The following is a 57,671-nucleotide window of genomic DNA, read 5'->3' as shown; positions in this document are numbered from 1 at the left end:
GACTCGCCGACCTCCCTCGACTTCGGCCAGGTCGAGTCCGAGTGGGGGTAGTCCGTCTCGTACAGCACGTTCCCCACGCCGATCGCGTCCAGGTTCCGCAGCCCGAAGGCGTCGTCGAAGAAACAGCCGTAGATGTGCTCGGTGAAGAGTTCGGACGGCGGGCGGCGGACCTTGTCGGCGACGCCGCCCCAGCCGCGGTTCTCCTCCCAGACCACATCCGCGCGCTCCAGGACATACGGGATCCAGCCGATCTGCCCCTCGGCGTACATGATCTTCAGGTCCGGGAAGCGGTCGAACTTCCCGCTCATCAGCCAGTCGACCATCGAGAAGCAGCAGTTGGCGAAGGTGATCGTCGAGCCGACGGCGGGCGGGGCGTCGGCGGAGGTCGAGGGCATCTTGCTGGACGAGCCGATGTGCATCGCGATGACCGTGCCGGTCTCGTCGCAGGCGCGCAGGAACGGGTCCCAGTAGTCGGTGTGGATGCTGGGCAGCCCCAGGTGGGGCGGGATTTCGCTGAAGCAGACGGCCCGGACCCCGCGGGCCGCGTTGCGCCGTACCTCCGCGGCGGCCAGTTCGGCGTCCCACAGGGGGATGAGCCCGAGCGGGATCAGCCGCCCCCGCGCCTGCGGGCCGCACCACTCCTCCACCATCCAGTCGTTGTAGGCACGCACTCCCAGCAGCCCCAGTTCACGGTCCTTGGCCTCCGTGAACGTCTGGCCGCAGAAACGGGGAAAGGTGGGGAAACAGAGCGCTGACTGGACATGATTGACATCCATGTCGGCCAATCGGTCGGGCACGCTGAAGGAGCCCGGCCGCATCTGCTCGTAGGTGATGCCTTCGAGTTTGATGTCGTCGCGCGCATAGCCGACGGCCGTGTCGAGGCGGGTCAGCGGACGGTGCAGATCTTCATATACCCACCAGTCGGCTATCGGCCCGTCGTCACCGACGGCACCCATCTTTGGAGCGAATTTTCCGCCCACGAAGCTCATTTCCTTCACCGGCGCCCGGACGATGCGCGGGCCGGTGTCCTGGTACTTCGACGGGAGCCGGTCCCGCCAGACGTTGGGGGGCTCCACCGTGTGGTCGTCCACCGAGATGATCTTCGGGAAGGTCTCCATGGCGATACGGTAGCGCCGATCTGACGATGCGTCAGCTAGTGCGAAGGCATACCGAACACCAGGGGGCGCACGGAAGCTTCAGCTCCGCGCCCCTGCCCTGCGCCGCCCCGCCTCCGTCACCGCTCGTCCGAGGAGGCTTTGTGGACGGTCCGGACCCCTACTGACGTAAGCAGCCGCGACAAGGCAGACTGGCCGTTGCACACAGCGAGGTAGTGCGCACAGCGTGAACAGATGCCACACACGGCAGGGGGGCACCATGGACGACGGTCCGGGGCGGGAGCGGCTCCGCTTCACCGTGCTCGGTCCCGTACGGGCCTGGCGCGGCGCAACATCGCTGGCAGCGGGCTCCCCGCAGCAGCGGGCGCTGCTCGCTGCGCTCTTGCTGCGCGGCGGACGCACCGCCACCGCGGCCGAACTCGTCGACGCCCTCTGGGGCGATGAGCCGCCGCATGCCGCGCTCGCCGCGCTGCGCACCTACGCCTCCCGGCTCCGCAAAGCCCTGGGTGACGACGCCGACACCCTGGTCAGCGAGTCCGGCGGCTATGCGATCCGCCCGGTGGACGGCCGCCCGCTGGACCTCGACCACGATCATGCCGAGCAGTACGCCGCCGAGGCGGAGAAGGCCCGGGCGGCCGGCGACCGCGGCCGCGCCCGTGAACTCCTCGACAAGGCGCTGGCGTTGTGGGACGGCGAACCGCTGGCCGGCCTCGCGGGCCCGTATGCCGACACCCAGCGCACCCGGCTCGACGAGTGGCGGCTGTCCCTCACGGAATCCCGCCTCGAACTGATACTGGAAGCCGGCTGCCACGCCGACGCGGTGTCCGAGCTGACCGCGCTCACCGCCGCCCACCCGCTGCGCGAGCGGCTGCGCGAACTGCTCATGCTCGCGCTGTACCGCAGCGGACGGCAGGCCGAGGCGCTCGCGGTGTACGCCGACACCCGCCGGCTGCTCGCGGACGAGCTGGGGGTCGATCCATGCGCCTCGCTCTCCGACCTCCAGCAGCGGATTCTGCGGGCGGACCCGGACCTGGACGCGCCCGCCGTCAGCTTCGACACCGACCCCACCGAACCCGCGGTGGTGCGCCCGCAACAACTCCCGGCCACGGTCGCCGACTTCACCGGCCGGGCCGCCTTCGTCACCGAGCTCGGGGACCAGCTCGCCACCGCCGAGGGCAGCGTGATGGCCGTCTCGGCCCTGACCGGCATCGGTGGCGTCGGCAAGACCACCCTCGCCGTGCATGTCGCCCACGCCGCCCGCGACCACTTCCCCGACGGACAGCTCTACGTCGACCTCCAGGGCGCCGGTCACAATCCCTCCGAACCGGTCGCGGTCCTCGGCGCCTTCCTGCGCGCCCTGGGTACGCCCGACGCCTCCATCCCCGATGGCCTGGAGGAGCGTTCGGCCCTCTTCCGCTCCATCCTGGCCGGCCGCCGGGTGCTGGCCCTCCTGGACAACGCCCGGGACGCCTCCCAGGTCCGGCCGCTGCTGCCCGGCACGGAGGGCTGCGCCGCCCTGATCACTAGCCGCGCCCGCATGATCGACCTGGCCGGTGCCCACCTCGTCGATCTGGACGTGATGAGTCCGGAAGAGGCGCTCGCGCTCTTCACCCGCATCGTCGGCGAGGAACGGGTCACCTCGGAACGGCAGGCCGCCATGGCCGTCGTCGGGGCCTGCGGCTTCCTCCCGCTGGCCATCCGTATCGCCGCCTCCCGGCTGGCCGCCCGCCGTACGTGGACGGTGTCCATCCTGGCCCGCAAGCTCGGCGACGAGCGCCGCCGCCTGGACGAACTGCGGGCCGGCGACCTCGCCGTGAAGGCCACCTTCGAGCTGGGCTACAAGCAGCTGGAGCCCGCGCAGGCCCGTGCCTTCAGGCTGCTGGGGCTGGCGGACGGCCCGGACATCTCGCTGGCCGCGGCCGCCGCCGTACTCGACATGGACGCCGAGGACACCGAGGAACTCCTCGAATCCCTCGTGGACAGCTCGCTCCTGGAGTCCGCCGCGCCGGGGCGCTACCGCTACCACGACCTGGTGCGGCTCTACGCGCGTGCGTGCGCCGAGCGGGATGAACACCCGCCGTCGGAACGGGACATGGCGGTCTCCCGGCTGCTGGACTTCTATCTGGCGACCGCCGCGCGCATGTACGCGCTCGAACGTCCGGGTGACCGTCTGATCGACCACATGGAGAGCACCAACTACCCGGGCCTCGTCTTCGCCGACCGGGCGGCGGCCCTGGAATGGCTGTTCAACGAGGCCGGATGCCTGCTCGCCTGTGCCCGGCAGTCCAGCAGCCCGGACACCCTGCGCCGGGCCGCCGACCTGCTGCTGCTCACCAAGGACCTGGCCGAATCCGGTGCCGACGCGCTCCAGTACGAGCAGGCCAACGTCACGCTGCTGACGGCTGCCCGGGAGGCCGGGGACCAGCACGCGGAAGCGCGTTTCCACCTGGCGCTCACCTACGTCCGCACGCTGTCGGGACGGCTGGACGAGGCCGATGAGAACGCCAAGTCCGCCATGCTGCTCGGCCTCGCCTCCGAGGACCCCTATGTCTCGTCGTCCGCCCCCAACGACCGCGGGATCATCGCCAACGCGCAGCACCGGCATGCCGACGCGGAGGGCTATCTGCGGCAGGCCCTGTCCGCTTTCCGCGACGACAAGAACCAGCAGGCCGAAGCCAGCGCCCTGTGCAACCTCTCCCGCGTCCATCTGGACACCGGGCGGGTGGACAGCGCCATCGAGCTGGCGGAAGAGGGGCTCTCGATATACCGCCGGCTGGGGGCCAAGCGCCGGCTCGCGAACGGTATGTACGCCCTCGCTCTCGCGTACACCCAGGCCATGCGCCTGGAAGAGGCGACCGAGCAGCTGAACGCCGCCCTGGCCATCTTCCGGGACAGCCGGCAGCGCTTCTGGGAAGGGATGACCAACTTCCGGCTCGCCGAGGTCGAGCTCGCCGCCCACCGGCCCGCCACCGCCGCCAACCATGCCGAACAGGCGCTGACCGCACTGCGCGGCATCGGTGGCGATTCCTGGCGCGCCACGGTCCTGACCACTCTGGGGCGCGCCCTGCACGCCCTCGGGCAGACCGGCCGCGCAAGGGTGTGCTGGCAGGAAGCACTGGCTACGTTCGAGCGCCTGGGTTCCTCCGACGGCACCGCTGTGCAGGCACTTCTCTCGCCCACCGTGGTCGCATAAGCGCGTTCAACCGGCGGTGGACTCCGACGTTTATCGATCGTTCATCGCGGCGGGCCACTCTTATCAACATCGATCCGCCGCCTCGGGGGGCAAGCGGCTCGGTGCCCAGGCCGCACAGTTATCGTGAGCGGCCATGCTACGCCCGTCCGGCGACCCACGGGGGAGTCGCCGGCCGGGTGACCAAGCAGTAAGCGCCCACACAGGAGTTGATCCAAGTGAACGCCGACAACAAGGCCGCCGTCCCAGGTGAGCGGGACATCATCCGGCCCATGGACAACCACCAGCCCATCAGCGGGGCCGGCGTCAGCACGCAGGTGAAGAAGTCCGAAGACCGGGATGTCCTCAAGCCCATGGACAACCACCAGCCCATCAGCGGGGCCGGTGTCGCCACCCAGGTGAAGAAGTCCGAAGACCGGGACATTCTCAAGCCCATGGACAACCACCAGCCGATCGCCACGCCCCTGGCGGACGACAATCACCAGCCCACTCCGGGGAACGGCGTTTCCCAGAAGGACTGACGCCCGTTCACTATGACTCCGAGTGAGGGCCCGTTAAACCAACGGGGGGGTATTCGGGGGATCGCAGGGGCCGGTTTCGATGGCGCGGAGGGGATGCCATCAAAAACCGGTCCCTGCGGCGTTTTTGTCTTCCGTGACAGAACTGGCGATATTTCTCGCATTTCCATGATGATCGAACATCTGCCGGCAATTACCGCTAGCGTGTTTCGGGAACATCAACCTTCCCCCTTCTCCAAGGAGTTGGAATGACCCACACAAAGAAGGTCTTTATCGTCGCCGGTATCGCACTGGCCGCACTGGGCGTCGCTACGCTGCCCGCCACGGCCGACAACCACATACCCAGCCCGCCGCACTCCCTCGCGGCCCAGGCCGACCACCCCACGGCGATAACGCTGGCGGCCCCGCTGTCGCCGCTGGACAACCACATGCCCTGATCGGGCCACGGAGCACACCCGGCATATCGCACAGGGCCTTGGCCACTGGCGCTCGATGCGAGGCGTGACACGGAGCGGGGGCCGGGCTGACGCTCGGGCCCCGTTGTCCTTTATTTCCCCTGGGCCGGCGCGTGACGGATCAGTCGTCGCCGCCAACGCCCTCTCCTGACACGTATCTGACGTTTCGTCAGTTCTGGTGCTACAGTGCCGCGGCACTCATCTGCCCTGCCAGCAGCCAGGAGGCGCCCCATGTTCGACCCCGCCCGCATACGAACGCTCTGGGAACTGGTCGAGTACCGCGCGCGGGTGTCGTGCGGGAAGCCGATGTTCTTCGACGGGGACGGGCGGGCGGTCACCTTCGACGGCGTGCGGGATGAGGCGCTGCGGGTGGCGGCAGGGTTGCGGGAGGCGGGGGTCGGGGCCGGGACGCGGGTGGCGTGGCAGTTGCCGTCGCGGGTCGGGACGGTGATCGTGTCGTTGGCGCTGGCCAGGCTGGGGGCCGTGCAGACGCCCGTGATTCCGCTGCACCGGGAGCGGGAAGTCGGATTCATCCTGGGGGAGTCGGCGGCGGAGTTCGTGCTCGTACCGGGTGTGTGGCGGGGGTTCGACCACACCGCGATGGTCCGGAAGCTCGCCGGGGACGGGGTGCGGGTGCTTCCGGTCGGGGCCGGGCTGCCGACGGCGGACCCGGCCGGGCTGCCCGCCGCGCCGTCCGGCGGGGACGGGGCCACCACCTGGATCTACTACACCTCCGGCACCACCTCCGCTCCCAAAGGGGTGGAGCACACCGATGCGTCCCTCATCGCCGGTGGCGTCGGGCTGGCCACCGCGCTCGGCATGACCGCGGACGACATCGGCTCGATCGCCTTTCCGTACGCGCATATCGCCGGTCCGGACTATGTCATCGCCATGCTGGCCAGCGGCTTTCCGGCGGTCATCCTGGAGACCTTCGAGCCGGGCCGGGCGGCCGCGGTCTACCGGCGGCACGGGGTCACCATGGCGGGCGGCAGCACCGCGTTCTACCAGGCGTTCCTGGACGAGTCGCGCCGCTACCGGCAGCGGTTGCCGCACGCGGGGCGGCTGATTCCGTCGCTGCGGCTGCTGTCCGGTGGCGGGGCGCCGATGCCACCGGAGCTGTACGCGGCGGCGGGGCGGGAGCTGGAGTGCGCGATCGTGCACGGATACGGGATGACCGAGTGCCCGATGATCGCGATGGGGACGCCGTACGACAGCGACGAGCAGCTCGCGCGGACGGTCGGCCGGCCGGTGGTGGGCGCGCGGGTGCGGATCGTCCGGCCGGACGGGTCCGAGGCCGGGGCCGGGGAGAGCGGTGAGGTGACGGTCGAGGGCCCGATGCTGTTCCGGCGCTACACCGATCCGGCGCTGACCGCGGAGGCATTCACCGCCGACGGCTCCTTCCGCACCGGTGACCTGGGGTATCTGCGCCCCGACGGCCATCTGGTGCTGACCGGGCGGCTCAAGGACATCATCATCCGCAAGGGCGAGAACCTCTCCGCGCAGGAGATCGAGGAGCTGGTGCGCACCCATCCGGCGGTGGCGGAGGCCGCGGTGATCGGGCTGCCGGACCGGGAGCGCGGCGAGCGGGTGTGCGCGGTGGTCACGCCGGCCGATCCGACCGCCCCGCCGCTGACCCTGGACGCGCTGACCGCGCATCTGCGGGCGGCCGGGCTGATGACACAGAAGCTGCCGGAGCAACTGGAGACCGTCGGCGAACTGCCGCGCGGCGGACCGCTGAACAAGGTGCTCAAGACGGTGCTGCGGGAGCGGTATACGAAGACGCAGTAGGAGCACGGCCCGGATACGCCGGACACGGGCCCGACCGCCAGGAACAGCGTCCCGGAATGCGTTGCTGCCGGATGCCGCTGCCCGGGGTCAGGAGGCCCGGGTGTGGTGGTCCAGCAAGCGGGTGAGCAGCTGCACGAGCTGGTCGCGTTCGGCCGGACTCAGCGGCGCGAGCAGTTCGTCGTGGAGGTCGTCCAGGACCTTGTCGAGGCGGGGCAGGCGACGGCGGCCCCGGGCGGAGATCGTGATGATGTTGCGGCGCCGGTCGTCGGGGTCCGGCACCCGCTCGACGAGGCCGTGCTCGGCCAGTTCGTTGAGCACACCGACCATGTCGCTGCGGTAGATGCCGGTGCGCCGGCTCAGCGTCGCCTGACTGCCCGGCCCGTACTCCACCAGCGAGGCGAGCACGGCGTAGTGCCACTGGCGGGCGTCGACCCGGGCCAGCCCCTCATTGATCAGCCGGTCCGACCGCGCGGTCAGCTGCGACAGCAGCCGGCTCGCCCGTCGGCGCAGCCTGGCGGGCGTCCGGCGCGCTCCGTCGTCGGACCGGTCCGCGGCTTCGGCTCTGGTCATGACGCCCATCCTAGTCATTGCGTTAGTCCCACTAACGATGTAGCGTCCTCACGCCGAAAACGTTAGTGCAGTAAACGTTTATGCGGTGTACTCCACGGAAGGAAGCTCCGCTATTCACGCCACGATGTTGCAGATTCCCACCATGGACGGCCAGGCCGACGCCTTCGCCGCCTTTCCCGACGACGGCGAGCGGCACCCAGGGGTGCTGATGTACGCGGACGGCTTCGGCATCCGGCCCGTGGTCACGGAGATGGCCCGCGAACTGGCCGGGCACGGGTACTACGTGCTCGTGCCCAACTTCTTCTACCGGCACGGCCCGGCACCGGTGATCGAACTTCCCGAGCACATCGGAGAAGAGGTCAGGCCCGCGGTCTTCGCCCAGCTGATGCCCCTGATCGAGGCGCACACCGCCGAACGTGCGCTGCGCGACGCCGACGCCTACCTCCGGTTCCTCACCACCCGGCCCGAGGTCAGCACCGGCCCGGTCGCGGTGACCGGCTACTGCATAGGCGGCCTCCTGGCGATGCGGACCGCCGCGGCCCACCCCGGCCAGGTGGCCGCCGTCGCCGGATTCCACGGTCCCGTGGGCGCCGACGGGCCGGACAGCCTCTCCAAGATCACCGCCCAGGTCCACCTCGGCCACGCCTCATCCGACCTGACGCCCGAGGCCCTCGGCGAGCTCAACCAGGCCCTGGACGCGGCGGGTGTCGACCACACCTCCGAGATCTACCCCGGCACCGTCCACGGCTTCACCATGTCCGACACCGACGCCTTCGACCCCGCCGCACTGCGCCTGCACTGGGACCGCCTGCTCCCCCTCCTCGGCCGCACCCTGGCCGACGGCTGAGACACCGGCCCACGTCACCACCAGCGCCCCTGAGCCCGTCCCTGCTCCGCCGGACAGCCCCCGGCCGGAGCAGGGCCGCGGTGTGGCGATGAGTTCCGGGGCCCGGTGGAGTCTTCACTGGGAGCGGCAGCGCGTGCGGGCGGGCCGCACCGTGGCGGCCCGGCAGCACGCACCGGCAGGACGGAAGGACCCGGACGATGACCGAGACGATCGACTTCGCGGCGCAGGCCCGGCTGGTGTCGCAGCTCGCGGCCCGGACCGCGGATGACCAGCTCGAAGGCCCCACGCCCTGCGAGGCGTACGCGGTGCGCCATCTGCTGGGGCACCTCGTCGGCCTGACCGCGGCCTTCCGGGAGGCGGCGCGCAAGAACCTCGGGGTGATGACGAACACCGCCCCTGGTGCGTCGGTGCCCGATGTGGAGTCCGGCTGGCGCGCCGAGCTGGACCGGAATCTGGTGGAGATGAGGGATGCCTGGCACGCGCCGGATGCCTGGGAGGGCGAGACCCAGGCGGGCGGAGTGACGCTGCCCGCGGCCATCGCGGGGCGGGTCGCGCTCAACGAGCTGGTGCTGCACGGCTGGGACCTGGCGCGTGCCACCGGTCAGGAGTACGCGCCCGACACGGCGAGCCTCGGGGTCTCGTATGCGCTGCTGGCGCCCTCGGCCGAGGGCGGGGAACGCGGGCCGTTCGGGCCGCCGGTGGCGGTGGCGGCGGACGCCCCGCTCCTCGACCAGGTGGTGGCGCTCAGCGGCCGGCGGCCCGACTGGACGCCCCCGGCGTCGTAGCCGGGGTCCCCGGGCGGCCGCCGGGCGACCCGGTCACCCGGCGGGCGCGGGCCCCGGGGCGCCCTCCCGCAGCCGGGTCTTGAGGATCTTGCCGCTGGCGTTGCGCGGGAGGGCGGGGACGAAGGTGACCTCCCGCGGGACCTTGTAGTTGGCCATCTCGCGGCGGGACCAGGCGATCAGATCGTCGGCGGTCAGCAGGGAGCCGGCCCGGCGGACCGCATAGGCCCTGCCCACCTCGCCGAGGCGGGGATCGGGTATGCCGACCACGGCGACCTCGGCGATGTCCGGGTGGCGGCCGAGGAGTTGCTCTATCTCGGCCGGATAGGCGTTGAAGCCGCCGACGATGAACATGTCCTTGATGCGGTCGGTGATCCGGAGGTTGCCGTCCGCGTCGAGCACGCCCACGTCGCCGGTGCGCAGCCAGCCGTCGGGGGTGATCGCGCGGGCGGTGCCGGCCGGGTCCTCGAAGTAGCCGGACATCACGTGGTAGCCGCGGACCAGCACCTCGCCGGGCTCGCCGGGCGGTACCGGGCGGTCCGCGGCATCGACGATCCGGACCTCGGTGCCGGGGAGCGCCCGGCCGGAGGTCGCGGCGATCACCTCGGGCGGATCGCCGCGGCGGCACATCGTGACGACGCCGGAGCTCTCCGAAAGGCCGTAGGCGGTCAGCACGGTGGAGATCTTCAGCTCGTTGCGCAGCCGCTCGACCAGCTCCAGGGGGACCACGGCGGCGCCGGTGACCACCAGGCGCAGCGCGGAGAGGTCGTGCCGGCCGCGGTCGGGGTGATCGAGAAGCTGCTGATGGAGGGTGGGCGGGCCCGGGAGGACGGAGATCCGTTCGGCGGCGATCTTGGCGAGCGCGGTCTCCACGCTGAAGACCGGCTGCGGGATCATCGTCGCGCCGCGCAGCAGACAGGCGATGATCCCGGCCTTGTAGCCGAAGGTGTGGAAGAACGGGTTGATGATCAGGTAGCGGTCGCCCTCCCGGAGGCCGGCCAGTTCGCTCCAGACGTCATAGGCGCGCAGGGTCTGGGCATGGGTGATCACGGCGCCCTTGGGGCGGCCGGTGGTGCCGGAGGTGAAGACGATGTCCGAGGGGGCATCGGAGCACAGGGCGTCGGCCCGGCGGCGGACGGTCTCCGGCGGCACCGTGGCGCCGTCGGCGAGGAACTCCTGCCAGGTGGTGAAGTCGGCGGGCGCGTCGTCGGAGAGCACCACGACCTTCTCCAGCCGCGGGAGTCCGGGCAGCGGGCCGGGGCCGGTGCCTTCCCGGGCGGCACGGCGGAGTGCGGCGAGGTAGGACGTGCCGAGGAAGGTGCCGGTGATGAAGAGGACTCTGGCGCGGGTGCGGCGCAGGACGTAGGCGGCCTCGGTGCCCTTGAAGCGGGTGTTGACGGGGACGAGGACCGCGCCGGCGCTGACGGCCCCTAGGGCGGAGACGATCCAGTCGAGGGTGTTGGGCGCCCATACGGCCACCCGGTCGCCGGGCGCGACCCCGGAGGCGATACAGGCGGCCGCCGCCCGCTCCACCCGCTCGCCCAGCTCGGCGTACGAAACCCGGGTACGGCCCTCGACCACGGCCTCCCGGGAGCCGTACCGCCGGGCGGCCGCGCGCACCAGACGGGGGATGACGCCGTACTCCAGGTCCGCCCGCGCATCCACCTCGTCGTGCATCGCACTGCCTCCCGCCGAAGAGCCGTACGCCACTAGCTGACTGACCGTCAGATTAGCGGTAGCCTCCTCCGCTGTCAGCACTGGCGACCGACCACGGAGGTGGCGATGGGGGCGACCCTCAAGGACGCTACGGCGATAGCCGGTATCGGACAGACCCCGTTCGCCCGGCAACTCCCGGAATCCGAGAAGACCCTGGCCTGCCGGGCGATCATCGCGGCGCTGGACGACGCCGGAATCGCCCCCTCGGAGGTGGACGCCTTCGCCTCCTACACCATGGAGGAGACCGACGAGGTCGAGATAGCCAAGGCCATCGGCGCCGGGGACCTCACCCACTTCTCCAAGGTCGGCTTCGGCGGCGGGGGTTCCTGCGCGACGGTGGCACATCTGGCCGCCGCCATCGCCACCGGCCAGGCGAGCGTCGGCGTCGCCTGGCGGTCCCGCAAACGCGGCTCGGGACCGCGCCCCTGGAAGAACACCCAGGTCCAGCTGCCCACCCCGGGACAGTGGACCCGCCCCTTCGGACTGCTGCGCCCCGCCGACGAGATCGGCATGCTGGCCCGCCGCTATATGCACGAATACGGCGCCACCCGCGACCACCTCTTCAATGTCGCGCTCGCCTGCCGCAACCGGGCCAACCAGAACCCGGCCGCGATCATGTACGAACGCCCGCTGACCCGCGAGATGTATATGACCGCCCGCTGGATCAGCGAGCCGCTCTGCCTGTTCGACAACTGCCTGGAGACCGACGGCGCGCTGGCCTGTGTCGTGGTCTCCGCCGAGCGCGCCCGCGACTGCCGGCAGCGGCCGGTCTACGTCCACTCCGCCGCCCAGGGCCTGCCCGCCCAGCACCACGGCATGGTCAACTACTGGACCGACGACCCGCTCACCGGCCCGGCCTGGACGGCCGCCCGGCACCTGTGGAAAGGCGCCGACCTCGGACCGCAGGACGTCGACGTGGCACAGATCTATGACGCCTTCACCCCCCTGATCCCCCTCTCGCTGGAGGGCTACGGCTTCTGCGGACGTGGTGAGGGCGCGGCCTTCACCGAGGGCGGCGCACTGGAGATCGGCGGCCGGCTCCCGCTCAACACCGGCGGCGGCGGTCTCTCCGAGGCGTATGTGCACGGTTTCAACCTGATCAATGAAGGCGTCAAGCAGCTGCGCGGCACCAGCACCGCGCAGGTCCCCGACGCCGCCACCTGTCTGGTCACCGCGGGCGAGGGCGTGCCCACCTCGGCCCTGCTGCTGAGGAGTTGATACGCCATGAGCCCTCGTGATGCCGCACCCGAGTCCGTGCGGGAAAGCGTGCGGGAGCCCGTTCGCGAGCCAGGCGGTGAGTCCGTGCGGGAGTCCATTCGTGAGTCCGTTCGTGATGCCATGACACCGAGCGTGGCACCCGCCACTGACAATCGCTCCGGCAGCGGCGCCGACCTGCTGCTTCCCGTCCCGGACGATGACGGCGCGCCCTTCTGGGAGTATGCCGCCCGGGGCGAGCTGCGCATCCAGACCTGCGCCGACTGCGACGCCCTGCGCTTCCCGCCCCGGCCCTGCTGCCCGCACTGCCGGTCCTTCTCCGCCCGCTGGCAGCGGATGAGCGGCCGCGGCCGTATCTGGTCCTTCGTCCTGCCACATCCGCCGCTGCTGCCCGCGTACGCCGGACAGCCGGGCTACAACGCGATCGTGGTGGAACTGGCCGAGGCCCCGGGCATCCGCCTCGTCGGCAACCTCGTCACCGCCGCCGACGCCCCGCTCAACTCCGTCGACCCGGCCCGGCTGCGCATCGGTGCCCCGGTGAAGGCCGTCTTCCACACCATGCCGGGAGGCGTGACCGTACCCCGCTGGCTCCTGGAGCGGCCATGACGGTTCGCGTGGAGAGCGCGGACGGGGTCGCGCTGGTCACCCTCGACCGCCCCGAGCGGCACAACGCCATCGACCTCGCCACGTCATCCGAACTCATCAGCATCTGGCGGGAGTTGCGCTTCGACGACTCCGTACGGGCCGCCGTGCTCACCGGCGCCGGCGGCCGGGCCTTCTGCACCGGCATCGACCGCTCCGTCGATGTCCCCCAGCCGTCCTCCCCGTACTCCGTCGACGATCCGCTGCTCCATATCGGCCCGAAGGCCAACGATCTGTGGAAGCCGGTCATCGCCGCCGTCGAGGGCATGGCCTGCGGCGGCGCGTTCTACCTCCTGGGCGAGGCCGAGTTCCTGATCGCCGCCGAGAACGCCACCTTCTTCGACCCGCACACCACCTACGGGATGGTCAGCGCGTACGAGGCGGTCTTCATGGCGCAGCGGATGCCCTACGGGGAGGCCGCCCGGCTGGCCCTGATGGGGACGGCGGAGCGGCTGGGCGCCTCCCGGGCGTACGAGGTCGGGCTGGTCTCCGAACTGACCGCACCCGGCGCCGCGGCCGAGGTGGCGCTGCGCCGCGCGGCGGTGCTCGCCGCCCAGCCGACCGGGGCGGTCCAGGGCACGGTACGCGCCCTGTGGGCGGCCAAGGAGGCGGCCAGATCGCAGGCCCTGGCGCACGCCCCCCAGTTGATCGCGCTGGGCAATCTGCCGCCGGACCGCCAGGCCGGACTGTTCGCCGACCGGAAGCGGCGCGACGGCCGGCCCGGCGACCGGGACGGGAGGCAGGACGGCGGGCAGGACAGCGGCCGGAGCGGTCACCCCTTGGTCAGGTGACCCCCACCTACGGGTCCGGTGCGTCACATACGGGTCTTGTGCGCCCGGGTGATCTCGCAGGTGAACCAGAACTGCCCGATGGAGGACTGATTGACGGTGTACTTGGCGGTGTACGTCTCGGTGTCGCCGGGGCCGACGGTGATCGAGCGCTCGTGCAGCCCGTACGCCTTGCCGTCGGCCGGCTTCGCCTTCATCCAGTTGACGGCCATGTCGTAGGAGAAGGAATCGTTCATCGACGGGTTGGTGATGGAGACCGTGTAGGTGAACTGGCGCAGCGAATCGGAGAAGTCGCAGTTGCTGCCCCTGACATCCGACCGCCCGTCCGGGTCGTAGGTCTCCTGGGTCGGCGAGGGCGAGTAGGTGGGCTCGTACGCCGGGGACGCGGACGCGTCGTACGAGCTGGAGTACGTGGGGCTCGGGAAGGAGACCGGCACCTTCACCCGGGGCCGGCCGAAGGCGCAGCCGCTCACCGTCGCCACCGTCACCAGCGCCAGCCCGGCCGCGACCGCTGCCCTGATACCCGTACGGGCGCCCCCGCGGATGCCCGTGCTCCTGCGCATGCGCTGCTTCATTCTGCCCATCCCCCGTGAAAACTCTGAGCTCATCACTCTTCAATTGACGCGTGCACGGCACCCTAGCAAGCGCGGGTGACACCCCTTACGGGCCCCGGCAACGCGGGCGGGCGTATGTGGCTCGCGAGTACCAGGGCGCAGGCGTAGCGTCGGTCCCGGAGGATGACCGGTACGACCCGAAGCGAGGCGACGCCCGTGGTGCGCAACGTTCTCGGGTCGCTGATCGCCCTCGCCGGAGCGGCGGCCGCCGTCTGGAGCCCCTTCCGTCCCTGGTACGACGGCCGTCACGGCAGTGACGTGCGCATCGAGGACCTCTTCAACGGGGTCACCCGCAACAGCGCCGCACTCTTCGGTTCCGTGCTCCTCCCCATGGCGTTCGCCGCCCTGCTGACCCTGATCGGGGTCGCTATGCGCTCCCGGGGGCTGGTCGCCCTCGCGGGCCTGGTGGTGCTGGGGTTCACCATTCTGTGGATGGTTCGCCAGGGCCAGGCCGCGAGCGAACTGACGGCCGGCGCCCGGGGCCTGGGGGTGGGCGTCGCCAACGCCCTGGGCGGCGGCGCGCTGCTGCTGCTCGGCGCCCTGATCATGCGGGGCCGCCCCCGACGGGTCTACGGCTCGGACTACGACGACCGGCCGTACGACGACGGCCACTACGGCCGCTATCCGCACGACGAGCGCTACGACGAGCGCACGCCCTACGACCCGTACACGCCCTATCCCCCGGGGACGCCCGAACCATGGGACGCGGGCCGCCCCGGTGCCGAGGAGTGGAATCCGGAGCCGTACCCGACCGGCCCCACCCCCGCCGCCGGACCCCCAACCGGTCCCGGCGGACCCGGAGGCGGCCCGTACGGGCAGGGGCAGGACACCCCCACCACGCCCCTGCCGGTCACCCCGCCCCCACCGCCGCCGCCCCCGCAGCAACAGCAACAGCAACAGCAACAGTGGACGCAAGCGCAACCGCAGCAACCGCCCCCGCAGCCACAACAACAGCGGCCTCCGCCCCCGCCTCCACCGCCGACCCGGCCCGGCCATCGCCAGCCGCCCACACCACCGGTCGAGTGGGGCAGGGAGCAACGTCCGCCGCGCCCCACCCGGGCCGAACAGCCCGAGCCCCCCGAACGGCGTGAACGCCCCCCGGAGGAACGGGAGTAGACCCACGGGCAGATACGGGGCGACGACCGGCCCGACACCTGGGCGACGGCCCGTCCCCTACGGGTAGCGCACGCGGCCCAGCCCCTACGGGAAACAGCGCACAGCCCGCCCCCGCCTCACGACCGCCGCGCCAGCCCCGTCCCCTTGGCCGCGTCCAGCGCGTACACACAACGGTCCTTGCTGCACGCGTACACCACACCGCCGACCGCCACCGGCGAGCCGGTGATCTCGCCGCCGGTCGCCAGCTTCCAGCGCAGCTGGCCGCCCATCGCATCGAGCGTGTAGAGGCAGTGGTCGGCGGAGCCGAAGTGCACCCGGCCCTCCGCGACGACCGGGGCGCCGATGACCTCCGCGCCGGCCTGGAACCGCCAGCGCGGGGTGCCGGTCACCGCGTCGAGGGTGTAGAGCGCCTTGCCACTGCCCAGATGGACCGCACCGTGCGCGACCAGGACCGGTTCGGTGGACTGCCGTGCCTCGGTGGCGATCCGCCAGCGGTCCCGGCCGTCCGCCGGATCCAGCGCGTAGACCGTGCCGAGGTAGTCCGCCAGATAGACCCCGCCGCCGGTGACGGCCGGGCCGGGGGCGAAGGCGGGCGGGCTCAGGAACACCGCGGGCGCCTCGAAGTGCCAGCGCACGTCGCCGCGCGCGATGTCGATCGCCAGCACCCGGGTACCGGCCACGACATAGACCGCACCGTCCGACGCCGGCAGCAGCCGCATCGGCACCCCGCCGCAGGCCGCGGCGTCGCCCACCGGATACGACCAGCGCTCGGCGCCGGTCCGGGCCTCCAGTGCCTTGAGCCGGGCGTCGGCCCATACGAAGACCGTGCCCTCGTGCACCACGGGCCCGGCCTCGGCGGTCTCGAAGTCGGTCTGGACGCCGCCGGCCTCCCACAGGAGCTCGCCGTTGGCGGCCTCCCATGCCTGGACGCCGCCGCCGCGGGTGCTGGTGACCACGGTCCCGCGGTCGACCTTGAGGGCGTAGACCCAGCCCTCGGTGTTCAGCCGCCAGCGCTCGGTGCCGTCGTCGGCGTCCAGCGCGTACAGGCTCGGGCCGTCCGAGGCGTGGATCCGGCCGTCCGCGACGGCCATCGCCCAGGCGACGTCACGGGTCTTGAACTTGCGGCGCCCGCTGGCCACATCGAGCGCATGCACCTCGAAGGAGGTGACGTAGAGCAGATCGTCGGCGACGGCGGGGGTGCCCCACACATCGTTCGACATCCGGAACCGCCAGGGGCGCCAGCGGCCCGCCTCAGGCGGCGCCTCGGGCGGCGGAGGCGGCGCGGCCTCACCGCGGGGCGGGCTCTCCCCGCCGTTGGCCTGGCCCTGCGGGGGCACCCCGGTCGTGGGCCCGGCGCCGGGCGGCCGTACCCAGTTCGTCGCGGCACCGGCCTGCGCGCGCGGCGGCGGAGCGTCGGCGCGCGGCCCCGGCCCTATGGGCGCGGCCGAACCACCGAGCTGTACGGGACCGGCGGCGCCGCCCCCGGGGGCGGCCGACGGGACGGGCGGTGCGGAGGACAGCGCGGTGGCGGGGGACGGGGCGGCCGGCGGCGGCGCGGAGACCGGGGTCACCCGGGCCGTCGACGCGTCCGGGCCGAGCACCGCGGGCTGCGGCATCGGGCCCGGGTGACCACTGCGCGGGTCGCTGCCGCGGTGCGCGCCGGGGCCCGCGCCGATCTGGCCGGGCCAGCCGGACTCCGCGGCGGCGGGGACGCTCTCCGGCCGCGGCGGCGCCTGGACGGGCTGCGCGGCGGGCATCGGGGGCGAGGCGGGCGGGGCCGGCGGCGCGGCGGGCGCCGGGCGGCCGGCACCGCGGCCGGCACCGGCCCGCTGGCCGTTGCCGGGTACGGCGGTACGGCCGCCGCGCCGGCTCTCGATGAGGCCCACCGCGCCGGGCGGCAGCCAGGCCGAGGCGGTACCGCTGTCGTCGCTACCGGAGCCGAAGAGGTGCGGTGCGAGCTGGGACTGCAGGTCGGCGGGGGACGGCCGCTGGCCGGCCTCCATCTGCATACAGGACTCCATGAGCGGACGGAGTTCGTCCGGCAGGCCCGCCAGGTCGGGGCCCTCCCGCAGCAGCATGAAGACGGTCTCGACGGGGTTGGCGCCATGGAACGGCGCATGTCCGGTGGCGGCGAAGACCAGCGTCGACCCGAGGGAGAAGACATCGCTGGCGCCCGTGACACTGCGCGAGTCCCTGGCCTGCTCGGGCGACATGTAGGCGGGCGTGCCGACGGCCACATTGGTCATCGTCAGCCGGGTGTTGGACACCCCGGAGGCGATACCGAAGTCGATCACCCGGGGGCCGTCCTCGACGACCAGCACGTTCGACGGCTTCAGGTCGCGGTGTACCAGGCCCGCGCCGTGGATGGACTGCAGCGCCTCGGCGATACCGGCCGCCAGCCAGCGCACCGCCTGGGCCGGGAGCGGCCCGCACTCATTGACTATTTCCTCAAGAGAGGGCGCGGGGACATAGGCCGTCGCGAGCCAGGGCACCGCCGCGCGCGGGTCGGCGTCCACCACCGCGGCCGTGTAGAAGCCGCTGACCGCGCGGGCCGCCTCGACCTCGCGGGTGAAGCGGACCCGGAACAGCTGGTCCTCGGCGAGCTCGGTACGCACCGTCTTGATCGCCACGCGCCGCCCGGACGCCGAGCGCGCGAGATAGACCAGTCCCATGCCGCCGGCCCCGAGACGACCGAGCACCTCGAACGGGCCGATCCGCCGGGGATCGTGCTGCGTCAGCTGCTTCAGCTGCTCCACCACTTACCTGCCACCTCCCCGTGGGGCGTAAAAAGAGACTCTCAATAGCCACGAGCCGCCGAGAGCCACTGCCCCGTGCAGCGTCTCCCCGCCTTGCGGCGAAGACTGTCGAAACGGCCGTACGCGTGCTGATTCTTCCTGGCCGAGCCGACGGTTGCGAACCCGGGGCCTGTCCGTCGTGTCACGGCATACCTCCCGTAGCCCGCACCCGGCCCGTTACCCGATGTCACCCCACCCCGCCTGACGTGCTCCGATACGTCCGCCGACGGGCGATTGACCACGGGGTTACCGATCGGTTCCGGGTCCCCTGCGCGGGGCTCCGCCGACTATCTGGACGTTCACCATTCCGTTTGACGCGCACATGAGGAAATCGGTTGAGTCCCCGGAGCATCCGGTGGCCGCGGTGGCCGGAACCATGCCGTTCCACCGACCGCACGCACCCCCCCCCACCGGCCTGCCCTCCCCGTCGTCGCTTGCGGCCCCGGACCCCAATTCTGCGCGCTCGAAGGTCATTTCGGTGCCAGCGCGCCGGGCGTGGCGCCTTGATTGATGTGCGGGCAGCGGAAAGCGGTCGCTGCCGCGGCAGCGATATGTCCAAGCTAGCGCCGGTTCGCGTAGTCCGCCCGCCAGAAATTCGAACGGGGAATCGAGTCCGGTGCCACGGGAAGGGGGTGGCAGGACCGGCGGAAGGGAGCTGGCGAAGTCCAACCGACTGTCGCCGGGGTGCACTTGTTGCACAGAGGGTGACCGCTTATCCACCAAAGTTGTCCACAGGCTGTTGATAACACCGTTCACCGGTTCGGACCAAGCGGCGCCATAGGAACCGTGACCGCGGCCGGGCCCGCCACCAGGGCACTCCCCGGGGCCATGCACCCTTAACTCCCCCATCCCCATTTGCAGGCAGCCAAATCGCGCTCCGATCACCCCTCGGTAAGCTGACGGCATGACAGGACAAGTTCGAACCGTCGACGGCAGAGTTGCCGGCCGCCGCGGACAGGCGACGCGGCAAAAGCTTCTCGACTGCCTCAGTGAAATGCTCAGTTCGTCCCCCTATCGGGACGTCAAGGTCATCGATGTAGCCCGAAAAGCGGGGACTTCACCCGCAACGTTCTATCAGTACTTCCCGGACGTCGAGGGCGCCGTCCTCGAAATCGCCGAGGAGATGGCCAAAGAAGGCGCCACTCTGACCGATCTTGTCGCCGGACGCTCCTGGGTGGGCAAATCCGCCTGGCAGGCCGCGGAGGATCTGGTCGAGGGCTTTCTCTCCTTCTGGCGCAAGCACGACGCGATTCTGCGCGTCGTCGACCTGGGCGCGGCCGAGGGCGACAAGCGTTTCTACAAGATCCGCATGAAGATCCTCAATGCCGTCACCAACTCCCTTACGGACTCCATCAAGGACCTGCAGAGCAAGAACAAGGTCGACAAGGACGTGAGCCCGGCCGCCATCGCCGGCTCCATGGTCGCCATGCTGGCGGCGGTCGCCGCGCACCAGAAGGGCTTCCAGAGCTGGGGCGTCAAGCAGGCCGAGCTCAAGCCGAATCTGGCGCTGCTGGTGCACCTCGGTGTCACCGGAAAGAAGCCGACCAAATAACGAAGCCACCGCGATAGCAGTCGGGGAAGCGGCCGGAGAAGCTGCCGCGCCTCGAAGTCCCGGTGCTCCCGGGACGGTTCGCCATCGGTCCTGTGTCCGTCCTGCCATAGCTGTACAGCACACGCAGCGGGCGCCGCGCGGCCCTCAGGGGTTCGGCACGGCGCCCGCTGCGCGTTGTCGGCCCACCGGTCGGCCCGGCGTACCGGTCCGGTCAGCGCCGCTCCAGCCGGAACAGCCGGATCTCCCGCGTCACCCGCGCCTGATACGCCGCGTACGGAGGCCAGAGCACCAGCGCCGCCCGCCAGGCCAGCGCCCGCTCCTCACCGGACAGCAGCCGGGCCCGCACCGGTATGTCGCGGCCCCGCCAACTCACCTCGGCCTCCGGATTCTTCAGCAGATTCCCGGTCCAGGCCGGATGCCCCGGCCGCCCGAAATTGCTGCCGACCAGCAGCCAGCTGCCGTCGTCCTCCGGTACGCACGCCAGCGGGGTACGCCGCGGCCGCCCGCTCCTGGCGCCGGTCGCGGTCAGCACCACGCCGGGCAGCATCCGGGCGCTGAGCAGCACCTTTCCGCGGGTCAGCCGGTGTATCGCACGGTCCAGCGCGGGGATGACGTACGGCGCGGTCCGGGCGAACGCACGGGTCGCGGAGACCTTCATCAGCAACCGCTCACCAGGGCGCATCAGACCTCCACCGTCTCCGGCGCACCTGCCGGAACCGGCGCACCGCCCGGCTCCCCCGCCCCGCCAGGGAACAGCCCCGCTTCCTCGGCGGCCCGCGCCCGCAGCCGGTGCACCGGCCCCAGCAGCAGTTCGTCGCAGGCCGCGCGCTTGAAGTACAGATGTGCCTCGTGCTCCCAGGTGAAGCCGATACCGCCGTGCAGCTGCACCGCCTCGGCCGCCACCGCCCGCAGGGCCTCCAGCGCCTGGGCGAGCGCCAGCGCCCCCACCCCGGGCTCGGCCGCCCCGGCCCCCTCGGGCGCGGACCGTCCGCCGCCCGCCGACCAGGCCGCGTAGTACGCCGCGGAGCGGGCCGCCTGGAGCGCCACATACAGATCGGCGAGCCGGTGCTGCACCGCCTGGAAGGAGCCGATGGGCCGGCCGAACTGCACCCGCTGCTGGACGTGGGCGACGGTACGGGCCAGCGCCGTATCGGCCGCACCCACCGCCTCGGCCGCCAGCGCCGCGGCCGCCACCGGCCCCGTCGCGGCGAGCGCCCGGCCCACCGCCGCCGCGTCGCCCTCCCCCTCGCCCAGCAACTCGGCCGGTACGTCACGTAGTTCGAGGCGTGCCACTGGCCGGGTCTCGTCCAGCGCGGTCTGCCGGGTCCGCAGAAGGCCGGGCACACCGTGCCCGGCGCCGGGCCGGGCCGCGCCCGCGTCCGCCGCCCGTACGAGAAAGAGCAGGGTGCGGCTCCGCGCGAACCCGCCGGTGTGGGCGGCCACCACGAGCACCTCAGCGGTGTGCCCGTTGAGCACCTGCCCGGCCTCGCCGTACAGCCGCCAGCCGCCGCCCGCCGGCCGCCCGCCGTTCCGTGAGGAGGCGGCCGCGCCCTCCTCCGGCACTCTCCTCGCCTGGATGCCGCCGGCCCGGCCGCCGCCCGCCCAGTCGCCGTCGTTCGGCCCGGTCAGCGCCAGTGCGGTGGCGAGCCGGCCACCTGGGACGGCCAGTGTCGCGGTCAGCTCCCCGGCGGCGAGGGCCGGGAGCAGCGCGGTGCGCTGGCGCTCGCTGCCCAGCGCGAGGAGGAGCGGGGCGGCCAGTGCGGCGGTCGCGATCAGTGGTGAGGGGAGGACGACACGGCCGGTTTCCTCGCAGGCCAGGGCGAGTTCGGTGGGCCCGCAGCCGACCCCTCCGTACGCCGTGGGCAGCGCCAGACCGGGCAGGCCGAGCCGGCCGGCGAGCTGCTGCCACAGCTGGGTGTCGTACCCCGGTGGGGTGCGTACCGCCGCCTTGACCTCGTCCGGACCGCAGCGCTTGAGCAGCAGTTCGCGCAGCGTACGGCGGATTTCGTGCTGCTCCTCGGTGAACGCGGCATCCATCGGCGGGCTCCTCCCGGCCGTGCGACAACGCCCGTCCGGTCCGACGGGCCCTCCCCGCTTCCGATCTGACGGGCCGTCATAGTAGGGACGGGGGGTGCACTTTCCTAGGCCACCGGGTCCGCGAAGTCCTCGGGGGCCAGGGGAAGCCGGACGCCGGAGCGCGGGACAAAGCCGGGTCACGTCACCGCGACCCGGCTCCCCGGACTCGCCGCCGGTCAGCGGATGAGATGGACGATGAGGGTCGTTTCCGTGTCACTGACGTTGGTGGCGTGGATGTGGCCGTGGGCCGTGCGGTAGCGCCCGGTGCCGCCGGTGATCGCGAGGTCGATGTCGCCGGGGCCGGCGGAAGTGATGGTGAACCGGCCCTGCCCGGTGATCTGCCCCAGGGGGAGCGCGAGGACGGGCGCGCACTGGAGGTCGAACTCATCACCCGGAGCGGTCCGGGTCAGCGTGCAGATCTCGCTGTAGGTGCCGACCGGGATGCCGGCGCGCAACAGGTTCCCGCTGACGACGAATTCATCGCCCTGGCTGGGCCCGGACGACCCGTCCACGTCGACGAACGTGCCCTGGGTCTGCCTGGCGACCAGCTGGAAGATTTCCTCTCTCGGGGGAAAGGAGTCGGCACCGCTTGCCGCGGTCGCGGCGGGTGCGCAGAAAAGGAGGGCCGACACTCCGGTGGCCGCGCTCAGCACGATCTGCTTGAAGGGACGCACAGTTTTCTCCTCTGGGACTGGAAGGGAATTGCTCTGACGCGCTGCCGTGAGGTGCTCTCATTCCCGGTCCGCTGTCGCGTGGACGGCAGGGCCCCGCGACTCCCGCCCGGCCCGTCGGCCGGGATTCCGGTCGGCCGGAAACTCGGTGTGCCGGTGCCGCGCGGCCCGTAGGGGTCCGCCCGGCCGGGCTCCGCGGCCCGTCCGGCGGATCAGATGCCGGGACCGCCGACGTAGGTGAACGATCCGGTGGGGCTGTCGACGGGGCCGGTGACCGTGACCGGGACGGTGCCGGCGGTGCCGCTGGGCGGGGACGTGGTGGTCACGGTGGTGTCGGAGACGATCTCGAAGGGCGCCGGGACGCCGTTGAAGGTGACCTGCTCGGTGTAGGCCAGGCCGGTGCCGGTGATCGTCACGACCGTGCCACCCGAGGTCGAGCCCGTATTGGGGCTGACGTCGGTGACGGTGGAAGAACTGACGTAGGTGTAGGTCAGGCCCCCGGCGCTCCCGCCCGCGGTGGTCACGGTGACGGCGACGCCGCCCGGCCCCGGGGCACTGGAGGCCCGCACGGTGAGCTGGGTGTCGGAGACGCGCTGGATCACGGCGCGGCTGGTACCGAAGTACACATCGATCGCCCCGGCGAGGTTGCGGCCGGTGAGGGTGATCTCGTCGTCGCTGCCGGCGACCGGCCCCGAGGCGGGACTGATGCCGGTGAGCGCGGGCGGCGGGACGTAGTAGAAGGTGCCGAGGATGCCGGTGCCCCCCGTGGTGGTGACGGTCACGGGGACGGCCCCCGATCCGGCGGGCTCGGTGACGGTCAGCGAGGTATCCGTATTGGCCGTGATGGCGGCCTGCGCGGTACCGAAGCGCACGGCGGTGGCGTTGGCCAGGTGGTGACCGGTCACCGTCACGGGGGCCCCGCCCGCCGTGGACCCCTGGTCGGGAATCACGGTCGTCGCGAGGACTCCGACGGTGCCGGTGTTGGAGTTGACCACGTAGAGGCGCGTCCCATCGGGGAAGACCGCGAGGCCGGTGGGACCGTCGCCCACGCCGATGTTCTCGACGACGGTGTTCGTGACGGTGTCGATCACACTCACCGTGTCCGGGTCGGAATTCGACACGTACACATGGGCGCCGTCCGGGCTCACCGCCGGGAAGCGCGGCTGAGCGCTGACACCGACGGTGTCGATGAGCGTGTTGGTGGCGGTGTCGATCACAGCCATCGTGGCGGTACCGACGGTCGTGACGTAGAGGCGGGTCCCGTCGGGGGTGAGTGCCAGCAGGATGGGGACATCGCCCGCCAGAATCGTCGTGGTGACGGTGTTCGTGGCGGTGTCGATCACGTTGACGCGGCCCGTGAAGCACGCGACGTAGGCACGGGTCCCGTCCGCGGTGATGACCACGCCGGTCCCCCCGGCGTCGACGGGGATGGTGTCGGTGACGGTGTTCGTGGCGGTGTCGATCACGCTCACCGTGGTCCCGGCCTGCTGTGTCACATAGACGCGGGTGCCGTCCGGGGTGACCGCCGCCTCCACGGGTCCCCCACTCACCGGGATGTCCGTGAGGATGGTGTTCGTGGCGGTGTCGATCACGCTGACGAGACCGGCGTCGGCGACGGTCAGATAGCCACGGGTGCCGTCCGGACTGATCGCCACGGAGGTGGGTCCGGCCCCCGTGGGGATGGTGTCCGTGACGGTGTCGGTGGCGGTGTCGATCACACTGACCGTGTTCGAGGCCCGGTTGGCGACATAGGCACGGGACCCGTCAGGCGTAAGGGTAATTCCCTGGGGAAGCGTACCCACGGGAATAACGGTTCCTGCCACAAATTCGGCAAGTAATCCCGGACTCCGGGCCGGCGCAGGCACCGAAATATGTGGGGTAAAGGCGAACATGACACTCCCTGAGGCAGGCGGGAACAATCTTGTCCCGCGCATGGAAATGTCTGCTCCGCCGCATGGGCAAACAGCGAGCAGTCAACCGGCCGGGAAGCGGCCGGTGAAATGCACAAAGCGATGTGAGAATACCGCTCCCCGGGAGTCATTTGAAGGCCGCCGGAAACCTCCGATTCTCGGATAATCGCTTTAAGCCGTCTACTGAGGGCGCCGGGGCCGCGACGGCGCGGCGGCGGGGCGGGGCCTCCGGAGCCGCATCCCGCACCCTGCCCGCTCCACCAGATCTGATGTACCGTCAGATTCATGACCTCAGGGACCACTTACGGGCATCGCAAGGTCGCCGTCGCCGGAGTCGCGCTGTCCGACTGCGGACGCGTGGACCGGGCCACCCCGTACGCCCTGCACGCCCAGGCCGCCCGCCGGGCACTCGCCGACAGCGGACTGGACCGGGCGGTGATCGACGGCTTCGCCTCGGCCGGTCTGGGCACCCTCGCGCCCGTCGAGGTCGCCGAGTACCTGGGACTGCGCCCCACCTGGGTCGATTCGACCTCGGTCGGCGGCGCCACCTGGGAAGTGCTCGCCGCGCACGCCGCCGACGCGATCGCCGCCGGCCATGCCAACGCCGTACTCCTGGTCTACGGCTCCACCGCCCGCGCCGACATCAAGGCCGGGCGGCGCACCGCCAACCTGTCCTTCGGCGCCCGGGGCCCGCTCCAGTTCGAGGCCCCCTACGGGCACACCCTGATCGCCAAATACGCCATGGCCGCCCGCCGCCATATGCACCAATACGGCACCACCCTGGAGCAGTTGGCCCAGGTCGCGGTGCAGGCACGCACCAACGCGGCGGCCAATCCGGACGCCCTGTACCGCGACCCGATCACCGTCGACGACGTGCTGGACGGGCCGGTGATCGCCGATCCGTTCACCAAACTGCACTGCTGCATCCGCTCCGACGGCGGCTGCGCGGTCCTGCTCGTCGCCGAGGACTACGTCCCCGACCTGGCCAAACCCCCGGTCTGGGTGCTCGGTTCGGGCACCGCGGTGTCCCACACCACCATGTCGGAGTGGGACGACTTCACCGTCTCCCCCGCCGCGGTCTCCGGCCGGCTGGCCTTCGACCGCGCCGGGGTCCGCCCCGCCGACATCGACCTCGCCGAGCTCTATGACGCCTTCACCTATATGACCCTGGTGACGCTGGAGGACCTGGGCTTCTGCGCCAAGGGCGAGGGCGGTGCGTTCGTCGGGGAGGGGCGGCTGCTGCGGGACGGGGAGCTGCCGGTCAACACCGACGGCGGCGGGCTGGCCGCCTGCCACCCGGGGATGCGGGGGCTGTTCCTGCTGGTCGAGGCGGTACGCCAGCTGCGCGGCGAGGCCGGCCCGGACCGCCAGGTACGCAAACCCGGCGGCCGGCTGCCCCAGCTCGCGGTCGCCTCCGGCACCGGCGGCTGGTTCTGTTCGTCGGGAACGGTCGTGTTGGGGCGGGGGTGAGGCGGGGCCCGTGACGGCCCCGGGAGGCCGGGCCCGGCGGGAGTCCCGGCGGAGACTCGCGGCCGGGCCCGGCGCCGGGGACCGGGGGGAGCCCGGGAGACCGGCCGTTGCTCAGTCGGCGGCCGGGCGGGTGCCGATGCTGAAGGCCGTGCCGAAGGGGTCGGTGAGCGCGGCCATGCGGGCGTACGGGGCGTCCTCGGGGGTGCCGGCCGTGCCGCCGGCGGCGATGGCGCGGGCCGCCACGTCGTCGGTGTCCGCCACCTCGAACACGGTCTGCCAGCGGGACGCGCGGGCCGCGGGATCGCCGAAGACGCCGCCGATCTCATGGCCGTCGGGCCGGCGCAGGAAGGTGAAGTCGACGTCGGGGAGATCGTCGTTGCCGTCGAGGGTGAAGTCGAAGACGGCGGCGTAGAAGCGGCGGGCGGGCTCGGGGTCCGGGGACGCGAGGTCGTTGCGGATCAGTGTGCTGGGCTCGTTGACCAGCTCGCAGCCCGGCAGCGTACGTCCCTGCCAGAGCCCGAAGCGGGCGCCGACGGGGTCCGTGACGACGGCCGTACGGGCCAGTCCCGCCACGTCCGAGGGCGGCACCGTCACCGTCCCGCCGCACTCGGCGATCCGCTTCGCCAGGGCGTCGCAGTCGTCCGTGGCGAGGTAGGGCAGCCACCAGGACTCGCCCTCGATGTCCGCGGCGGAGACCGGCCGCAGCGCCGCCACCCGCCGGCCGCGCAGCAGACACAGGGTGAAGGGGCCGGTCGCCGCCGACCGCTCCTCGTACTCCCAGCCGAAGAGCGCGCGGTAGAACTCCTTCGCCCGGCCGAGGTCGGGGACCCCGAGATCGATCCACGTCGGCGTACCGAGCGGCTGATTGCTGCTGATCTCACTCAACGTCTGCCCCTTCGCAGTGCCATTGCCCGTACGCATCGACGGTAGTGAGCCTCTAGGACAGGACGCGTCCTAGAGGCGACGGAGATCCGGCCGGCCTTCGCACACCCCTTGAACAAACGTCATAGACAAGCGTTTAAGACGCTCGTATAGTTCGGGGCACCGGTCAGCGAGTGCACCACGACCGAGCGCCGCGGCCCCGTGGCGCAGTGCATGCAGGAGCACCACGACCCCGAAGGGAACCCCGCCATGTCCGGCACCGTTTCGCCGTCCTCCCGCACCAGCCCCCGGACCGTGCTGATTTCCGGCGCGAGCGTCGCCGGGCCGGCGCTCGCCCACTGGCTGCACCGCTACGGCTTCGCGGTGACCGTCGTCGAGCGCGCCCCCGAGCTGCGGACCGGCGGCTACAAGGTCGACATCCGGGGCGCGGCGGTCGAGGTCGCCGAACGGATGGGAATCCTGGCGGACATCCAGCGCGCCAGTACGGACATGCGGACCGGCGCGTATGTGAACGACGACGGCAAGCGGATCGCCACCCTCCCCGCCGCCCTCTTCGGCGCCCGGGTCGGCCGGGACGACGAGATCATGCGGGGTGACCTGGCGCGCATCCTCTACGCACGCACCCGGGCGGACGTCGAGTACGTCTTCGGCGACTCGATCACCTCGCTCACCGAGCGGCCGGACGCTGACGACCACGGTGGCGGCGTCGAGGTCACCTTCGAGCGGGGTGCGCCGCGCCGCTTCGACCTCGTCGTCGGCGCGGACGGTGTGCACTCGAACGTCCGGCGGCTGGCCTTCGGCCCGGAGGAGCAGTTCGTACGGCACCTCGGGGCGTATATCTCCGCGTTCTCGCTGCCGAACGAACTCGGCCTGGACCGCGAGGAGTTGTACCACGCGGTACCCGGCAGGCTGAGCTGCGTCTACAGCTCGGCCGGGGACCCGGCGGCCAAGGGCCTGCTCACCTTCCGCTCGCCGCGGCTGGCCCACGACCACCGGCAATCCGCCCAGCAACTGGCGCTGCTCGACGCCGCGTTCAAGGATGTCGGCGTCCGCCCGTCCGGCGGCTGGACGCAGATCCCGCGGCTGCTCGAAGCGGCCCGTGCGGCGGACGACTTCTACTTCGACGGGCTCCAGTTGATCGAGATGGACCGCTGGTCGCGCGGCCGGGTGGTGCTGCTCGGCGACGCCGCGCACTGCGCCTCACCGGCCTCGGGGCAGGGCACGGGGATGGCGCTGGTCGGCGCGTATGTGCTGGCGGGGGAGCTCGCGGCGGCCGGGCGCGGGCCGGAGGAGGCGTTCGACCGCTATGAGAAGGAGATGCGCGGCTATGTCGCGGTGAACCACGCGCTGGCCGCGAGGTTCGCCAAGGAGATGACGGCGGACACCCGGCGGCAGATCCGGTTCCGGCATCTGATGATGCGGATCCTGCCGTACATGCCGTGGAAGAACCTGGTCGCGAAGAAGATCGCCGAGGAGGTGCAGCGGGGCGCCAACGCGATCACCCTCAAGGACCATCCGGCACCGGCCGCGACCGCCGGGCACGCTCCCGCCGCGGCCACCGGCCACGCTCCGGCCACCGAGCGCACTCCGGCCACCGGGCGCGCTCCTGCCACCGGAAGCCCGACGTACGCTGCCTGACATGAGCGATCACCGCGCGCACCAGGACTCTCCGGACGCCCGCCCCGCCGGCACCCCGGCGCAGCACGCCGACGACACGGACGCCCAGGCGTTCCGCGAGCTGCTGCGCGGGCTGCGGGTCTGGGATGTCGCACTGCCGTCGTTCGACCCGGCGACGGCCCCGGCCGAGCCGCTCCCCCTGTTCCGGCAGTGGCTGCGGGAGGCCGCCGAGGCCGGTGTTCCCGAGCCGCACACCATGACGCTCGCCACGGCGGACGCGGCCGGCACCCCCTCCGTACGGACCCTGATGCTGCATGACGCCGATGAGCGCGGCTGGCACTTCGCCTCGCACCGCGGCAGCCGCAAGGGCCGCGAGCTGGCGGTGCGGCCGCGGGCGGCGCTCGGCTTCTACTGGCCGGCGGTCGGCCGCCAGGTGCGGGTCAGCGGGCCGGTGACCGTGGCGGGCCCCGAGGAGAGCGCGGCCGATCTGCACCACCGCTCCACGGGCGCGCTGGCCGCGGCGCTGGTCGGCCGGCAGAGCGAGGTGCTCGGCTCGGTCGGGGAGCTGGCCCGTGCCTCGGAGGCGGCGTGGGAGCGCGCCCGGCGCGAGCCGGCGGCGCCGGTGCCGAGCTGGACGCTGTATGTGCTGCGCCCCGAGGAGGTCGAGTTCTTCCAGGGCGATGCGCAACGCCGGCACGTACGGCTCAACTACCGCTACGAGAACGGGCGCTGGGCGCAGGAGCTGCTCTGGCCGTGAGGCGCGGCCGGTGCGGGTGCCACCGGCTCGTCCTCACAGCTGCTGATACATGATGTGCAGCCCGACATAGCCCTTGGTGGGGTGCCGGAAGCCCTCGGGGAGGGTCGTCATGATCTCGAAGCCCAGCGACTTCCAGAGCGCGACGGCACCGGTGTTGGTCTCCACGACGGCGTTGAACTGCATCGCCCGGTAGCCCTCGGCACGGGCCCAGGCCAGGACGTGTTCGCCCAGGGCCCGGCCGACACCGCGGCCGCCGCACCGCGGGTCGACCATGAAGCTGGCACTGGCGATGTGCGAGGCGCCGCCCATGTGGTTGGGGTTCATCTTGGCCGTACCGAGGACCGTGCCGGAGTCGTCGACGGCGACGACCGTGCGGCCGGGCGGCGTCAGCAGCCAGCTCTCGCGGGCCGTCGCCTCGTCCATGTCGCGCGGATAGGTATAGGTCTCCCCGGCCGCCACGATGGCGTGGAAGAAGGGCCAGATGGCGGGCCAGTCGGCCGCGTTCGCCTCACGGATCTGCACGGCCACAGCATGCCTCGGGGCCGGGTGGGGCGCCACCGGAATACGTGGGGGCAGCGGGGGCGGGGCGCCGTGTGGGGAGGGGGCCGTGGACCGGGCCGGAGGTCCGGGGGCGTCATGGGCGGAGCTGCCCCGGGGCGCGGTTCACGCGAGGCACGGTTCACGCGAGGCACGGTTCACGCGAGGCACGGTTCACGCGAGGCGCGGTTCACGCGGGGCGGAAGACGGGAACGGCGACTGCGGCGCCGGTCCCGCCGCCGCCCTCGCCCGCTTCCCGGAAGTGCACCACGAGCGGCATCCCGATCCGCAGCTCCGGCTCCGGGCAGTCGGTGATCTCGGTCATCATCCGTGGGCCTTCGGCGAGATCGACCACGGCCGCGACATACGGGACCCGGTCGCCGAACGGCGGGAGATCGTTACGGTGCACGACCGACCAGGTATAGAGGGTGGCGCGCCCGGTGGCCTGCTCCCAGCCGACGTCCTCGCTCCAGCAGTACGGACAGCACTCGCGCGGGTAGTGGTGGGTCGCGCCGCAGCCCTCGGCCCGGCAGCGGCGCAGCAGCAGCCGCCCCTCGGCCGCCGCGTCCCAGTACGGCCGGGTGAAGTCGTCCACCTCCGGCAGATCGAACCGCGAGGCGCTCCGTGCCGCACTCCGCGCCACGCCCCGCGTCTCCGCACTCCGCGTCTCCGTATCAGCCCTGGCCCTCACGGAACACCCCCAGCACCTCGCCGAACGACCATGCCTGCCGCCTCATCGTGAGCAGGACGACCACCCGCTCCTGACGGTACGTCAGTTGAACCGAAGCAGGGCCGGACGCGCAAGGGGGCCGCGCGATCCACCCGGGACCGAAAGCGAGAGCCGGGAAGCGGGAACCGGAAGCGGGCAGCGGGGGCCGGGAGCGAGGACGGGGGCCGGAAGCGGGAACCGGGGACTGGAAGCGAGAAGCAGGGACCGCTCAACCTTTTCCCCTGCAACCCCATTCCTGACAGAGCGTCAGTTCAGTAATCTGACTATGCGTCAGTTATGGAGAGCCGTCACACAGGAGCGGGCGTCTGCGATGCTTGGATCGACTCACGGCACCCTCACCACTCACTCCCGGCCGGCCCGCGTCGTGGCCTGTGGGGAGCAACCACCACACACCGTCCACGGCATGAGTGAACCGCATCGCGACGGCGGGGGCCAGGGCGCCTGCCCCGTCGACCGGGATGTCAGCGGCCGTCCGCTGCACGCTCCGGTGCCCGACCTGGACCGGTTCTTCCGGCCCGAGGCCGTGGCGGTGATCGGCGCCTCGGACAGCGAAGGCCGCCCCAATACCGGCATCACCCGTCAGCTGATCGCCTGGGCGGAACGGGTCGGCGCCCGGCTGTACCCCGTCAACCCGGGACGCGCCCAGGTCTTCGGGCAGCCCTGCCACGCCTCCGTCGCCGATCTGCCGGAACCCGTCGATCTCGCGGTCCTCCTGGTCGGCGACCCGCTGCCGGTCATCGAGCAACTCGCCGAAGCCAAGGCGAAGTTCGCGGTGGCCTTCGCCTCCGGGTTCGCGGAAACCGGTGAGCGTGGTGCGGCCGCCCAGCAGCGGCTGGCCGAGGCCGTCGCCCGCTCCGGGCTGCGGCTGCTCGGCCCGAACACCAACCTCAACGCCTTCGAGAAGTTCCGTACGGACCTGGCCGGGCCGGCCATCGCCCTGATCACCCAGTCAGGCCACCAGGGCCGTCCCGTCTTCAGCCTCCAGGAGCTGGGCATCCGCCTGTCGCACTGGGCGCCCACCGGCAACGAGGCCGATCTGGAGACCGCCGACTTCCTCTCCTACTTCGCCACCCGCCCCGAGGTCGGGGCCATCGCGGCGTATGTGGAAGGGCTCAAGGACGGCCGCAGCTTTCTGCTGGCCGCCGACCGGGCCGCCCGTCACAAGGTGCCCGTCGTCGCCGTCAAGGTCGGCCGCACCGAGACCGGCGCCCGCACGGCCGCCTCGCACACCGGCAAGCTCACCGGCGCGGACGAGGTCGTGGACGCCGCGATGCGGCAGTTCGGGGTGATCCGGGTGGACGGGCTCGACGAGCTGCAGGACACCGCGGCGCTGCTGGCCCGCGCCAGGAAGCCCACCGCCGAGGGCGTCGCGGTCTATTCGATCTCCGGTGGCACCGGCGCCCACTTCTCCGACCTGGCGACCGCCGCCGGCCTGCGGCTGCCCGCCCTCGGCCCCGCCAAGCAGGCCGAACTGCACCAGTGGATACCGGAGTACCTGCACGTCGCCAATCCGGTCGACAACGGCGGGCATCCGGTCGGCGACTGGCGCGGCCGCAAGATCCTCGACGCGATCCTGGCCGACCCCGCCATCGGCGTACTGATCTGCCCGATCACCGGCCCCTTCCCGCCGATGAGCGACAAACTCGCGCAGGATCTGGTGGACGCGGCGGAGCAGACGGACAAGCTGGTGTGTGTGGTGTGGGGCTCGCCGGTCGGTACGGAGGACGCCTATCGACGCACCCTCCTCGGCTCCTCGCGGGTGGCGACCTTCCGTACCTTCGCCAACTGCATCACCGCCGTCCGCGCCTATCTCGACCACCACCGCTTCGTCGACGGCTACCGCTCGCCCTTCGACGACGCCCCGCGCGTGCTGTCGCCGTCCGCGCGCAAGGCGCAGGCCCTGATGCGGCCGGGGCAGCAGCTCAGCGAGCACGCGGCGAAGCAGCTGCTGCGTGCCTACGGCATCCGGGTCCCGCGGGAACAGCTGGTGACCAGCGCGGCGGCGGCCGTACGGGCCGCGAGCCTGGTCGGCTATCCCGTGGTCATGAAGGCCTCCGGACCGCAGCTCGCGCACAAGACCGAACTCGGCCTGGTCAAGGTCCAGCTGACCTCGGCCAGCCAGGTCCGGGACGCCTATCGCGAGCTCACCGACATCGCGCGCTACGAGGACGTGCCGCTGGACGGGGTGCTGGTCTGCCAGATGATCGAGCGGGGCGTCGAGACGGTCGTCGGCGTCACCCGGGACAGCCTCTTCGGGCCGACCGTGACCGTCGGCCTCGGCGGGGTGCTGGTGGAGGTGCTGCGGGACGTCGTGGTGGGTGTGCCGCCCTTCGGGGAGGACCAGGCGCGCGCGATGCTCGACGAACTCCGCGGCCGGGCTCTCCTGGACGGTGTGCGCGGAGCGCCGCCCGCTGACCTCGACGCGCTGGTCGAGACCGTCCTGAGAGTGCAGCGGATGGCGCTCGAACTCGGCGACGAACTGGCCGAGCTGGACATCAATCCGCTGGTGGTGCTGCCCCGCGGACAAGGCGCCGTGGCCCTCGACGCACTCGCCGTCTGCCGCTGACCACCCCCACCCCCGCGCCCGCATCCCCGCCCGCACCCACGCCACGGCCCGCGCCCAGGCCACCGTCCACCGGACCACCGACCGCCGTGCCCACCCCGACCGCACCCTCTGGAGCCGCTCCCCCATGACACCCTCACCGTCCCCCGGTTCCGTTCCCCCGGCCGTGCCCGACGAGCCCGCCGTGCCCGCCGTGCCCGCCACCCGCGCGGAGCCCGTCGATACGGCGGATACCGTCGATACGGCCGATACCGTCGATTCATTGGTACTGCACGCCACTGACAACGGCGTCTCGTGGCTGACCCTGAACCGGCCCGACGCGATGAACGCCGTCACCTGGGACCAGCGCGAACGCCTCATCGGCCGGCTCGCCGACGCCTCTGCCGACCCCGCTATCCGCGCCGTCGTGCTCACCGCGACCGGCAAGGGCTTCTGTGCCGGCGCCGATTTGCGCGGAGCGCCGCCGGCCGGCGAGCGGGTCGCCGGTGATGTCGCCCGGATGATCCGGGGCGGCGCCCAGCCGCTGATCACGGCGGTGCTGGACTGCGAAAAGCCGGTCATCGCCGCCGTCAACGGCACCGCGGCCGGGCTCGGCGCCCATCTCGCGCTCGCCTGCGACCTGGTGCTGGCGGCCGAATCGGCCCGGTTCATCGAGGTGTTCGTGCGCCGCGGCCTGGTACCGGACGGCGGCGGCGCCTACCTCCTGCCGCGGCTGATCGGCCCGCAGCGCGCCAAGGAGCTGCTGTTCTTCGGGGACGCCCTGCCGGCCGCCGAAGCGGAACGGCTGGGTCTGGTCAACCGGGTCGTGCCGGACGGCGAGCTGGCGAAGACGGCCCGGGAGTGGGCCGAGCGGCTGGCGGCCGGCCCGACCCGCGCCCTGGCCCTGACCAAACAGCTGGTCAACGCCTCGCTCGACACCGACCGGAGCGCGGCCTTCGCCGCCGAGGCCACCGCCCAGGAGATCAATATGACGACGGCGGACGCACAGGAGGGCGTCGCCTCCTTCGTGGCGCGCCGCCACCCGGCGTTCCGGGGCCGCTGACCTCCCGGAGCCCCCGCGAGCCTGGCCTGATCCGAACGACAGGCCCTACGTCACACTCCCCGGGCACTCCGGCACCTCACGGGTGTTCCGCGTCCGCACCCCCGGCAGCCAGCCCCGCACCCCCTGCCCGCTGGTGACCAGATACCAGCGGGTGGAGGTGATGCCCGCTTCGTCGCGGACCATCCGGCCGTCCGTCACCACACAGCGCGCGGCCAGCGCATCGCCGTGCCAGACCCGGCCCGCGGAGTTGCCGCGCGCGGCATACTTGGCGCGCGGATCGTTGGCCAGCCGCAGCGCGCACTCCAGGGAACGCCCCGTGCGGCAGGCCCGTTCGCTGTTGTAGACCGTGATCTTCACCGTGGGGGCCGGTCCCGCCGGCTGGAGGGAGACGGGCCCGGGGCGCACCAGCCACCACACCCCCAGTGCCACCGCTGCCACCGCCGCCGCCACAACGAGCACGACCATCCGCGGCCGCCTTCTGGACAGCGGCACCGCTGCCGGTGCCTGCGCGGCGCCCGGCTCCCGGATGCGGTCCCACAGGCCGGGCGGTGTCTCGATCTGTTCGTCCGCGAGCCGCAGCCGGGCGCGCAGCAGCGCCTCGGCATCGTCCCCGCCGCCGGCGCCGCGGCCACCGCCGTAGCCCGGCCCGTCACCGCCCGCCGCGCCCGCACCGCCGTCGTACCGTGGCCCCACGTCCACCGTGCCGCTCACCTCCCGGCCTGCCCGTGCTCCGATTCAACGAGGTAGGCGCGCAACCTGTCCAGCGCACGGGCGCGATGGCGGGCGGCGGTGCCACGATGCACCTTCATGATCTTGGCGGCCTGGTCGATGGTGTAACCGTCGAGGTCGACGAGGATGACGATGCCGGCCTGCCGGTGCGACAACTTCCCGAGCAGGCGCACCGCTTCGATCTCGGACTGCCGCCGCTCCACCCCGCCGTCCCAGCCGCCCGGCGCCCCACCAGGTGCCCCGCCGGCGCCGCCGCCCGCGCCGGCCTCCTCGACGCCCTCCAGGCCGTCGACCAGCACCTGGCGCCGGTCCTTGCGGTAGGTGTCACGGGCGACGTTGAGGACGGCGGTGAAGGCATAGGCGTAGGGCTCGGGGTGGGCCAGGAAGCGCTGGGGGCGGGCCGCGAGTTTGAGATAGGCCTCGTGCACCACGTCCTCCGCGGACTGTCTCGATCCGGCCAGCATCACCGCCCTTCGGTACAGGCGGGGCAGCAGCCCGCAGAAGACCTCGTCGAAGGTGGGTGACGCGGCAGACGAAGCTGACGACGCTCTCGCATCGGCCATGTACCGGAACTCTCCCCCGTGCTCGGCTACGGACGCGGCCGCAGTGGACGCTACCCGCGCGGACGACACGCAATCAGGAATCCAGCCCCCAATCTCCCCCGAATCCACCGCAGATCATCCCGGAGGTACGGGAAACCACACCTGCGGGTGGCGCCCGCTCCCGGCCCTTCACATCTGACGCTCCATCAGATTCAATGAAAGACATGATGGGACATGCGGGAATGGCGGCCACGGTCGTGCGGTACCTACGCTCCGTCGGCGCGCCCACGGCGGCGGCCGCACCGTCCCCCGCCCCCGCGCCACCGCGGCCCGCGCTGCGCGCCGTACGCGAGGACGAGCGCGCCCCTCTGGACCCGGCGGAATTCCGCTCCGTCCTGGGGCACTTCGCCAGCGGCGTCACGGTCATCACGGCCCCCGGGGAGCCGGGCCCGGCCGGATTCGCCTGCCAGTCCTTCGCCTCGCTCTCCCTCGACCCGCCGCTGGTCACGTTCATGGTGGCGCGTACGTCGACCACCTGGCCGCGGATCGCCCGCGCCGGGGTCTTCTGCGTCAATGTGCTCGGCGCCGCACAGGGCGATCTCTGCCGCGGGTTCGCGGTCAGCGGCGGCGACAAGTTCGCGGGTGTCCCCTACGGGGCCGCGCCGGTGACCGGTTCACCGCGGCTGGCGGACGTCCCCGCCTGGATCGACTGCACGGTCCAGGCCGTCCACACCGGCGGCGACCACCTCATCGTGGTCGGCCGGGTCGAGGCGCTCGGCACCGACCCGGTGGCCGCCGGGAACGGCCCGCTCCTCTTTCACCGGGGGGCCTTCGGGCACTTCGTGCCGTGAGGCCGGCGGTACGCCGACGAGCACCGGCCCGCCCGGCCCCGGGGCCTCCCCCACGGACTACAGGCCCGTCGCGAGAAGGCCGGTGCCCAGTACGAACGCGGCCAGGAAGCCGGTGCCCACGACGATGATCATCAGCCAGACGGTCCGCCGGGCGCCGGTACCCCGTCCGGCGACCGCGGCGAGCAGGGCCGCGGGCACGGCGGCCACGGTGAGCGCCAGCCAGCACACGAGGTAGGCCCGGGGCGGCCCCACCGAGCGGGCGAGGAGCGCGAGCACCGTCCCGTACGCCAGGGTCGCACCGGCCGCGGTGAACGGGGCGGCGACCGCCGTCCACCACCACTTCGGCCGCCCCTGCCACCCTCCCCACCGGGCCGCCAGGCGCGCCAGCCCCAGCGTGGGCAGCACCAGGGTGGCCGCCAGCACGAAGCCGGGGACGGCGCCCAGGACCAGTGCGAACGGCAGCACGAAAGCCGCCATGAACCCATTGCCGGACGGGCCCTCCTGGGTGAAGGAGTACAGGGTCAGCCCGACCGTCGTGATGGTGGCCTCGGCCAGCAGCGCCGCCATCGAGACCAGCAGGGTCCGGCCGCTCCAGACCGGGCCGAGGGGGCCGGGCTCGCCGGTACGCCCGGGCGTACCGACCGCCCCGCCTGCCCCGCTCCCGTCGATCTCACCAGCCCCTTCAACCCCTTCAGCCGTACCGGCCCCGTACGCCGTGGTCACCATCCCCCATCACTCCTCTCACCGGGATCATGCCCCGGGAGGGGCCGCGTCTCACCAACTGGGCGCTCTCCAACGTGTGTTGGGCATCACGCCTGGGCCGCGGCCACCCGCCCGTCCCCGGCGCCGGCCCGCCCCTGCCGGATGACCAGAGCCATCAGCGCCGCGACGGCGCACAGGGCGCCCGACGCGTACCAGACCGGGTTGTACGTGCCGAACGCGTCGCGCGCCAGGCCGCCCAGGAAGGCGATCAGCGCGGCGCCCACCTGGTGGGCGGCCAGCACCCAGCCGAAGACGATCGCGGCGTCGTCCCCGTAGTGCTCGCGGCACAGGGCGAGGGTCGGCGGGACGGTGGCCACCCAGTCGAGACCGTAGAAGACGATGAAGAAGACCATCGGCGGATGGACGGTGTCGGACAGCAGCAGCGGCAGGAACATCAGCGACAGGCCGCGCAGTCCGTAGTAGGTGGCCAGCAGCCGGCGGGTGTGGAAGCGGTCGGTGAACCAGCCGGACGCGACGGTCCCGGCGATATCGAAGATGCCGATCACCGCGAGCAGCGAGGCGGCCGCCGTCATCGGCATGCCGTGGTCGTGTGCCGCGGGTATGAAGTGCATCTTGACCAGGCCGTTCGTCGTGGCACCGCAGATCGCGAAGGTGCCCGCCAGCAGCCAGAACGGACCCGTACCGGCCGCCGAGAGCAGCGCCCGTACGGCACGCCGGGCCGCGCCCCGCCGCGGCGGCGGCTTGGGGACGAACTCCGCTGCCCCGTACGGCGCGACGCCCACATCCGCCGGGTGGTCGCGCAGCAGCAGCCACACCAGCGGGACGACGGCGAGCGCGGCGAGCGCGACGGTCACCGCGGCCGGCCGCCAGCCGTACCGCTCGACGATCCAGGAGAGGGCCGGGAGGAAGATCAGCTGTCCGGAGGCGCCGGCCGCGGTGAGGATGCCGGTGACCAGCCCGCGCCGGGCGGTGAACCAGCGGCCGGTGACCGTCGCCGCGAAGGCCAGCGCCATCGAGCCGCTGCCCAGCCCCACCAGCACGCCCCAGTACAGGACGAGTTGCCAGCTCGTCGTCATGAAGACGGTGAGCCCGGCGCCGATCGCGATCACCGTCAGGGCGACCGCCACCACCCGCCGGATACCGAACCGGTCCATCAGCGCGGCGGCGAACGGCGCCGTCAGCCCGTAGAGCGCGAGGTTCACCGACACCGCGAAGCCGATGGTGCCGCGCGACCAGTGGAACCCGTCGTGCAGCGGCTCGATGAGCAGGCCGGGGAGGGAGGCGAAGCCCGCCGCGCCGATGAGGGTGAGGAAGGTGACGGCGGCGACGGACCAGGCCCGGTGCGGGCGGCGCCGGCCGGGCACGGGGGCAGGGGCGGGGACCGCCTTGCGCAGAGGCAGTTCGGGTGTCTGGGTCACCGGAGCAGCTTCGTTTGTCACCCCTGGCCGGAACGAGTGGCCGGAAGGCCAGGGTTCCTCAGGATCGGGCCAGGCCCGCCCCAGGACCCGGTCAGAAGGTCAGCACCCCCCGGGCCACCCGTCCGTGATGCGCGTCGTCCGCCGCCCGCGCGAAGTCCTCCACCGGATACGTCCGGGTCACCAACTCGTCCAGCAGCAGCCGCCCTTCGCGGTACAGCCGGGCGTACAGCGCGATGTCCCGCTGGGGCCGCGCCGACCCGTAACGGCAGCCCAGTATCGACTTGTCCAGGTACATCGAGGACACCAGGAACGACGCCTCCGCGGTGGCCGGCGGCACCCCGAGCAGCACCGCCTGGCCGTGCCGGTCCAGCAGATCGACGGCCTGCCGGATCAGCCGGGTGCTGCCCACACACTCGAAGGCGTGGTCGGCGCCGGTCGGCAGGATCTCCTTCACCGCCTTGACGCTGTCCGCCACCGCCGACGCATCGATGAAGTGCGTCGCCCCGAACTGCCGGGCCACGTCCTCCTTCGCCGGGTTGGCGTCCACCGCCACGATCACCGACGCCCCGGCGATCCGCGCCCCCTGGAGCACATTGAGGCCGATCCCGCCGGCCCCGATCACCACGACCGAGTCCCCGCGGTCCACCTTCGCCCGGTTGAGCACCGCCCCGACACCGGTCAGCACCCCGCACCCGATCAGCGCCGCCGAGGTCAGCGGAATGTCCTCGGCGATCTTGACGGCCTGCACCGCCTTGACGACCGTGCGCTCCGCGAACGCCGAGTTCGACGCGAAGCTGAACAGCTCGCGCTCGCCCTGCCGGAACGGCTTCTGCGGCATCCCGATCGCCTTCCGGCACATCGTCGGCCGCCCCCGGTCGCACTCCGCGCACGCCCCGCAGTTGGCCAGCGTCGACAGCGCGACATGATCGCCGGGCAGCACATGGCCGACGCCCGCGCCGACGGCCTCGACCACCCCCGCCCCCTCGTGCCCCAGCACCACCGGCACCGGGAACGGAATGGTCCCGTCGATCACCGACAGATCGCTGTGGCACAGCCCCGCGGCCCGGATCCCGACCAGCACCTCACCAGGCCCCGGCTCCCGTACTTCCAGATCGTCCACGACCCGGGGCTGCTCGCCGTCGAATATGACGCCTCTCATCACCGCTCCAGTCTGGGCAGGCCGAGCACACGCTCGGCGATGATGTTGCGCTGGATCTCGTCCGAGCCGCCGTAGAGGGTGTCGGCCCGGGTGAACAGGAACAGCCGCTGGAGCGCGTCCAGTTCGTACGGCGCCCGCGCGCTCCAGTCGACGGGCCCGAGCGCCGCCGCGGCCCCCCGCACCCGCATCGCCAGCTCCCCGAGCCGCTGATGCCAGCCGCCCCACAGCAGCTTCGCCACACTCGGCGCCCCCGCGTCCCCGGCGGCCCCCAGGGTCCGCAGCGCGTTCCACCGCATGACCTGCAACTCGGCCCACTGCCGTACGAGTTGCTCACGCAGCACCGGATCCCGCAGCGACCCACAGTGCACCGCTTCGGCGATCACGGCGGCCAGCTCCGCGGCGAACCCGATCTGCTGCACGAGCGTGGACACCCCGCGCTCCCGCGCCAGCAGCCCCATCGCCACCCGCCAGCCCGCGCCCTCCCCGCCCACCACATGCGGCGCCCGCGCCCCGTCGAAGAACACCTCGTTGAACTCCGCGGTCCCCGACATCTGCCGGATCGGCCGCACCTCGATCCGCCCCGGCTGATCCATCGGCACCAGCAAAAAGGACAGCCCCCGGTGCCGCCGCTCCCCCGGATCGGTCCGGGCCAGCACGAAGCACCAGTCGGCCTCCCCGGCCAGCGACGTCCAGATCTTCTGCCCGCTGACCCGATAGCCACCGCCGTCGCGGACCGCCACCGTCCGCAGCCCCGCAAGATCCGACCCCGCCTCCGGCTCGCTGTAGCCCTGGCACCACAGCTCCTCCCCCCGGGCGATGGCCGGCAGAAACCGCCGCCGCTGCGCCTCGTCCCCCGCCGCGATCAGCGTCGGCGCCAGCAAGTTCTCCCCGATGTGGCCCACCCGCCCCGGCGCCCGGACCCGCGCATACTCCTCGGCCCACACGACCTGCTGGGTCAGACTCCCCACCCGGTTCCCGTACGCCCCCTCCGCACACTCCCACCCGAGCCCGATCCACCCCCCACTCCCCAACTCCCGCTCCCACTCCCGCCGCACCTGGGCACCTTCGTGCTCACTGCCGGGACCGCCCTGCCCCGCCAACTCGGCGTAAGCACCGATGAAATGACCCGAAAGCCACTCCCGGGCCTCCGCCCGAAATACCTCGTCTTCTTCCCCGAACTCAAAGTCCACAACGCCCTCCCACGCCCACCCCCACCAACCTCACAACCACCCACCCACGGGAGGGGACGGGCCGGAGGGGGGGGGGGGGGGGGGGGGGAGAAGAAAAAAAACCCCCCCCCCCCCCCCCCCCCCCCCCCCCCCCCACCGCACCCCGACAGCCCCGCGCAGCGGACCGGCCCGCCGCCAGGCGCAACGGTGGGGAGGCCACAAGCCGACCCGAGCCACAGCCCCGCGCAGCGGCACCGCCCGCCGCGTGGGGGTACCTCCCACGCCCTTCAGGCAGTGGGGGAGCAACGGCGAGAAACCCCCACGGCGGGACAGCCGAAAACGCGGGGCCGCCACCTACCGACTCGGCCGCGCCTCCGCAGCGGCGGAAGCCATCGCCGAAACCCGCGCAAGCATCGGCATCGGATCCGCCCCCACGGACCCCGGCAACACCTCCGCCACCCGCTCCGGCGTCCACCCACCCCCGTCGGCGTACACGGAGCGCAGCTCCACCGGCTGGGCCCACACGGCGATCTTCGGCCCGGCGACCGTATAGACCTGGCCGGTGATCTCCCGGGCCCGCTCGCTCAACAGATAGACGACCAGCGCCGCCACATCCTCCGGCTCGCCGATCTCGGTCAGCTCCATCGGCACCTTCTCCGACATCCGGGTGCGTGCGACGGGCGCCACCGCGTTGGCCGTCACCCCGTATTTGTGCAGCCCGAGCGCGGCGCTCCGTACCAGCGAGATGATCCCGCCCTTCGCGGCTGAGTAGTTGGCCTGGGAGACGGAGCCCTGGTGATTGCCGCTGGTGAAGCCCAGCAGGGTGCCGGATTTCTGGCGGCGCATCACCGCGGCCGCCGCCCGGAACACCGTGAACGTCCCCTTCAGATGCGTGGCGACGACCGGGTCCCACTCCTCCTCGGTCATGTTGAAGAGCATCCGCTCGCGCAGGATCCCGGCCACACACACCACACCGTCGATCCGTCCGTACTGCGCCAGCGCGGTGTCCACGATCCGCTGGCCGCCGGCCATGGTCGACACATCGTCGGCGACCGCGGTCGCGACGCCGCCCGCCGCCTCGATCTCCTTCACCACGGACTCGGCGATCTCGCTGCTGGGTGCACCGCCGTCGATGGCGACCCCGTAGTCGTTGACGACCACCTTCGCGCCCTGTTCCGCGCAGGCCAGGGCGACCGCCCGGCCGATGCCGCGGCCCGCCCCCGTTACGGCGATCACTTTGCCGGCCAAGAAGTTCCCCATGCCGTGACCCTTCCCGCAGTTTCTGACGGACCGTTAGATTTTTGAGCAGACCCGGTACGAACACAAGACCCCGGGCCGAACCGGCCCCGGCCGCCCCGAGGAGGCCCCATGCCCCTGCCCCAGGAGTTCCATGACATCGCCAAACGCGTGAACAACTGGGGGCGTTGGGGCGCGGACGACGAGATCGGCACCCTCAACCTGATCACTCGTCAGGTCGTTCGGGAGGCCGCCGGCAGCATCCGCAGCGGGCGCCGGATCCCGCTCGCGCTCCCCCTCCGGCAGGACGGCGTACAGACCGGCGTGATCCCGGGCCGGGTCAATCCGCTGCACACCATGACCGCCATCAACCAGGAGATCTTCGGCCCCGGTACGGTCGCGACCTCCGACGACGCGGTCACCATGGGCCTCCAGGCCGCCACCCACTGGGACGGCCTGGCCCATGTCTCCCACTCCGGGCGGCTCTACAACAACCGCCCCGCCGGCTCGGTCACCGCTCACGGCGGCGCCACCGCTCTCGGCGTGGAGAAGGCCACCCCGATCGTCTCCCGCGGCGTCCTCCTGGACGTCGCCCGGGTGCACCGCACCGAAGGGCTGCCCGGCGGGCACGCCGTCACCCCGGAGGACCTGGACGCCGCCGAGGAACTGGCCGGGACGAGGGTCCGGGCCGGCGATATCGTCCTCGTCCGGACCGGACAGCTGCGGCACTACCTCGCCGGCGACCGGCAGGGCTACGCCTTCCCGTCACCCGGCCTGTCGCTGCGCACCCCGGAGTGGTTCCACGCACGCGAGGTCGCGGCGGTCGCCAACGACACCCTGACCTTCGAGATCTTCCCGCCGGAGATCGAGAACCTGTGGATGCCGGTGCACGCCCTCCATCTCGTGGAGATGGGCATGCTCCAGGGCCAGAACTGGAATCTGGAGGAGCTGTCGGCGGCCTGCGCGGAGGAGGGCCGCTTCGCCTTCTTCCTGTCCGCGGTGGCCGAACCGTTCGTCGGCGGGTCCGGTGCGCCGGTCGCCCCCGTGGCGATCCTCTGAGCCGGCCGCGTCGGGTCGCCGACCACACCGGCCGGCGACCCGACGGCGCCCGGCCGGTCGGGCGGCGGTGCGCTCATGCGCGCCCCGAGCACGGCACCGCGGACCGCCACCCTCCTCCGGCTCTCGCCGGGCCCCCGACCGGGCCGCGATCCGCACTCGCCAAGGCCCGGGCCGGAATCCCGGTCCCCACGACCTCGGCGTCCCCTCACGGCGCATCGCTTCACCCAAGAGTGATCAACTGAGCACGCCACGTCAACACCTGGTCCGGACTAAACGCATGACGACCGGTTTGCCGGATCTGATGGCGGAGCACCGGTTGTGCGCCGGTCGTCTCGATTACGCCTGGTGCGTCACGGTGCGTGACACCGCACAAGAGGGCTCATACGTCCCGAGATCGGCCCCTGTCGCCATCAGCAGCGGGCGGCCGCGGTCCACCTCGCACCAGATCCGCTTGCCGGCGCCGTCCTGCTGCCAGCCCCAGCGGTCGGCCAGACCGTCGACCAGCTCCAGGCCGCGGCCGTTGGTGTCGTCGCCGTCGGCGTGCCGCTGGCGCGGCGGGCGGGCGCTGGCGTCCCGCACTTCGACCCGGACCGTACCCACCACGGCCCCCGAGCCGGAGAAACACATCCGCAGCTCGGCCGCCGTGCCGGTGTGCACCACGGCGTTGGTGACGAGCTCGGAGATCAAGAGGATCAATGTCTCCGCGAGTGGCTCATCGATCCCTATGCCGGAACCCACGAGCCGCGACCGGGCCCACCGCCGGGCCCGCCCCACCTCCGCGGGGTCAGGCCGTACGTCCAATTGCACCTGAAGCACCTGCACCGCTCACACCATCCGAACCGGCGGAAACATCGCCTCGCGCCTCCACGGAGTCACGGTGCGTGACCCCGGCGAAGCACAGCATGGTTGACGTTCAGTCACCCCAACAAGCGCTTCGGGCATATTCCAGCGCAAGGGAGTATGCATCCTGCATACTGTGCGACGCACTTTGCGGGGAGTCGAACAAGGGGGGCAACCCGGGCCCTGCCTGAGGCGAGCGGCGCGCAGTCCGTACCCCGGAGCCGTCCTTCCGACGGCACCGGGTTCGTTGCGCCACAGAACCACTCGCACCCAACGGAGAGTACCCGAGCGGAACGCCGACTCCCCCCTGTAACGAGTCACGCCTAGGACACAACCCGATATCGACACTCCGTGACCGCTTCTGCGTAGTGAGTCCGACATTCCGTACACGGAGTGCCACAGTCTGACATCGGCCGCCACCGCACACCCCGCGGACGACCTTCACCTCCGCGCCGTCAGGCGAGCAGGCCCGCGGCCAGCAATTCCTCCGCCTCACCCGCCGTTCCCCAGCGTTCGGCGTGCCACCAGGCCCGCTTGAGGTGCAGATGGACATCGGCTTCCCAGGTGAAGCCCATTCCGCCGTGGACCTGCACACAGTCCCGGGCGTTGCGCACCGCGGCCTCGTCGGCGAGAAGTTTCGCGGCCGTGATGTCGAGAGCACTCTCCGTGACCGCCGCCGCATACACCGCACTTCGGGCGATTTCCGTGCGTACCAGCATCTGCGCGCACAGCTGCTTGACGGCCTGGAACGAGCCGATGGGGACGCCGAACTGCTCGCGCTCGCGGGCATGGCCGGCCGCCATCTCGACCGTGCGGACGGCGCTGCCGAGCTGCTGGGCCGCGGTGAGCAAGGCGGCCTCGCGGCGGAGCCGGGGCACGTCCACGGCCACGGGGTCGGTGCGCGGCAGGTCCAGGACGCGGGCGAGCGGAGTGAGGGGATCGACGGAAGCAAACGGGGCGCAGGTCACCCGGTCCGGCGCGCTCCGGTACGCACCGCCCGTGCGCCCCTGTGCGCCCTCCGCCCGGCCTTCGGCCTCGCCGCCGACCGGACCGTCGCCGTCCTCCAGCAAGATCAACTCATCGCAGCCGGACGGGTGTTCCCACAGCAGCGGCTCCCGCGCCCCGTCGCACAACCCGGCGATCCGCTCGCCGGCCGCGACCCCGTCCACCACCCCGGCCAGCAGCTGGCACGCCACCAGCGGTCCCGGCAGCAGCGCCCGCCCGGCCTCCTCCAGGACCAGGACTGCCTCCGGCAAACCCAGCCCCACCCCGCCGTCCCGCTCCGGCAGCCGCAGCGCGAAGAACCCGGCCGCGCCCAGCTCACGCCACAGCGCACGGTCCGGTGCGGGGTCCTCGACGGCCGCCCGCAGCCGGTCCCGGCCGAACCGCCCGGCCAGCAGCTCCCGGGTGCCGTCCTTCAACGCCCGCTGTTCCTCGGTGAGTTGGAAGTCCACCGCCCGGTCACCGCCCCTTCGGCAGGCCGAGAAGGCGCTCGGCGACGATGTTCTGCTGGATCTGCGAGGTACCGGCCGCGATGGTGTACGAGAGGGACGACAGCCGGTCCGCGACCCATGGGTGATCCGCGTCCAGCGCACCGGCGCCCAGCACCTCGGCGGCCGTGTCGTACAGCTCCTGGCGGGCGTGCGAATAGCGCAGCTTGAAGACCGAGCCGCCGGTGCCCGGGACGCCGCCGCCCCGCTGCCCCCCGCGCGCGGCGCCCCGCATCGCCTCGCTCACATTCCACTGGGTCAGCCGCCACAGTGCCGTGAACTCCGCGCTCAGCCGGCCCAGTCTGCGGCGCAGCACGGCATCGTCCCAGCGGCCGTTGGCGCGGGCGGCCCGGGCGAGCTCGCCGAGCACCCGGCGGCAGGCGACCACTTCGCCGACGAAGGCCGTGCCGCGCTCGAAGGACAGCGTCACCATCGTCACCCGCCAGCCGTCGTTCTCCGCGCCGACCCGGTTGGCGACCGGGACCCGCACCTCGTCGAGGAACACCTCGGCGAACTCCGCCGAACCGGCGAGGGTGCGCAGCGGCCGGACGGTCACCCCCGGCGCGTCCATCGGCATCGCCAGCCAGCTGATGCCGCGGTGTCGGGGCGCGGCCGCATCGGTGCGGACGAGGAGTTCGCACCAGTCGGCGACCTCGGCGTGCGAGGTCCAGATCTTGGCGCCGCTGATGACGTAGTCGTCCCCGTCGCGGACGGCCCGGGTGCGCAGCGCGGCGAGGTCGGAGCCGGCGTCCGGTTCGCTGAAGCCCTGGCACCAGATCTCCTCGCCGCGCAGGATCGGCGGCAGCCAGCGGGCCCGCTGCGCGGCGGTGCCCTCGGCGGCGAGCGTCGGCCCGGCGTGCAGCAGTCCGACGAAGTTCGCGCCGACATAGGGGGCCCCGGCGCGCTCGGTCTCCTCCAGGAAGATCAGGTGCTGGGCGGGGGTGGCGCCCTGCCCGCCGGCGTCCCGCGGCCAGTGCAGGCCCGCGTATCCGGCGTCGTACAGCATCCGCTGCCAGGCCGTGTCGTACGCCCGGCGGCCGGGCCAGTCGGTCGCGGCGGGCGGTGCGGGAAGCTTCGGCAGCACCTCGTCGAGCCACCGGCGCAGCCGGGCCCGGAAGTCCTCCTCCTCCGGTGTGCAGCTGAGGTCCATGGCGCGGCTACTCGACGGGGTCCGGGCCGGGCCCGTGGACCGCGGTGCCGCACAGCTGCGGGTGACCCGTCGCGTCGTCGACGCCCTCCACCGGATTCGCCATCGTCCGCCCCTCATCCGAATCTGATGCACCGTCAGAAATAGGCTAGCCCCGGCCCCTCTGGACCGGCAAGGCACCGGCCTCTACTCTCGGCAGTCGACCTGACGCATCGTCAGTGAATGGCGACAGGAGGGGCCGATGACCGGCACCACCCTCTGGGACCTGGTGGCCTGGCGCGCCGCCCGCACCCCCGGCGCCCCGGCCCTCATCCAGGGCGCCGAATCCGCCCGGCAGGAGCGGCAGATCAGCTTCGGCGCCCTGCACCGGCGCGCGGAACAGGTCGCGGCCGGCCTGTACGAGCGGGGCGTACGGCCCGGCAGCCGGGTCGTCTGGCAGCTGCCGACAAGGATCGAGACCGTGCTGTTCAGCCTCGCGCTGGCCCGGATCGGCGCCGTCCAGAGCCCGGTGCTGCCGCTCTACCGCGCGCACGAGACCGGCCAGGTACTGCGCCGCACCCGCGCGGCCTTCTTCGCCGTCCCCGGCGTCTGGCGCGGCTTCGACCACCGCGCGATGGCGGACCGCCTGGCCGCCGGCCTGCCCCGTCCGCCCCTCGTCATCGAGGCCCACGACTCACTGCCCGACGCCGACCCGGCCGTCCTGCCCCCGCCACCGGACGACGACGACACGGTCCGCTGGATCTACTGGACCTCCGGCACCACCGCGGCCCCCAAGGGCGTGCTGCACACCGACCGCAGCCTGCGCACGGCCGGGCACTGGCTGGGCGCGGCCCTGCGCCCCGTCCCGTCGGACATCGGCTCGATGGCCTTCCCGTACGCCCATGTCGCCGGGCCCGACTACACCGTCATGCTGCTGGAGCACGGCATCCCCGCCGTCCTCCTGGAACACTTCGCGCTGCCCGGCGCACTGGCCGCCTACCGCCGGCACCGCGTCACCCTCGCCGGTGGCTCCACCGCCTTCTACGCGCTCTTCCTCGCCGAGGCGCGCAAGCTGCCGCCCGGCCGCCGGCTGCTGCCGTCGCTGCGGCTGCTGGCCGGCGGCGGCGCGCCCAAGCCCCCCGCGCTGTACCACGAGGTGGTCGCCGAGCTCGGCTGCCAGCTCGCCCACGGTTACGCCATGACGGAGGCCCCCATGGTGACCATGGGCGACCCGTACGACAGCCCCGGAAACCTCGCCCACACCGACGGCCGGCCGCCCGCGGGCATGGAGATCCGGATCGCCCCCGGCAGCGGCGAGATCGCCCTGCGCGGCCCGGCCGTCTGCCGCGGCTACCTCGACGAGCCCGCCCCCTTCGACGCCGACGGCTTCCTCCGCACCGGCGACCTCGGCCACCTCACCCCCACCGGGCACCTCGTCATCACCGGCCGCCTCAAGGACATCATCATCCGCAAGGGCGAGAACATCTCCGCCCAGGAGATCGAGGAACTCCTCTACCGCCACCCGGACATCGCCGACGCCGCCGTCATCGGCCTGCCGGACCCCGAGCGCGGCGAACGCGTCTGCGCGGTCGTCGAACAGCCCCCGGATGCCGGGGAGTTGACCCTCGCCGCCGTCTCGGCGCAGCTGCTCGCCCAGGGCCTCGCCCGGCACAAGCTCCCCGAACAGCTGGAGCTGCTGCCCGCCCTGCCCCGCGGCGGCACGCTGCGCAAGGTCCTCAAACAGGAGCTGCGGGAGCGGTTCGGGGGCGGCGGGGCCGGGTGACGCCGCGGCCTCAGCCCGGCCGGTAGGCGCTCGTCGCCTGGGTGTAGAGCTGGTCGACCTCGTGCCGGCCGCGGTCCGGGCCGATGACGAGGACCAGGTGGTAGCGGCCCTTGTGGATCATCGCGAGGTTCCGTACGTACACCTCGCGGCCGCTGCCGTCACGCCAGGAGAAGGTGCCCTCGGCCATCGCCGTCTTGCCGACATCGATCCGCTGGAGGCCGGAGGCCGAGGCCCAGCCGGAGGAGCGGTACGGGGCCAGCTCGGCTTCCTTGTTCTGGAGGTACGCCATCGGGTCGGTGCCGAAGCGCGCCGTGGTGTCGCGGCCGGGCACCACCACCAGCTCGTAGTCCCCGCCGACGTACCGCACCTGGCCCCGGTCGTTCGCGCCGCGCCGCTGCCAGCCCTTGCGGACCGCGACCTGGAACCCCTCCGGGTCGCTGCGTACCTCGAAGCCCTTGGCGACCTCGGCGGGCGCGGTGGTCTGCGGCGCCCCGGTACCGGCCGAGGCCCGGTCACCCTCCTGGTCACCGGACGGCGCCGGGTCGGCGGGCGCCGCACCCGAGCTGCCCGTACGGTCCGCACCGCGCTCACCCGCCTTGGAGTCCGGGCCGGACCCCGGCAGGAACGCCATCGCATAGACGACCGCGCCGACGAGCAGCAGCAGGATCGCGGTGAGCAGCACCCGGCCGAGGTGGCGCGACCCGCGCGCCGGGCGGGCGGCGGCGTCCGGTCCTGACCGGTCCGGTGTCCGCCGGTCGTACGGGTCCCGGTCCGCGGGCCCGCGCTCTCCGGGCGCCGGTCTGCCGGGCCGGGCCGGGCGGGCCGGTCTGGACTGCCGGAGCGGCTTCGGCTGCTTCGGGGGGCGCGGCGGGCGGGTGGTGGAGACGAGCGGGGTGGGCTCCTCCGGGGCCGGTGCCCGCGGTACGGGCGGTGCGGGCGCGGCGGCCGCCACGACGGCCGGGGCCGGCTGCGGCCGGGTGCGGCGGGCGGTCCGGGTCTTCTTGTGCCGGCCCTTCCGTACGAGTTCGCCGCGGCGCCGCACGATCGGCAGCCGCCGCGGATCGGCGCCCTCCGCCGGCATCGTCACCAGCCGGCTGCCGACCGCCGGCTCCGGCGCCGTACGGATCAAGGAGCGCAGCCAGCCGCTCAGCTCCTCGGCATCCGGGCGGTCGGCCGGGTCCTGACGCAGCAGCGACTCGACGACCGGCCGCAGCGCCCCGCACTCCTCGGCGTCCGCGGGCGGCTGCGAACAGACCAGCTGGGCCAGCTCGACGGCGCTGTCCTCGGGGAACGGCGCCTGCCCCTGCACGCTCCGAAAGAGCAGCGCGCCGACCGCCCACAGATCGGTGGCCGGGCCGACCGGCGGCGCCAACTGCCAGTTCTCGTGCACCGGTCCGGCCTGCTCCGGCGCCCAGCGCTCGGTGAGCGGGCCGACGACGGTCAGCCGCGCCTGCCGGGCCCGTTCGGCGGCGAGCCCGGCGGTGGGCCGGCCGTAGGCGGGGCCGGTGGTGGTGGTGTCGTCCGGTGCGGGCTTGGTCAGCGAGGTCTTGGCGGCCGGGGCATCCGGCGCGGGCTCGTCCGGCGGGTCCCCCGCGGTCGGCGGCTCGGTCCCGCACAGCGCTTCCTGCGCCGCGGCCGCCGCCAGACCGGTCAGGATGGCCCGGCCGTCGTCGCAGACCAGGACCGTATGGGCGGTGATGTTGCGGTGCAGCCGGCCCTCCGCGTGCAGCACCCGCAGCACGGTGAGCAGATCCGCGGCGATCTCCGCGGCACGGTGCGGGGACAGCGTCCGCTCGGCGAGCAGCGCGGACAGCGGGCGGGCACGCAGGAGTTCGGCGACGATCCACAGGCTGCCGTCCTGCGCGAAGACATCGAAGACCTGCTCCAGCCGGGGGTGGTCGGCGAGCTGGGCCGCGGTCGTGGCGGCCTCCAGCGCGCGTCGTACGGCCGGGTCCCGGGGGCTGCGGTCGGCCACCCCCGCTCCGGCGGTCAGCCGTGCGGCACCGTAGCGGCCGCCGACGGCCGCCCGCTCCGCGGGCCCGGCCGGCTCCGCACCCACGACCTCCGCTTCGACCACCTCGGGCAGCGGCACCTGGCGGACCAGGACCTCCTGTCCGCTGAACGTGTCGAATGCCCGGGACTCGGTGAAGTCGTCATCGCCGAGGGGCCGCAACGGCAGGCGGTATCGCTCGGCGAGCACCCTTCCCGCGTACTCGTCCACGACGCCTCCCCGCAGCGCGCGCTGTGTCTACCGTCGCGCCGGAACGCCCTCGGCGCTGGGCGCCTCCGGTCACTTCCGGTCGTATTCCCGCCGATTGCGGATGCGTACGGTCTTCGCGGTCTCACGATACGTGCCAGAACCGCGGCTTGCGGGCCGGTCTGCGCAACGACGCGCGCTCTGTCCCCGCATCGCCCGGCCCGCACCCCGGTCCCGCGCTCAGTCCTTGATCGCGAAGGTCTTGAACGCGGTCGAGACCACGTTCTGGCACTCCTTGTCCGGCCACTTGTCCTTCTTGCAAGTGATCATGATGGCGTAGCCGTGCTGGTCGTCGGCCCGGAAGCCACGGTCGAGGACCCGGACGTCCTGGCCGTGCTGGCGCCGTGTGAAGGACCAGTCGGCGACGGTCGGATAGCCCCGCCACTTCACCGTCTTGATGCTGATGCGGTGGTAGTCCTCGACGGAGCCGCGCACGGCCGGCTCCAGGCTGCGCCAGGAAGCCGCCGCGTCGCTGCCGGGCTCGGCGTTGTAGTCCACCTGGACGCGGGGGAAGCCGCCCGAGGCGCTGTAGATGACGCCGGAGCCCTCCCCCGCGGTGCCCGTCTGCTTGAAGCCCTTGGGCATCGCCATACCGAAGTGGAAGGCACCGTTGGACATCCGGGCGAAGCCGTCCGGCACCGCCTTGTCCCCCTTGCCGTCCTCGCCACCGGTGTCGCCCTTGTCCTCGGCCGGGCTGACCCCGCCGGGCGGCTGCGGCTCCGGCGAGCCGGGCCCGCCCTGCTTCGCGTCCTCGCCCGTGTCGGCCGATTCCGTGGAGGGCTTCGCCTTCGCCGCGGACGACGACTTGTCCTGCTTGCCGGCCGGCTTGCCACTGTTCTTCGCGGTGTCGTCGCCGCTCAGCGCGACGGCCAGGACCGTGCCCAGCACCGCCAGGACGACGACCACGGCCACGATGACCAGGGTGCGGCGCGGGACGACATCGGTCACCGAAGCGCGGGTCGCCGGGCGGTTCCCGTCAGCGGGTCTGGAGTCCGCACGGGCTCGCGCGGCGGCGGCCGCCGCACGGACCGTCTGCAGCGCACCGCGCAGCCGCTCCTTGGCGGCCTCGGTGTCGAATCCGGGACGGGTGAGCGTCGGACGGGACGCGGCGGAGCCGGCCGGGTCCGCGCCGGCCTTCTCCCCGGCGGCCGGGGCGGCCGTCCGCTGCGGGCGCTCGGTCCGCTCCGGGGTGCTGGTCGCGGCGGCCTTGGCGCTGCCGGCCTCGGCTGCGGCCTTGCTCCTGCCCGCCGTGGCACCGTCGGACGCCGGAGTGCTGCCCGCCGCCGGCTCCGCCACCGGGACGGCGGCCGGCTTCGGCTTCGGCTTGCGCGGCACCCGTGACTTCGCGGCGGGCTTCGGCTTCGGCGCGCTGTCAGGCTTCGCCCTGGCCCGCTCCTTGGGCACCGTCGGCAGCACCATCGCCCGGGTCTCGTCGAGCGGGGGCTCGGGCTTTCGCGCCTCGGGGGCGTGCACCACGTCCAGCAGCAGCGCCCGTGCCCCGGCGTCGTCCAGCCGGCCCGCCGGGTCCTTCACCAGCAGGCCGTAGATGACCTCTTCCAGCCCGCCGGCGCTCTTCGGCGGCTCGACCGGCTCGGTCATCACCGCCGTGAGCGTGGCGATCGCCGAGCCCTTGTCGTACGGCGGCACGCCCTCGACGCAGGCGTACAGCAGCCCGCCCAGCGACCACAGGTCGGCCGGCGGGCCCGGCTTCTGGCCGCGGGCGCGCTCGGGGGAGATGTAGGAGGGGGCGCCGACGAGCATGCCGGTCGAGGTCACGGAGGGGTCGCCCTCGACCTGGGCGATACCGAAGTCGGTGAGCACGACCCGGCCGTCATCGGACATCAGGACGTTGGACGGCTTCACATCGCGGTGCAGGATGCCCGCGGCGTGGGCCGCGCGCAGCACATCGAGCACCGCCAGGCCGACCTCGGCGGAACGGCGCGGGGTGAGCGGGCCGTCGTCCCGGATGACCTCGGCGAGCGAGCGTCCCTCGACCAGCTCCATCACGATCCACGGGCGGTCGTCCTCGTCGACCACGTCATAGACCGTCACGGCGCCGTTGTTCCGGATCCGGGCGATCGCCTTGGCCTCGCGCAGCGTGCGGGTGATCAGACGACGCTTCTCGTCCTCCTCGACCCCGCCCGGGAAGCGCAGTTCCTTGACTGCGACCGTACGGCCCAGGACCTCGTCACGTGCCCGCCAGACCGTGCCCATGCCGCCCCGGCCGAGAACATCGGCGAGCCGGTACCGCCCGGCGAGCAGCCTGCCCCCCTTGCCGTCCATCTCGACCTCGTCGCCCACTGCATCCCCTCTGCAATCCAGCCGAGTTGGCAGCTTCGACATCCCATCGATCACCAAACTGGCCCAACTCGGACAACCCACCCTGGCAGAGCCTTCATTCTCCCTCATCCGCGGCCGTGCGGAAGGCCCGGGTGGGTGCCGAACAACACCCTGCACCCGTCATGATGGCCCCGACGAACGGGAGTCCCGATGACGAAGCGCCCGCCTCGCCCGGCCGCGGCCCGCGCACTCCGCCCGGCGGCGCCCCCGGCGGGCCGGCGTCACGCCATGGTCCGTACGGGCGCGCTGGCGGTCCTCGCCACGCTGCTCCTGACCGCCTCCACCGGCCAACCCCGCCTCGCCCCGGTGGCCCTGAGCCCCGCCCGGCCGCCCGCGCGGACGGCACCGGCGCTGCACCGCCTGGTCGGCGACGGGATCCCGGGCGCGGCCGCCCTCACCACCCGCACCGGTTTCCCCGCCGCGCGCTTCTCCACGGCCGGTGTGGCGGATCTGCGCAGTGGCCGCACCATGGGGCCCCGGGACCATTTCCGGGCCGGCAGCCTCACCAAGACCCTGGTCGCCACGGTCGTCCTCCAGCTGGCCGCCGAGCACCGGCTGGCCCTTGACGACAGCGCCGCCGCCCACCTCCCGCCGGGTCTGCCGGTCACCGGCCCCGGCGACCGCGGCGGCCTGCACCGGGTGACGATCCGCCAGCTGCTGGACCATACGAGCGGTTTGTTCAACTACACCGACGATCCCCGGCTCGCACAACAGCTGTTCGGCACCGGCTTCGGCGCCCACCGCTACGACCGGCACACCCCCGCCGAGCTGCTGCGCACCGCCCTGCGCCATCCGCCGGCGGCCGCCCCCGGCGCCCGGTACTCCTACTCCAACACCAACTACCTCGTGCTGGGCCTGGTCATCCAGGCCGTCACCGGGCGCCCGTACGCCACCGAGATCCGCCGCCGCCTCCTCGTCCCCGCCGGGCTCCACCACACCTCGTTCCCCGGCACCGTCCCGGCGCTGCCGAGGCCGCACGGCAGGGCGTACTCCCACATCGGCGACCGGCGGGTGGACGCCACCTCACTGGACCCCAGCTGGGCGGGCGCGGCCGGCGAGATGGTCACCACCCTGGGCGATCTCAACCGCTTCTTCTCCGCGCTCCTCGGCGGCCGGTTCCTGGCGCCCCGCCAGATGGCGCAGATACGCAACGAGCAGCACACCGGCGGCACCTACGGCCTCGGCCTCTACGCCACCGAGCTGCCCTGCGGCGTCACCGTCTGGGGCCACAACGGCGAGATCAACGGCTCCCACGCCCGCACCGCCGGCACCGCCGACGGCCGCCATGTCCTCAGCTACCGCGTGAACACCGACACCCACTCCGCCCCGGTCCGCGACACGGCGGTCCTGACGGCGGAATTCTGCGCCGGGCGCGGCGGCCGTTAGAGCCTGCCGCTAGAGCGGCACGATGTCCGGCGCCCCCAGCCGCGCCGCATCCGCCGTCAGATCGTCCGGCTGACGCTGCGATTCGCGCTCCGCCTCGACCCGCTTCCGGTAGTGCGCGATCTCCTTCTCGACCTGGTCGTCGTCCCAGCCCAGCGCGGGCGCGATCAGCTCGGCGACCTCGCGGGCGCTGCCGGTGCCCCGGTCGAAGGTCTCGATGGAGATACGGGTGCGCCGGGTCAGCACGTCATCGAGATGGCGGGCGCCCTCGTGGGTGCAGGCATAGACCGCCTCGGCCCGCAGATAGTCGTCCGCGTGCGTCAGCGGTTCGCCCAGCGACGGATCGGCCACCACCAGCTCCAGCAGCTCCTCGGTCAGCGAGCCGTAGCGGTTCAACAGATGCTCTATACGGGCGACATGCAGTCCGGTGCGGGCCGCGATCCGGGCCCGCGCGTTCCACAGCGCCTTGTAGCCCTCGGCCCCGACCAGCGGCACATCCTCGGTCACACAGTCGGCGACCCGCTGGTCGAGGCCGTGCACCGCCTCGTCCACCGCGTCCTTCGCCATCACCCGGTACGTCGTGTACTTGCCGCCCGCCACCACGACCAGCCCCGGCAGCGGGTGCGCGACGGTGTGCTCCCGCGACAGCTTGCTGGTGGCGTCCGACTCCCCGGCCAGCAGCGGCCGCAGCCCGGCGTACACCCCCTCCACGTCGTCCCTGGTCAGCGGCGTCGCGAGGACCTCGTTCACATGCTCCAGCAGATAGTCGATGTCCGCGCTGGAGGCCGCCGGATGCGCCTTGTCCAGATCCCAGTCGGTGTCCGTCGTCCCCACGATCCAGTGCCGACCCCAGGGGATGACGAACAGGACGCTCTTCTCCGTCCGCAGGATCAGTCCGGTCGTGGAGTGGATCCGGTCCTTGGGAACCACCAGGTGAATCCCCTTGGAGGCCCGGACATGGAACTGCCCGCGTTCCCCGATCAGTGCCTGGGTGTCATCCGTCCACACCCCGGTGGCATTGACGATCTGCTGCGCCCGGATCTCGTAGTCGCCGCCCCCCTCGACGTCCTCGACCCGTACGCCGACCACCCGCTCGCCCTCGCGCAGAAAGCCCACCGCCCGCGCCCGGTTGGCGACCTGCGCCCCGTAGGCGGCCGCGGTCCGCACCATCGTGGCGACATAGCGCGCGTCGTCCATCTGCGCGTCGTAGTACTGGAGCGCACCGACCAGCGCGTCCCTCTTCAGACAGGGCGCCACCCGCAGCGCCCGCTTCTGCGACAGATGCCGATGCACGGGCAGGCCGCGGCCGTGCCCCGACGAGACCGACATCGCGTCGTACAGCGCCACACCGGAGCCCGCGTACCAGCGCTCCCAGCCCTTGTGCTGCAGCGGATACAGGAACGGGACCGGCTTGACCAGATGCGGAGCCAGCCGCTCCAGCAGCAGCCCCCGCTCCTTCAACGCCTCTCTGACCAGCGCGAAGTCCAGCATTTCCAGATACCGCAGACCGCCGTGGATGAGCTTGCTCGACCGGCTGGACGTGCCCGAGGCCCAGTCCCGCGCCTCGACCAGTCCGGTGGACAGACCGCGGGTCGCCGCGTCCAGCGCGGTCCCCGCGCCGACGACGCCGCCGCCGACCACGAGAATGTCGAGCTCCCGCTCCGCCATTCGGGCGAGCGCCTCGGCCCGCTGCGCCGGTCCCAGTATCGCTGTCTTCACCGCTGCCTCCCGCTGTGATCGGGGCCACACCCCCCGTCCGTCGATTCTGTCCACGCTGCGTGCCGGTATCCACCCTTCGCTCCGGGCGGCAACACCCCGCCGCCTTGATCCACCAATCCCTATTCTGGGTCAAATATCCGCTTAGTGTATTTATGCGCCCTCCGCACACGTCATGCGCACACGCCATCCGCAGTCGCTCGGGAAGGACGGCCGCAGCATGCCCGCAGACCTCGCCGTCATCGGACTCGGTCACCTCGGCCTCCCACTCGCCCAGGCCGCCACCGCCGCCGGCATCGGCACCATCGGCTACGACCCCGACCCGCCCGCCGCCGCGCTCTCCGGCGCCGACGGGCCGCTGTCCGCCACCGAACTCCGCCGGCTGCTCTCCGCCGGCTTCCGCACCACCACCGACCCCACCGCGCTCGGCCGGGTCCGCACCGCCGTCCTCTGCACGCCCACGCCGCTCGGCGAGGACCGCGCCCTGGACCTCACCGCCCTGGCCGACGCCGCCCGCACCCTGGCGGCACAGCTGCGCCCGCACACCACGGTGATCCTCGAATCCACCGCCTACCCGGGCACCACCGAGGAATTCCTGCGCCCCCTCCTGGAGGAGGGCTCGGGCCTCACCGCCGGACGCGACTTCCACCTCGCCTGCTCCCCCGGCCGCCACGACCCCGGCAACCGCACCCACCGCTACGCCAACACCCCGAAGGTCATCGGCGGCCTGACCCCCGCCTGCACGGAAGCGGCCGCCGCCTTCTACGGCCGCCTCACCGACAAGGTCGTCCGCGCCCGCGGCCCCCGCGAGGCCGAGACCGCCAAGCTCCTGGAAACCAACTACCGCCACATCAACATCGCCCTGATGAACGAGATGGCGGTCTTCTGCCATGAGATCGGCGTCGACCTGTGGGACGTCATCCGCTGCGCCGAGACCAAACCGTTCGGCTTCCAGGCCTTCCGCCCCGGCCCCGGGGTGGGCGGCCACGCCGCACCCATCGACCCCAACTACCTCGCGTACAAAGGCCGTGCGCCGGGCCACCCGCTGCGCATGGTCGAACTGGCGCAGGAGGTCAACGGCCGGATGCCGCGCTATGTCATCCAGCGCTGCGCCACCCTCCTCAACGAGCACGGCAAATCCGCCCGCGGCGCGCGCGTCCTGCTGCTCGGCGTCACCTACAAGCCGGACATCGGCGACCAGGCGGGCTCCCCGTCCCGCGAGATCGCCGCCCGCCTGATGGAACTGGGCGCCCACCTCACGTACCACGACCCGTACGTCCCCGAGTGGCACGTGCTGGGTCGGCCCGTGCCTAGGGCCGACTCGTTGTACGAAGCCGCAGCCGCCGCGGATCTGACGGTCCTGCTTCAGCCGCACCGCACGTACGACCTCCAGGGCCTGGCCGTGAAGGCGCAGCTGCTCCTGGACACCAGGGGCGCCACTCCGACGGGTTCCGCGCATCGTTTGTAGCCGCACGTTGTCGTCTGCGGCGCCGTGTCGCCTCCGGCGGGGGTGGGTGAGGTTTGGGCGGGGGCCGCTCTGCTGTGTGGTGGGTGCCGGGTTCGGTCCTCCGGGGCCTGGGGGGGGGGGGGGGGGGGGGGGTCGCTTTTCTCCCCCCCCCCCCCCCCCCCCCCCCCCCCCCTCCGGCCCGCCCCCTCCCGTACGGACGGCGACCCCCGCCCGGTGGGGGAAATGTCAAAGACCAGTAGTGCGGCCGCGTCGTGGTACGGGCCGAGCTACTGGTCTTTGTCTTTCCTTCACCCCCACCGGGGTGGGGTCCCTCAACTGCGGGAGGGGGCGGGGCCGGAGGGGGGGGGGGGGGGGGGGGGGGGGGAGGAAGAACGAAAACAACCACCCCAAAAAACACCACACCACACCACACCAAAACAAGAGA

General features: G+C 72.5%; 46 protein-coding genes (1 of these 46 running past the window's edge). 21 read left to right on the top strand and 25 right to left on the bottom strand.

Annotated elements, in window-relative coordinates:
- Positions 1-1,118, bottom strand: partial view of an amidohydrolase family protein gene (locus tag ACZ4XD_RS26480; RefSeq protein ID WP_468046056.1) — the 5' portion only. Its footprint begins 103 nt before the window's first position; 1,118 of the gene's 1,221 nt are visible here — the first part of the coding sequence; the start codon lies at positions 1,116-1,118; its stop codon lies off the left edge, out of view.
- 256 nt (positions 1,119-1,374) lie between these two features.
- Here ACZ4XD_RS26480 and afsR point away from each other — a divergent pair, with 256 nt between their 5' ends.
- The 4 genes from afsR (at position 1,375) to ACZ4XD_RS26460 (ending at position 7,066) form a co-directional block, all read left to right on the top strand.
- Positions 1,375-4,308 carry an SARP-family global regulator AfsR gene (gene afsR, locus ACZ4XD_RS26475; RefSeq protein WP_468046054.1) on the top strand — a complete coding sequence of 978 codons (2,934 nt, stop codon included), beginning with the start codon at positions 1,375-1,377 and terminating at the stop codon, positions 4,306-4,308.
- Positions 4,309-4,523: 215 nt separating this feature from the next.
- On the top strand, positions 4,524-4,826 hold the full coding sequence (locus ACZ4XD_RS26470) for a hypothetical protein (RefSeq protein ID WP_387245809.1): 303 nt from the start codon (positions 4,524-4,526) through the stop codon (positions 4,824-4,826).
- A gap of 245 nt (positions 4,827-5,071) precedes the next feature.
- Entirely contained in the window at positions 5,072-5,260 is a 189-nt protein-coding gene (locus tag ACZ4XD_RS26465; RefSeq protein ID WP_468046052.1) for a hypothetical protein, read from the top strand.
- Positions 5,261-5,509: 249 nt separating this feature from the next.
- Complete coding sequence (locus ACZ4XD_RS26460) at positions 5,510-7,066, top strand: class I adenylate-forming enzyme family protein (protein ID WP_468046050.1); 1,557 nt, start codon at positions 5,510-5,512, stop codon at positions 7,064-7,066.
- Between the two features lie 87 nt (positions 7,067-7,153).
- On the opposite strand, the gene ACZ4XD_RS26455 is transcribed toward ACZ4XD_RS26460, so the two are convergent.
- The gene (locus ACZ4XD_RS26455) at positions 7,154-7,636 is read right to left on the bottom strand and encodes a MarR family winged helix-turn-helix transcriptional regulator (protein ID WP_468046048.1); all 483 of its coding nucleotides are present in this window, start codon (positions 7,634-7,636) and stop codon (positions 7,154-7,156) included.
- A gap of 124 nt (positions 7,637-7,760) precedes the next feature.
- Here ACZ4XD_RS26455 and ACZ4XD_RS26450 point away from each other — a divergent pair, with 124 nt between their 5' ends.
- The gene (locus ACZ4XD_RS26450; protein ID WP_468046046.1) at positions 7,761-8,483 is read left to right on the top strand and encodes a dienelactone hydrolase family protein; all 723 of its coding nucleotides are present in this window, start codon (positions 7,761-7,763) and stop codon (positions 8,481-8,483) included.
- A 197-nt stretch (positions 8,484-8,680) separates the two neighbouring features.
- Positions 8,681-9,268 (top strand): TIGR03086 family metal-binding protein, encoded by a 588-nt coding sequence (locus ACZ4XD_RS26445; RefSeq protein WP_468046044.1) that lies wholly within the window; start codon positions 8,681-8,683, stop codon positions 9,266-9,268.
- 33 nt (positions 9,269-9,301) lie between these two features.
- Here the strand turns inward: ACZ4XD_RS26445 and ACZ4XD_RS26440 are convergent, their stop codons facing one another.
- Positions 9,302-10,942: a FadD3 family acyl-CoA ligase gene (locus ACZ4XD_RS26440; protein ID WP_468046042.1), complete on the bottom strand. Its 1,641-nt coding sequence runs from the start codon at positions 10,940-10,942 to the stop codon at positions 9,302-9,304.
- Positions 10,943-11,047: 105 nt separating this feature from the next.
- On the opposite strand from ACZ4XD_RS26440, the gene ACZ4XD_RS26435 reads away from it, so the two are divergent.
- The 3 genes from ACZ4XD_RS26435 (at position 11,048) to ACZ4XD_RS26425 (ending at position 13,629) form a co-directional block, all read left to right on the top strand.
- Entirely contained in the window at positions 11,048-12,199 is a 1,152-nt protein-coding gene (locus ACZ4XD_RS26435; RefSeq protein WP_468046040.1) for a lipid-transfer protein, read from the top strand.
- A gap of 120 nt (positions 12,200-12,319) precedes the next feature.
- Complete coding sequence (locus ACZ4XD_RS26430; protein ID WP_468046038.1) at positions 12,320-12,802, top strand: Zn-ribbon domain-containing OB-fold protein; 483 nt, start codon at positions 12,320-12,322, stop codon at positions 12,800-12,802.
- Positions 12,799-13,629, top strand: coding sequence for an enoyl-CoA hydratase/isomerase family protein (locus tag ACZ4XD_RS26425; RefSeq protein WP_468046036.1), 831 nt, complete (start codon positions 12,799-12,801; stop codon positions 13,627-13,629). The genes ACZ4XD_RS26430 and ACZ4XD_RS26425 overlap by 4 nt, the downstream gene beginning before the upstream one ends.
- 23 nt (positions 13,630-13,652) lie before the next feature.
- On the opposite strand, the gene ACZ4XD_RS26420 is transcribed toward ACZ4XD_RS26425, so the two are convergent.
- Positions 13,653-14,189 (bottom strand): hypothetical protein, encoded by a 537-nt coding sequence (locus ACZ4XD_RS26420; RefSeq protein WP_245698595.1) that lies wholly within the window; start codon positions 14,187-14,189, stop codon positions 13,653-13,655.
- 207 nt (positions 14,190-14,396) lie between these two features.
- Between ACZ4XD_RS26420 and ACZ4XD_RS26415 the strand changes: the two genes are divergently transcribed.
- Positions 14,397-15,356 carry a hypothetical protein gene (locus ACZ4XD_RS26415; RefSeq protein ID WP_468046034.1) on the top strand — a complete coding sequence of 320 codons (960 nt, stop codon included), beginning with the start codon at positions 14,397-14,399 and terminating at the stop codon, positions 15,354-15,356.
- Between the two features lie 116 nt (positions 15,357-15,472).
- Here ACZ4XD_RS26415 and afsK read toward each other — a convergent pair whose 3' ends face one another.
- The gene (gene afsK, locus ACZ4XD_RS26410) at positions 15,473-18,115 is read right to left on the bottom strand and encodes a protein serine/threonine kinase AfsK (RefSeq protein ID WP_468046032.1); all 2,643 of its coding nucleotides are present in this window, start codon (positions 18,113-18,115) and stop codon (positions 15,473-15,475) included.
- A 940-nt stretch (positions 18,116-19,055) separates the two neighbouring features.
- On the opposite strand from afsK, the gene ACZ4XD_RS26405 reads away from it, so the two are divergent.
- Positions 19,056-19,703, top strand: coding sequence for a TetR family transcriptional regulator (locus tag ACZ4XD_RS26405; protein WP_042156052.1), 648 nt, complete (start codon positions 19,056-19,058; stop codon positions 19,701-19,703).
- 211 nt (positions 19,704-19,914) lie between these two features.
- Here the strand turns inward: ACZ4XD_RS26405 and ACZ4XD_RS26400 are convergent, their stop codons facing one another.
- From ACZ4XD_RS26400 to ACZ4XD_RS26385, 4 genes are all read right to left on the bottom strand, one after another.
- The gene (locus ACZ4XD_RS26400; protein ID WP_468046030.1) at positions 19,915-20,385 is read right to left on the bottom strand and encodes a nitroreductase family deazaflavin-dependent oxidoreductase; all 471 of its coding nucleotides are present in this window, start codon (positions 20,383-20,385) and stop codon (positions 19,915-19,917) included.
- Positions 20,385-21,740 carry an acyl-CoA dehydrogenase family protein gene (locus tag ACZ4XD_RS26395; RefSeq protein ID WP_468046028.1) on the bottom strand — a complete coding sequence of 452 codons (1,356 nt, stop codon included), beginning with the start codon at positions 21,738-21,740 and terminating at the stop codon, positions 20,385-20,387. The genes ACZ4XD_RS26400 and ACZ4XD_RS26395 overlap by 1 nt, the downstream gene beginning before the upstream one ends.
- A gap of 215 nt (positions 21,741-21,955) precedes the next feature.
- Positions 21,956-22,453, bottom strand: a complete 498-nt coding sequence (locus ACZ4XD_RS26390) for an allene oxide cyclase barrel-like domain-containing protein (protein WP_468046026.1) — start codon at positions 22,451-22,453, stop codon at positions 21,956-21,958.
- Positions 22,454-22,662: 209 nt separating this feature from the next.
- Positions 22,663-24,342: an IPT/TIG domain-containing protein gene (locus ACZ4XD_RS26385; RefSeq protein ID WP_468046024.1), complete on the bottom strand. Its 1,680-nt coding sequence runs from the start codon at positions 24,340-24,342 to the stop codon at positions 22,663-22,665.
- Between the two features lie 303 nt (positions 24,343-24,645).
- Between ACZ4XD_RS26385 and ACZ4XD_RS26380 the strand changes: the two genes are divergently transcribed.
- On the top strand, positions 24,646-25,830 hold the full coding sequence (locus ACZ4XD_RS26380) for a thiolase C-terminal domain-containing protein (protein ID WP_468046022.1): 1,185 nt from the start codon (positions 24,646-24,648) through the stop codon (positions 25,828-25,830).
- 111 nt (positions 25,831-25,941) lie between these two features.
- On the opposite strand, the gene ACZ4XD_RS26375 is transcribed toward ACZ4XD_RS26380, so the two are convergent.
- On the bottom strand, positions 25,942-26,715 hold the full coding sequence (locus ACZ4XD_RS26375) for a VOC family protein (RefSeq protein WP_468046020.1): 774 nt from the start codon (positions 26,713-26,715) through the stop codon (positions 25,942-25,944).
- Between the two features lie 246 nt (positions 26,716-26,961).
- Here ACZ4XD_RS26375 and ACZ4XD_RS26370 point away from each other — a divergent pair, with 246 nt between their 5' ends.
- Both ACZ4XD_RS26370 and ACZ4XD_RS26365 read left to right on the top strand, forming a co-directional pair.
- Positions 26,962-28,350, top strand: coding sequence for an FAD-dependent monooxygenase (locus ACZ4XD_RS26370; protein WP_468046018.1), 1,389 nt, complete (start codon positions 26,962-26,964; stop codon positions 28,348-28,350).
- 1 nt (position 28,351) lies between these two features.
- The gene (locus ACZ4XD_RS26365) at positions 28,352-29,086 is read left to right on the top strand and encodes a pyridoxine/pyridoxamine 5'-phosphate oxidase (RefSeq protein WP_468046016.1); all 735 of its coding nucleotides are present in this window, start codon (positions 28,352-28,354) and stop codon (positions 29,084-29,086) included.
- A 33-nt stretch (positions 29,087-29,119) separates the two neighbouring features.
- Here ACZ4XD_RS26365 and ACZ4XD_RS26360 read toward each other — a convergent pair whose 3' ends face one another.
- Positions 29,120-29,608, bottom strand: a complete 489-nt coding sequence (locus tag ACZ4XD_RS26360) for a GNAT family N-acetyltransferase (protein WP_468046014.1) — start codon at positions 29,606-29,608, stop codon at positions 29,120-29,122.
- Between the two features lie 205 nt (positions 29,609-29,813).
- Positions 29,814-30,266, bottom strand: coding sequence for a Zn-ribbon domain-containing OB-fold protein (locus ACZ4XD_RS26355; RefSeq protein ID WP_468046012.1), 453 nt, complete (start codon positions 30,264-30,266; stop codon positions 29,814-29,816).
- A 397-nt stretch (positions 30,267-30,663) separates the two neighbouring features.
- On the opposite strand from ACZ4XD_RS26355, the gene ACZ4XD_RS26350 reads away from it, so the two are divergent.
- Together ACZ4XD_RS26350 and ACZ4XD_RS26345 are read left to right on the top strand one after the other, a co-directional pair.
- Positions 30,664-32,919 (top strand): acetate--CoA ligase family protein, encoded by a 2,256-nt coding sequence (locus ACZ4XD_RS26350; RefSeq protein WP_468046010.1) that lies wholly within the window; start codon positions 30,664-30,666, stop codon positions 32,917-32,919.
- Positions 32,920-33,043: 124 nt separating this feature from the next.
- The gene (locus ACZ4XD_RS26345; RefSeq protein WP_468046008.1) at positions 33,044-33,958 is read left to right on the top strand and encodes an enoyl-CoA hydratase/isomerase family protein; all 915 of its coding nucleotides are present in this window, start codon (positions 33,044-33,046) and stop codon (positions 33,956-33,958) included.
- A gap of 45 nt (positions 33,959-34,003) precedes the next feature.
- Here ACZ4XD_RS26345 and ACZ4XD_RS26340 read toward each other — a convergent pair whose 3' ends face one another.
- Together ACZ4XD_RS26340 and ACZ4XD_RS26335 are read right to left on the bottom strand one after the other, a co-directional pair.
- Positions 34,004-34,657, bottom strand: a complete 654-nt coding sequence (locus ACZ4XD_RS26340) for a hypothetical protein (protein WP_468046006.1) — start codon at positions 34,655-34,657, stop codon at positions 34,004-34,006.
- An 8-nt stretch (positions 34,658-34,665) separates the two neighbouring features.
- On the bottom strand, positions 34,666-35,250 hold the full coding sequence (locus ACZ4XD_RS26335; RefSeq protein WP_468046004.1) for an RNA polymerase sigma factor: 585 nt from the start codon (positions 35,248-35,250) through the stop codon (positions 34,666-34,668).
- A 194-nt stretch (positions 35,251-35,444) separates the two neighbouring features.
- Between ACZ4XD_RS26335 and ACZ4XD_RS26330 the strand changes: the two genes are divergently transcribed.
- Positions 35,445-36,080 carry a flavin reductase family protein gene (locus ACZ4XD_RS26330; protein ID WP_468046002.1) on the top strand — a complete coding sequence of 212 codons (636 nt, stop codon included), beginning with the start codon at positions 35,445-35,447 and terminating at the stop codon, positions 36,078-36,080.
- A gap of 57 nt (positions 36,081-36,137) precedes the next feature.
- Here the strand turns inward: ACZ4XD_RS26330 and ACZ4XD_RS26325 are convergent, their stop codons facing one another.
- The 5 genes from ACZ4XD_RS26325 to ACZ4XD_RS26305 form a co-directional block, all read right to left on the bottom strand.
- Positions 36,138-36,806, bottom strand: a complete 669-nt coding sequence (locus ACZ4XD_RS26325) for a hypothetical protein (protein WP_468046000.1) — start codon at positions 36,804-36,806, stop codon at positions 36,138-36,140.
- A gap of 83 nt (positions 36,807-36,889) precedes the next feature.
- Complete coding sequence (locus ACZ4XD_RS26320) at positions 36,890-38,221, bottom strand: MFS transporter (RefSeq protein ID WP_468045998.1); 1,332 nt, start codon at positions 38,219-38,221, stop codon at positions 36,890-36,892.
- 91 nt (positions 38,222-38,312) lie between these two features.
- Positions 38,313-39,380: a Zn-dependent alcohol dehydrogenase gene (locus ACZ4XD_RS26315; RefSeq protein WP_468045996.1), complete on the bottom strand. Its 1,068-nt coding sequence runs from the start codon at positions 39,378-39,380 to the stop codon at positions 38,313-38,315.
- Positions 39,380-40,570 carry an acyl-CoA dehydrogenase family protein gene (locus tag ACZ4XD_RS26310; RefSeq protein WP_468045994.1) on the bottom strand — a complete coding sequence of 397 codons (1,191 nt, stop codon included), beginning with the start codon at positions 40,568-40,570 and terminating at the stop codon, positions 39,380-39,382. The genes ACZ4XD_RS26315 and ACZ4XD_RS26310 overlap by 1 nt, the downstream gene beginning before the upstream one ends.
- A 333-nt stretch (positions 40,571-40,903) precedes the next feature.
- A complete protein-coding gene (locus ACZ4XD_RS26305) occupies positions 40,904-41,809 on the bottom strand; it encodes an SDR family oxidoreductase (RefSeq protein ID WP_468045992.1) in 906 nt (301 codons plus the stop codon).
- Between the two features lie 108 nt (positions 41,810-41,917).
- On the opposite strand from ACZ4XD_RS26305, the gene ACZ4XD_RS26300 reads away from it, so the two are divergent.
- Complete coding sequence (locus ACZ4XD_RS26300) at positions 41,918-42,844, top strand: cyclase family protein (RefSeq protein WP_468045990.1); 927 nt, start codon at positions 41,918-41,920, stop codon at positions 42,842-42,844.
- Between the two features lie 336 nt (positions 42,845-43,180).
- Here the strand turns inward: ACZ4XD_RS26300 and ACZ4XD_RS26295 are convergent, their stop codons facing one another.
- The 3 genes from ACZ4XD_RS26295 to ACZ4XD_RS26285 form a co-directional block, all read right to left on the bottom strand.
- On the bottom strand, positions 43,181-43,666 hold the full coding sequence (locus tag ACZ4XD_RS26295; protein ID WP_468045988.1) for an ATP-binding protein: 486 nt from the start codon (positions 43,664-43,666) through the stop codon (positions 43,181-43,183).
- A 473-nt stretch (positions 43,667-44,139) separates the two neighbouring features.
- Positions 44,140-45,138, bottom strand: coding sequence for an acyl-CoA dehydrogenase family protein (locus ACZ4XD_RS26290; RefSeq protein WP_468045986.1), 999 nt, complete (start codon positions 45,136-45,138; stop codon positions 44,140-44,142).
- Between the two features lie 7 nt (positions 45,139-45,145).
- The gene (locus ACZ4XD_RS26285) at positions 45,146-46,324 is read right to left on the bottom strand and encodes an acyl-CoA dehydrogenase family protein (protein ID WP_468045984.1); all 1,179 of its coding nucleotides are present in this window, start codon (positions 46,322-46,324) and stop codon (positions 45,146-45,148) included.
- Positions 46,325-46,562: 238 nt separating this feature from the next.
- Between ACZ4XD_RS26285 and ACZ4XD_RS26280 the strand changes: the two genes are divergently transcribed.
- Positions 46,563-48,083, top strand: coding sequence for a class I adenylate-forming enzyme family protein (locus ACZ4XD_RS26280; protein ID WP_468045982.1), 1,521 nt, complete (start codon positions 46,563-46,565; stop codon positions 48,081-48,083).
- A 10-nt stretch (positions 48,084-48,093) separates the two neighbouring features.
- Here the strand turns inward: ACZ4XD_RS26280 and ACZ4XD_RS26275 are convergent, their stop codons facing one another.
- Positions 48,094-50,304: a protein kinase gene (locus ACZ4XD_RS26275; protein WP_468045980.1), complete on the bottom strand. Its 2,211-nt coding sequence runs from the start codon at positions 50,302-50,304 to the stop codon at positions 48,094-48,096.
- A 216-nt stretch (positions 50,305-50,520) separates the two neighbouring features.
- Positions 50,521-52,641 carry a serine/threonine-protein kinase gene (locus ACZ4XD_RS26270; protein ID WP_468045978.1) on the bottom strand — a complete coding sequence of 707 codons (2,121 nt, stop codon included), beginning with the start codon at positions 52,639-52,641 and terminating at the stop codon, positions 50,521-50,523.
- Positions 52,642-52,830: 189 nt separating this feature from the next.
- On the opposite strand from ACZ4XD_RS26270, the gene ACZ4XD_RS26265 reads away from it, so the two are divergent.
- Positions 52,831-54,066, top strand: coding sequence for a serine hydrolase domain-containing protein (locus ACZ4XD_RS26265; RefSeq protein ID WP_468045976.1), 1,236 nt, complete (start codon positions 52,831-52,833; stop codon positions 54,064-54,066).
- A gap of 9 nt (positions 54,067-54,075) precedes the next feature.
- On the opposite strand, the gene ACZ4XD_RS26260 is transcribed toward ACZ4XD_RS26265, so the two are convergent.
- Positions 54,076-55,782 carry a glycerol-3-phosphate dehydrogenase/oxidase gene (locus ACZ4XD_RS26260; protein WP_468045974.1) on the bottom strand — a complete coding sequence of 569 codons (1,707 nt, stop codon included), beginning with the start codon at positions 55,780-55,782 and terminating at the stop codon, positions 54,076-54,078.
- Between the two features lie 217 nt (positions 55,783-55,999).
- On the opposite strand from ACZ4XD_RS26260, the gene ACZ4XD_RS26255 reads away from it, so the two are divergent.
- Positions 56,000-57,247, top strand: coding sequence for a nucleotide sugar dehydrogenase (locus ACZ4XD_RS26255; RefSeq protein ID WP_468045972.1), 1,248 nt, complete (start codon positions 56,000-56,002; stop codon positions 57,245-57,247).
- Positions 57,248-57,671 lie beyond the last annotated feature (424 nt).

The organism is Streptomyces sp. NPDC029466, assembly GCF_055574515.1.
The sequence above is the reverse complement of the archived record's forward strand: the minus strand, read 5'-3'. Positions and strand labels throughout refer to the sequence as shown.

What these genes read in the sequence shown, in the direction of transcription:
- afsR (WP_468046054.1), top strand. Translation starts at nt 1,375, where the DNA reads ATGGACGACGGTCCGGGGCGGGAGCGGCTCCGCTTCACCGTGCTCGGT.
- ACZ4XD_RS26465 (WP_468046052.1), top strand. Translation starts at nt 5,072, where the DNA reads ATGACCCACACAAAGAAGGTCTTTATCGTCGCCGGTATCGCACTGGCC.
- ACZ4XD_RS26460 (WP_468046050.1), top strand. Translation starts at nt 5,510, where the DNA reads ATGTTCGACCCCGCCCGCATACGAACGCTCTGGGAACTGGTCGAGTAC.
- ACZ4XD_RS26455 (WP_468046048.1), bottom strand. Translation starts at nt 7,636, where the DNA reads ATGACCAGAGCCGAAGCCGCGGACCGGTCCGACGACGGAGCGCGCCGG.
- ACZ4XD_RS26450 (WP_468046046.1), top strand. Translation starts at nt 7,761, where the DNA reads ATGTTGCAGATTCCCACCATGGACGGCCAGGCCGACGCCTTCGCCGCC.
- ACZ4XD_RS26445 (WP_468046044.1), top strand. Translation starts at nt 8,681, where the DNA reads ATGACCGAGACGATCGACTTCGCGGCGCAGGCCCGGCTGGTGTCGCAG.
- ACZ4XD_RS26440 (WP_468046042.1), bottom strand. Translation starts at nt 10,942, where the DNA reads ATGCACGACGAGGTGGATGCGCGGGCGGACCTGGAGTACGGCGTCATC.
- ACZ4XD_RS26435 (WP_468046040.1), top strand. Translation starts at nt 11,048, where the DNA reads ATGGGGGCGACCCTCAAGGACGCTACGGCGATAGCCGGTATCGGACAG.
- ACZ4XD_RS26430 (WP_468046038.1), top strand. Translation starts at nt 12,320, where the DNA reads ATGACACCGAGCGTGGCACCCGCCACTGACAATCGCTCCGGCAGCGGC.
- ACZ4XD_RS26425 (WP_468046036.1), top strand. Translation starts at nt 12,799, where the DNA reads ATGACGGTTCGCGTGGAGAGCGCGGACGGGGTCGCGCTGGTCACCCTC.
- ACZ4XD_RS26420 (WP_245698595.1), bottom strand. Translation starts at nt 14,189, where the DNA reads ATGCGCAGGAGCACGGGCATCCGCGGGGGCGCCCGTACGGGTATCAGG.
- ACZ4XD_RS26405 (WP_042156052.1), top strand. Translation starts at nt 19,056, where the DNA reads ATGACAGGACAAGTTCGAACCGTCGACGGCAGAGTTGCCGGCCGCCGC.
- ACZ4XD_RS26400 (WP_468046030.1), bottom strand. Translation starts at nt 20,385, where the DNA reads ATGCGCCCTGGTGAGCGGTTGCTGATGAAGGTCTCCGCGACCCGTGCG.
- ACZ4XD_RS26395 (WP_468046028.1), bottom strand. Translation starts at nt 21,740, where the DNA reads ATGGATGCCGCGTTCACCGAGGAGCAGCACGAAATCCGCCGTACGCTG.
- ACZ4XD_RS26385 (WP_468046024.1), bottom strand. Translation starts at nt 24,342, where the DNA reads ATGTTCGCCTTTACCCCACATATTTCGGTGCCTGCGCCGGCCCGGAGT.
- ACZ4XD_RS26380 (WP_468046022.1), top strand. Translation starts at nt 24,646, where the DNA reads ATGACCTCAGGGACCACTTACGGGCATCGCAAGGTCGCCGTCGCCGGA.
- ACZ4XD_RS26370 (WP_468046018.1), top strand. Translation starts at nt 26,962, where the DNA reads ATGTCCGGCACCGTTTCGCCGTCCTCCCGCACCAGCCCCCGGACCGTG.
- ACZ4XD_RS26365 (WP_468046016.1), top strand. Translation starts at nt 28,352, where the DNA reads ATGAGCGATCACCGCGCGCACCAGGACTCTCCGGACGCCCGCCCCGCC.
- ACZ4XD_RS26350 (WP_468046010.1), top strand. Translation starts at nt 30,664, where the DNA reads ATGCTTGGATCGACTCACGGCACCCTCACCACTCACTCCCGGCCGGCC.
- ACZ4XD_RS26345 (WP_468046008.1), top strand. Translation starts at nt 33,044, where the DNA reads ATGACACCCTCACCGTCCCCCGGTTCCGTTCCCCCGGCCGTGCCCGAC.
- ACZ4XD_RS26335 (WP_468046004.1), bottom strand. Translation starts at nt 35,250, where the DNA reads ATGGCCGATGCGAGAGCGTCGTCAGCTTCGTCTGCCGCGTCACCCACC.
- ACZ4XD_RS26330 (WP_468046002.1), top strand. Translation starts at nt 35,445, where the DNA reads ATGAAAGACATGATGGGACATGCGGGAATGGCGGCCACGGTCGTGCGG.
- ACZ4XD_RS26325 (WP_468046000.1), bottom strand. Translation starts at nt 36,806, where the DNA reads ATGGTGACCACGGCGTACGGGGCCGGTACGGCTGAAGGGGTTGAAGGG.
- ACZ4XD_RS26315 (WP_468045996.1), bottom strand. Translation starts at nt 39,380, where the DNA reads ATGAGAGGCGTCATATTCGACGGCGAGCAGCCCCGGGTCGTGGACGAT.
- ACZ4XD_RS26305 (WP_468045992.1), bottom strand. Translation starts at nt 41,809, where the DNA reads ATGGGGAACTTCTTGGCCGGCAAAGTGATCGCCGTAACGGGGGCGGGC.
- ACZ4XD_RS26300 (WP_468045990.1), top strand. Translation starts at nt 41,918, where the DNA reads ATGCCCCTGCCCCAGGAGTTCCATGACATCGCCAAACGCGTGAACAAC.
- ACZ4XD_RS26285 (WP_468045984.1), bottom strand. Translation starts at nt 46,324, where the DNA reads ATGGACCTCAGCTGCACACCGGAGGAGGAGGACTTCCGGGCCCGGCTG.
- ACZ4XD_RS26280 (WP_468045982.1), top strand. Translation starts at nt 46,563, where the DNA reads ATGACCGGCACCACCCTCTGGGACCTGGTGGCCTGGCGCGCCGCCCGC.
- ACZ4XD_RS26265 (WP_468045976.1), top strand. Translation starts at nt 52,831, where the DNA reads ATGACGAAGCGCCCGCCTCGCCCGGCCGCGGCCCGCGCACTCCGCCCG.
- ACZ4XD_RS26255 (WP_468045972.1), top strand. Translation starts at nt 56,000, where the DNA reads ATGCCCGCAGACCTCGCCGTCATCGGACTCGGTCACCTCGGCCTCCCA.